The 57,671-nt window shown below is 35.2% G+C and carries 36 protein-coding genes (2 of these 36 running past the window's edge); 24 read left to right on the top strand and 12 right to left on the bottom strand.

The annotated features are described in order from the left end of the window. From ACFSJT_RS03035 to ACFSJT_RS03010, 6 genes are all read right to left on the bottom strand, one after another. A protein-coding gene (locus tag ACFSJT_RS03035) for a DNA recombination protein RmuC (RefSeq protein ID WP_378318725.1) crosses the window boundary here: on the bottom strand, positions 1-799 show its 5' portion. The gene continues 545 nt to the left of window position 1, outside the view; the window shows 799 of its 1,344 coding nt (coding positions 1-799); the start codon lies at positions 797-799; its stop codon lies beyond the left edge, outside the window. A 157-nt stretch (positions 800-956) separates the two neighbouring features. Next, on the bottom strand, positions 957-1,685 hold the full coding sequence (locus ACFSJT_RS03030; protein ID WP_378318724.1) for a DUF2927 domain-containing protein: 729 nt from the start codon (positions 1,683-1,685) through the stop codon (positions 957-959). A 54-nt stretch (positions 1,686-1,739) separates the two neighbouring features. Then, positions 1,740-2,558: an ABC transporter ATP-binding protein gene (locus tag ACFSJT_RS03025; protein ID WP_378318723.1), complete on the bottom strand. Its 819-nt coding sequence runs from the start codon at positions 2,556-2,558 to the stop codon at positions 1,740-1,742. 17 nt (positions 2,559-2,575) lie between these two features. After that, positions 2,576-4,957 carry a gliding motility-associated ABC transporter substrate-binding protein GldG gene (gene gldG, locus ACFSJT_RS03020; protein ID WP_378318722.1) on the bottom strand — a complete coding sequence of 794 codons (2,382 nt, stop codon included), beginning with the start codon at positions 4,955-4,957 and terminating at the stop codon, positions 2,576-2,578. A 124-nt stretch (positions 4,958-5,081) separates the two neighbouring features. Beyond that, on the bottom strand, positions 5,082-5,372 hold the full coding sequence (locus ACFSJT_RS03015) for a putative quinol monooxygenase (RefSeq protein ID WP_378318721.1): 291 nt from the start codon (positions 5,370-5,372) through the stop codon (positions 5,082-5,084). Positions 5,373-5,690: 318 nt separating this feature from the next. Beyond that, positions 5,691-6,521: an SAM hydrolase/SAM-dependent halogenase family protein gene (locus ACFSJT_RS03010; RefSeq protein WP_378318720.1), complete on the bottom strand. Its 831-nt coding sequence runs from the start codon at positions 6,519-6,521 to the stop codon at positions 5,691-5,693. 281 nt (positions 6,522-6,802) lie between these two features. Here ACFSJT_RS03010 and ACFSJT_RS03005 point away from each other — a divergent pair, with 281 nt between their 5' ends. Together ACFSJT_RS03005 and ACFSJT_RS03000 are read left to right on the top strand one after the other, a co-directional pair. After that, on the top strand, positions 6,803-7,759 hold the full coding sequence (locus ACFSJT_RS03005; protein WP_378318719.1) for a PhoH family protein: 957 nt from the start codon (positions 6,803-6,805) through the stop codon (positions 7,757-7,759). A gap of 127 nt (positions 7,760-7,886) precedes the next feature. Beyond that, positions 7,887-8,834, top strand: coding sequence for a phosphoribosylaminoimidazolesuccinocarboxamide synthase (locus ACFSJT_RS03000; protein WP_378318718.1), 948 nt, complete (start codon positions 7,887-7,889; stop codon positions 8,832-8,834). A gap of 1 nt (position 8,835) precedes the next feature. Here the strand turns inward: ACFSJT_RS03000 and ACFSJT_RS02995 are convergent, their stop codons facing one another. From ACFSJT_RS02995 to ACFSJT_RS02980, 4 genes are all read right to left on the bottom strand, one after another. Next, positions 8,836-9,255, bottom strand: a complete 420-nt coding sequence (locus ACFSJT_RS02995; RefSeq protein ID WP_378318717.1) for a DUF4174 domain-containing protein — start codon at positions 9,253-9,255, stop codon at positions 8,836-8,838. 12 nt (positions 9,256-9,267) lie between these two features. Continuing rightward, complete coding sequence (locus tag ACFSJT_RS02990; RefSeq protein ID WP_378318716.1) at positions 9,268-9,684, bottom strand: glyoxalase; 417 nt, start codon at positions 9,682-9,684, stop codon at positions 9,268-9,270. Positions 9,685-10,020: 336 nt separating this feature from the next. Then, positions 10,021-13,089, bottom strand: a complete 3,069-nt coding sequence (locus ACFSJT_RS02985; protein ID WP_378318715.1) for a WD40/YVTN/BNR-like repeat-containing protein — start codon at positions 13,087-13,089, stop codon at positions 10,021-10,023. Between the two features lie 71 nt (positions 13,090-13,160). Continuing rightward, positions 13,161-13,913 carry an outer membrane lipoprotein-sorting protein gene (locus tag ACFSJT_RS02980; RefSeq protein ID WP_378318714.1) on the bottom strand — a complete coding sequence of 251 codons (753 nt, stop codon included), beginning with the start codon at positions 13,911-13,913 and terminating at the stop codon, positions 13,161-13,163. 86 nt (positions 13,914-13,999) lie between these two features. Here ACFSJT_RS02980 and ACFSJT_RS02975 point away from each other — a divergent pair, with 86 nt between their 5' ends. The 3 genes from ACFSJT_RS02975 to ACFSJT_RS02965 all read left to right on the top strand — a co-directional run bounded on the left by ACFSJT_RS02975 (position 14,000) and on the right by ACFSJT_RS02965 (position 16,674). Next, positions 14,000-14,890, top strand: a complete 891-nt coding sequence (locus tag ACFSJT_RS02975; protein WP_378318713.1) for a DUF72 domain-containing protein — start codon at positions 14,000-14,002, stop codon at positions 14,888-14,890. 197 nt (positions 14,891-15,087) lie between these two features. Beyond that, complete coding sequence (locus tag ACFSJT_RS02970; RefSeq protein WP_378318712.1) at positions 15,088-15,480, top strand: hypothetical protein; 393 nt, start codon at positions 15,088-15,090, stop codon at positions 15,478-15,480. Between the two features lie 84 nt (positions 15,481-15,564). Continuing rightward, positions 15,565-16,674: a DEAD/DEAH box helicase gene (locus tag ACFSJT_RS02965; protein WP_378318711.1), complete on the top strand. Its 1,110-nt coding sequence runs from the start codon at positions 15,565-15,567 to the stop codon at positions 16,672-16,674. Positions 16,675-16,699: 25 nt separating this feature from the next. Here ACFSJT_RS02965 and ACFSJT_RS02960 read toward each other — a convergent pair whose 3' ends face one another. Continuing rightward, complete coding sequence (locus ACFSJT_RS02960) at positions 16,700-17,095, bottom strand: response regulator (RefSeq protein WP_378318710.1); 396 nt, start codon at positions 17,093-17,095, stop codon at positions 16,700-16,702. Next, on the bottom strand, positions 17,086-19,290 hold the full coding sequence (locus ACFSJT_RS02955) for an ATP-binding protein (RefSeq protein WP_378318709.1): 2,205 nt from the start codon (positions 19,288-19,290) through the stop codon (positions 17,086-17,088). Before ACFSJT_RS02955 ends, ACFSJT_RS02960 begins: the two co-directional genes overlap by 10 nt. Before the next feature lie 558 nt (positions 19,291-19,848). Here ACFSJT_RS02955 and ACFSJT_RS02950 point away from each other — a divergent pair. From ACFSJT_RS02950 to ACFSJT_RS02860, 19 genes are all read left to right on the top strand, one after another. Then, positions 19,849-24,675, top strand: coding sequence for a hypothetical protein (locus tag ACFSJT_RS02950; RefSeq protein WP_378318708.1), 4,827 nt, complete (start codon positions 19,849-19,851; stop codon positions 24,673-24,675). Between the two features lie 29 nt (positions 24,676-24,704). Continuing rightward, the gene (locus ACFSJT_RS02945; protein ID WP_378318707.1) at positions 24,705-26,816 is read left to right on the top strand and encodes a fibronectin type III domain-containing protein; all 2,112 of its coding nucleotides are present in this window, start codon (positions 24,705-24,707) and stop codon (positions 26,814-26,816) included. Positions 26,817-26,819: 3 nt separating this feature from the next. Continuing rightward, a complete protein-coding gene (locus ACFSJT_RS02940) occupies positions 26,820-30,941 on the top strand; it encodes a T9SS type A sorting domain-containing protein (RefSeq protein ID WP_378318706.1) in 4,122 nt (1,373 codons plus the stop codon). 51 nt (positions 30,942-30,992) lie between these two features. Then, entirely contained in the window at positions 30,993-32,345 is a 1,353-nt protein-coding gene (locus ACFSJT_RS02935; RefSeq protein ID WP_378318705.1) for a PKD domain-containing protein, read from the top strand. 29 nt (positions 32,346-32,374) lie between these two features. After that, a complete protein-coding gene (locus ACFSJT_RS02930) occupies positions 32,375-37,918 on the top strand; it encodes a fibronectin type III domain-containing protein (protein WP_378318704.1) in 5,544 nt (1,847 codons plus the stop codon). A gap of 8 nt (positions 37,919-37,926) precedes the next feature. Then, positions 37,927-38,949 carry an ADP-ribosyltransferase domain-containing protein gene (locus ACFSJT_RS02925; protein WP_378318703.1) on the top strand — a complete coding sequence of 341 codons (1,023 nt, stop codon included), beginning with the start codon at positions 37,927-37,929 and terminating at the stop codon, positions 38,947-38,949. An 82-nt stretch (positions 38,950-39,031) separates the two neighbouring features. Next, positions 39,032-40,051 (top strand): hypothetical protein, encoded by a 1,020-nt coding sequence (locus ACFSJT_RS02920; RefSeq protein WP_378318702.1) that lies wholly within the window; start codon positions 39,032-39,034, stop codon positions 40,049-40,051. A gap of 1 nt (position 40,052) precedes the next feature. Next, on the top strand, positions 40,053-41,045 hold the full coding sequence (locus tag ACFSJT_RS02915) for a hypothetical protein (protein WP_378318701.1): 993 nt from the start codon (positions 40,053-40,055) through the stop codon (positions 41,043-41,045). 130 nt (positions 41,046-41,175) lie between these two features. Then, positions 41,176-43,551: a porin family protein gene (locus ACFSJT_RS02910; RefSeq protein WP_378318700.1), complete on the top strand. Its 2,376-nt coding sequence runs from the start codon at positions 41,176-41,178 to the stop codon at positions 43,549-43,551. Between the two features lie 90 nt (positions 43,552-43,641). Beyond that, on the top strand, positions 43,642-44,058 hold the full coding sequence (locus ACFSJT_RS02905) for an HYC_CC_PP family protein (RefSeq protein ID WP_378318699.1): 417 nt from the start codon (positions 43,642-43,644) through the stop codon (positions 44,056-44,058). A 126-nt stretch (positions 44,059-44,184) separates the two neighbouring features. Continuing rightward, a complete protein-coding gene (locus tag ACFSJT_RS02900) occupies positions 44,185-47,925 on the top strand; it encodes an efflux RND transporter permease subunit (RefSeq protein WP_378318698.1) in 3,741 nt (1,246 codons plus the stop codon). Continuing rightward, on the top strand, positions 47,922-49,157 hold the full coding sequence (locus tag ACFSJT_RS02895; protein ID WP_378318697.1) for a TolC family protein: 1,236 nt from the start codon (positions 47,922-47,924) through the stop codon (positions 49,155-49,157). Before ACFSJT_RS02900 ends, ACFSJT_RS02895 begins: the two co-directional genes overlap by 4 nt. Position 49,158: 1 nt before the next feature. Then, on the top strand, positions 49,159-49,890 hold the full coding sequence (locus ACFSJT_RS02890; RefSeq protein WP_378318696.1) for a heavy-metal-associated domain-containing protein: 732 nt from the start codon (positions 49,159-49,161) through the stop codon (positions 49,888-49,890). Between the two features lie 12 nt (positions 49,891-49,902). Further along, positions 49,903-50,373, top strand: a complete 471-nt coding sequence (locus ACFSJT_RS02885) for a DUF305 domain-containing protein (protein WP_378318695.1) — start codon at positions 49,903-49,905, stop codon at positions 50,371-50,373. After that, positions 50,363-51,979, top strand: coding sequence for an efflux RND transporter periplasmic adaptor subunit (locus ACFSJT_RS02880; protein ID WP_378318694.1), 1,617 nt, complete (start codon positions 50,363-50,365; stop codon positions 51,977-51,979). The genes ACFSJT_RS02885 and ACFSJT_RS02880 overlap by 11 nt, the downstream gene beginning before the upstream one ends. Positions 51,980-52,639: 660 nt before the next feature. Continuing rightward, on the top strand, positions 52,640-52,948 hold the full coding sequence (locus tag ACFSJT_RS02875) for a hypothetical protein (RefSeq protein ID WP_378318693.1): 309 nt from the start codon (positions 52,640-52,642) through the stop codon (positions 52,946-52,948). Between the two features lie 295 nt (positions 52,949-53,243). Next, positions 53,244-55,631, top strand: a complete 2,388-nt coding sequence (locus tag ACFSJT_RS02870; protein WP_378318692.1) for a TonB-dependent receptor — start codon at positions 53,244-53,246, stop codon at positions 55,629-55,631. Positions 55,632-55,702: 71 nt separating this feature from the next. After that, positions 55,703-56,608, top strand: coding sequence for a DUF4625 domain-containing protein (locus ACFSJT_RS02865; RefSeq protein ID WP_378318691.1), 906 nt, complete (start codon positions 55,703-55,705; stop codon positions 56,606-56,608). A 16-nt stretch (positions 56,609-56,624) separates the two neighbouring features. Continuing rightward, positions 56,625-57,671, top strand: partial view of a YncE family protein gene (locus ACFSJT_RS02860; protein ID WP_378318690.1) — the 5' portion only. 252 nt of this gene lie beyond the right edge of the window; 1,047 of the gene's 1,299 nt are visible here — the first part of the coding sequence; its start codon is at positions 56,625-56,627; the stop codon falls past the right edge of the window.

Genomic DNA, 57,671 nt, shown 5'->3' with positions numbered 1-57,671 from the left:
AACGTTCATAAGCAGTAAGTGTCACTTTAGAATCGATGACCATCTTTTTATTATCTGGTAAATAAATAACCACATCTGGTAAAACGCGCTCACCATCTTCTCGTGTAAAGCTTTGCTGAACAAAGTATTCGCGATCTTTTTCTAGTCCAGATTTTTCTAACACACGTTCAAGGACCAATTCGCCCCAGTTACCTTGCATTTTGCTATCCCCTTTTAAAGCTTTAGTAAGATTAGTAGTTTCTTTACTCATCTGTTCATTAAGATCTTTCAGACCTAGAATTTGTTGGCGCAGTGCGGCATGATAATCGATACTTTCTTTATGAGTTTGTTCTACTTTCCTTTCGAATGTATTGATTTTTTCCTGTAACGGGTTCAGAATATTTTTGATATTTTCTTTGTTCTGCTCAGTAAACTTGTTTGATTTTTCATCTAGAATCTTATTGGCAAGGTTTTCAAATTCTTTTGTGAATTTTTCTTGTAATTTCTCTACTTCATCTTTTTGCTCAGCGTTTTTTAGCTGGAGGTTGTCAAATTCGGCATTGCGACGTGTAAGCTCTGTGTTTAAGAAATCTTTTTCTCTACGAATTTCTTCACGCTCAAGAGTTATTTCGGAAAGCTGCTTTTCTGAATATTTTTTATGTTCATCAAATTGAAGTTGAAGCTGATTTGCTCTTTCATTAATAGAACTTTTTTCACTTCTGTTTTTAAGTGAAGCCACGTACTTACCAATAAAAAAGCCAACAATGATTGATATTATAATTACTCCAACAGCAATGATGATCGGTGTGTATTCTGACATGTACTCTAATTGTTTATTCAAAGATAAATATAAGCAACGAGAATGTGTTAAGAAGTTTTATGCTTTGTACTTAATATAATTTATGTCTGAATCAAAAAGTCAATTTTACGCTAAAGCTCATCCATAGAATACAAAAAATAGATAAAATCTAAAGTAGTTATCGTTGATTTCTTATTATCTCTTCTAGAACAGGTCTTACTTCATCATTATTAAGCCCTATCCTCATATCTGGATGATACAGCAACCTAATAAGATCTTTGTCTATTTCTGCGTATTGAGTTGTTGTTGTCCAGTTTTGCTGAAAAATACTGTTGAGATATGTGTAAGAATCTCGAGCAAGCCCTAATGATTGTGTCAACTCTTCTCTTAGTAGATGTCTTTGTTCAATTTCATTTGCTCTTTCAATATCTACGTACATATGTCCTTGTATAATCTCATTAGATTCATTAATGTAAAATCTAAATAGTCCCCAGTTTTCAATAACACGCTCACTATGGTAAGGATAAATGGCAACAAATTCTCTAGCAGAGCCAAAAAACATATGATAATTTGATTGTTCGAGATTGTCTACAATTTCTATTTCAAAACCATCTGATACTAGGTTATTAATTTCTGAGACTATACTGTTTAATGCTCTTTGATTTGCAAGAGTCACTTCACCATCAACAAAAATCCGCATGGTCGATGTCCATTTTCTAGTAATTTTAGAAGCAGTACCATTTTCAGAACCCAAAGCTATTTCTTTGAAGTAATTTATTACATTAAATTCATATTCACTGAATTCAGAAATATTATCGTCATTTACAATCATTTCATCATCTTTGGAACAAGAAGAAAAAAATGAAAAAACGAATAATATTATAAGAAAATAAATTCTGAATTGCATGTAATAGGATTTGCCTTAATTTAAAGGTATTAAAACTTATGTATATATTCAAATTTAATTCCTAACCTTATACCGCCCCGACTTCGCATCAAAAAGAATTAAATCTTCGGGAAAAAGTCCAGAAAATGCTCTGGCTTGAACAAGTTCTTTGGGACGACCAAACTCAAAACCTTCTGTATTCATTACAATCATCTTATCGCATAATTGTATGGCAAAATCAATCTCATGAGTAGAGAAAAGTATAGTTTTTTTGGTTTCGAAAGCAAGACGTTTTAAGAGCTTTAAAATATAAGCCTTATGGTATACATCTAGATGTGTAGTAGGTTCGTCTAGCATGATAAAAGGAGTGTCTTGTGCTATTGCACGTGCAATTAAGACTTTTTGAAGCTGCCCGTCGCTAAGCTCAAAACAACGTTTCGCAACCAGATCTGAAATATGAGTTACTTCGATTGCTTTACGTACCTTTTCGACATCTTGTTCGGTCATTTTACCTACCCAGTTAGTGTATGGTTGTCTACCTAAAGCAACTAGTTCCTGGACTGTTATGTTTTTTGAAGCTATTTGCTCGGTTAATACGATGCTTAATTGTGAAGCGAGTTCTATCGGTTTGTAAGAAGTAAGCTCTTTTTCTGATATAAAAATGTTTCCATGCAACGCCGGTTGAACTCTTGATAGCGTTCGTAATAAAGTTGATTTTCCTATCCCATTGGCGCCTACTAACCCCACCAATTCTCCCTCATATAAATTTAGGTTGATATCTGCAGCAACCACATTTAATTCTTTTTTTGAGTGATAGCCAATCGAAAGATCTTCGGTTTTTAGGACAATATTTATAGTATCGAAATCGATAGTTTTTAGTTTTACGTATGTCAAATATAGAGAATAGTATTTTAAGAATTCTTTCTATACTTTCTTTTCCGAAGGAATGAGAATATAGAACCAAAAACGCCTAGTAAAATTAAGGGTACCATAATATTAATTGCCTGCCAGAGTGTTTTCTCTTTAACCACTTTTTCAATGTTTAAAAAAGGGATATTGATCTCTTTACTGCGAACTCCAATAAGTCCGGAATCATCCAGAAGATAATTTATTGCATTTAATAAGAACTCTTTGTTACCATATTTAAGGTTTAAATAAGGATCATAACCTAATTCTAAAGGTTGTCCTTTTCGTATTCTGTTTTTAATGATATCTCCGTCTGAAACGACAATCATTTTGGTGTTGACACTGGTGTCTCTATGTGATTCGATTTTGACAGGTTTTACTCGGTTTTTGTAGTTTGATTTGAAATTTCCTTCTAGTAATACCGCAAGATTTTGAGGACCTTCATTATAGCTGGCAATGTCGGGTTTTTTTCTAATGATGTCTAATCGTATTTCTTTAGGAACACCTTCCAGCTTAGATTTGTCAGAACTAGTGAGTAAAACGGTCTTTTTGATATCGTTTTTGAGGGTATCTATCTGATTTGAAAACTCAAATTTTACTGATTCAATATTTTTAACAACAGGATGATTACTGTTGCTTTTTGTTAAAGACTCATAAAACCATGGATACGGTGTAAATTGAGTATCATTTCCTTCACCAGATGCTAAAACCAGGGGGGCAGAATATAGGTCGTTCACCAGAACGGGATTTACTCGTATTCCATATGAAAATAAGGCATCGCCCAATCTAAGGTCTTGCATAAGGGCCACTGAAGAACCTTCAGGATTCATTAAGCTATCAATTTCCATTGAGGTAGATTCTAATAGCCATAATGATTTTCCACCGTTCATTATAAACTGATCTAATACGTACTTTTCTTTTTCAGAAAATGGTTCATTGGGTTTAGCATTGATAATCATATCGAACTTTTGAAGATCAGTCAATGTCTTTTGTGGATTATTTGCGACAGAATCTAATGTAAATGCACCTACAAAATAATAATCTTGTAATGTTTTAATAAAGTCTGCAATTTTAATATCAGGTAATTGGCCATTACCTTTTAACACCGCAATTTTATATTTTTTAGGATGTAATAGTTTTGTAAGACCATCTGCAAAAGCATATTCTAGTTGTTGTATAGAATTGTTAACTCGCTCTTCTGAAGTGGCTCCTATTGTATTTTTAACCAGAGGAACTTTTACACTACGATCCTGAAAGCTAAGAATTGCCCAAGGTACAATGGTTTCGATTTCGGCTTTTCCACTTTCCTGCACACTTACCTCCATTGGCGTAAGTCCAAATTGTTGCAGTTGGTTGATGGTTTCAGAGCGCAGCGCTTCTTCTTCTAACGGGTTAGTAAAGATATATTGTATGTTGGGATTTAGCGCATTGAACTCTTCCAGCAGTTGTTTAATTTCAGATTGTAACTTTTTGAATTCTGATGGGAAATCACCTTCGAGAAGGACATCGATCACTAGCTGAGCAGGGGTTTCAAGAATTAGGGTTTTAGTTGATTTTGAGAGTGTGAAACGTTTGTCTTGTGTAAGGTCAAAACGTTTGTAAAAAGAATTCCCAATAAGATTAATGATAATGATAGGCACCAAGATAAAGGCCAGAATTTTTATTTTTTGTTTTTTCACACCTTTACTTAAACCAATAATTGTTAATGCTGCAAAAAGAAAAATACTTCCTAAAAAATAGAATATATCCCTGGTATCCAGTACACCTTGGCTCATGCGTTCGAAGTGTAATTGCATTCCCAATTGTTCGAAAACAACCAAACCATAATTAGCAATCGCATTAAAACCAAAATAAATTACAAAGCATAGAAATAATGAGATTAAAAAGGAAATAACCTGGTTGTTTGTCATTGAAGAAGAAAATATGCCTATAGCATTATAGGTGGCAGCAAGTAATAGTAGTGCCATATAAGACCCAATTGTGCTGCCAACATCAAGGTTCCCCACAGGGTTGCCCAGTTGATAAATAGAAATAACATAAAGCAGACTTGGGAGTAAGGCTATAATGATCAATGCTAAACTTCCTAAATACTTTCCTAAAACCAATTGCCACAATTTTATCGGCTTGGTAAGTAATAACTCTAAAGTACCTTGCTTTTTCTCTTCAGAAAAACTCCTCATAGTGATCGCCGGAATAAGAAAGAATAGTATCCATGGGGTGATCTGAAAAAAAGGAGAAAGGTCTGCAAATCCACTATCCAGTATGTTAAACTGTCCTTTAAAAACCCAAAGAAACAAGCCGCTGAGGATTAAAAATACAGCAATAACGAGATATCCAACTGCAGAGGCAAAAAAGGCATTTATTTCTTTTCGTATTAATGCAAACATAGTGAGTATTGAGTATTAAGTATTGAGTGTTCAGTATTCATAAACGTTTGTATTCAACTTTTATATTTTTATTTTGCATTTAAAATTCAGGTTTTGAGTTTTATATATGACCAACTGCCAATTGCTAACTTTGGCCTTGTTCAACACTCCAGGCCTCGGGTTTTTGATTGAATTTATTTTTGGTATTTGCCCAAACACTTTTGAATAACGTAGAGTTTCTATAGTTATTGAGATGTGCTTCAGATTCCCAGTGACTGTAAGTAAAAAACTGATTAGTCTGATTGATATCTCTTAATAATTCAACGTGATTGCAACCTTCAAAATTTCTGATTTTATCTTTGTTTTGCTCGAAAATTTCTAAAAAGGCATCAATTTGGTCTGGGACGAATCCCATTTTTACAATTCGTACGATCATTTTCTAAGTATAAAAGCAGCAAAGTTACAAAGCTGCAAAATATTTATCCTAAAATATTTATCTCTAATTGAACAAACTTGACAACATGACGAAACGTGACTCATTTGTTTATTCATTTTCTATGTATTACCACCTACGAAAAATGACATTCGCTTATTATTGTGTGCGTTAAGGATAGTAACTCTTCGACTACACTCAGGGCAAACTTATCGTTTTTTTATTGTATCCTGAGGCTCTCAAAGGATACAATAAAAAAAGATATAGTGAATAGCCTGCCCGAATGCCCTGATTATCATTATTTCCTCAAATATTGATGTATTATTCAAAACTTATGGTAACAGTATCTCTATAGTATAATCCAAAAAGGCTAGAAGCGCCTCCAACAGTCTTTGGATTACTTTTATAAATGGCCAACTCCAGATATCCGGAAGAGTTGAAAATCGCTAACTTTTTTCCATCTTCTTCACGTTTACCTTTTTCAATATTAAAATTAATGGCGTCGCTATATCGGTCATATACATTTTCAAATACCGCTGTGCGTGCGGTAATTTTAAATTTTCTTCCTTTCCCTATTTCTTCAAAAAGTTTTCGGGTGATGTTGGTAATCAAATTTCCATAATTATCTATATAGATGATACTGCCTACTATTTGTTTATTTCCAACATTTACGATAGGAGTGATTCCTTTGATAGTTTTTATCTCAGAAACTGTTTTCCCGATTACCTCCAGGGTTCCTCCACGGGCAATATGGCATGCAACGGTCACAAATACATCCATTACCGGGAAATTAGAGACAATAGTATCATGGATATTGATTTCTACAATTTTTTCAGGATTAAATTCAGAAGTAATCAGACATACTAATCCGTTATTGGCACAAATAAAATAGTGATCATCCAGTTTTACAGCGATATGCTTATTCTCAGGATTAAGTTCACTATCAATGCCAATGATGTGTATGCTCCCTTTTGGAAAGCTTTTATATGCATTTTGAATAATATAAGCAGCTTCTGTAATATGAAAAGGTGAAATTTCATGGGATATGTCAACAATTTTGGCATCAGGCAACTCGGTATATATTGCTCCTTTAACCGCAGATACAAAATGATCTTTAATCCCAAAATCTGTAGTTAATGTAATAATCGGCATGTACAATAATTGTTAATATCTTTTAATTGTAAGCGCTTAAAAATATGTAAATTTGTCTTGAAGTTATTAAAAGTTTTTCTTTTGGCTTCAAAATAGAAAATAATACTGTTTTGTATCCTTAGTTTTAATAAATACAGTACAATAATTATACATAAATTTTGGTTTATTTTAAATTTTCTCTTTTGTTTTCCCTTGAAAAATCTAAAAACCATTCCGATCGTTATCGGGATAACAAACTTAGTCAATCCATAAAACAATTCATACTAAAATTCATATAGCTTTTGAACGAACTCATAATTGAACTTACAGAGATTAATCCGAGAGAATTTTTCGGACTTCAGAATAGCAATATTCAATTGTTAAAAAAATACTTCCCAAAGCTAAAGATTGTTGCTCGTGGCAGTAAAATGAAGGTCTATGGAGACGAAGACATGCTTGAAGAGTTTGATTTACGTCTTAATATGCTTCTTGATCATTTTGCTAAATACAATAAGCTTGATGAAAATGTAATCGAACGTGTATTGACCAGTGAAAGCAAAGAAGATTATGAAACATCTGCTATTAGTGGTGAGACATTGGTTCACGGAGTAGGAGGCAGGTTGATCAAGGCACAAACTGCAAATCAGAGAAAACTAGTAGAGTCTTCAAACAAAAACGATATGGTTTTTGCTATAGGCCCTGCGGGAACCGGAAAAACATATACCGGAGTCGCACTGGCTGTAAAAGCTTTGAAAGAAAAACAAGTAAGGAGGATCATTCTTACAAGACCTGCTGTTGAAGCTGGAGAGAATTTGGGTTTCTTACCAGGGGATCTTAAAGAAAAACTTGATCCATATATGCAGCCGTTATATGATGCATTAAGAGATATGATCCCCGCTGAAAAACTGGAGAGCTTTATTGAAAAAGGAATTATTCAAATCGCGCCGATGGCGTTTATGAGAGGTAGAACACTTGATAATGCGTTTGTAATACTCGACGAAGCACAAAATACGACTCGTGCGCAGATGAAAATGTTTCTCACTCGAATGGGTAAAAACGCAAAGTTTATCATTACGGGAGATCCCGGACAAATAGATCTACCAAGAAGGGTGACATCAGGACTGAAAGAAGCATTACTTGTTCTTAAAAATATTCAAGGAATCGGAATGATTTACCTGGACGATAAAGATGTTATTCGCCATAAATTGGTGAAAAAAGTTATTGCGGCCTATAAAGAGATCGAACATAGAAATGAATGATATAAGTGGTGAGAGGTCTAGGGTGCCGCACTTTGAGTGATGAGTGTATAGTTATTCTGAATACTCGCATACTCACTTGCTCAAGAACTCAAACACTCACAAACTCGAACACTCACAAACGAATTAAATGAATACCATAGTAGATACAAACTATCATTTTCCTAGTCAAAAATCGGTTTACAAAGGAAAAGTAAGAGAAGTATATAATATTAATGATGAATTGCTTGTGATGATTGCAACAGATCGCCTATCGGCTTTTGATGTAGTCATGCCAAAAGGAATCCCATTTAAAGGTCAGATCCTTAATCAAATCGCAACCAAAATGATGAAAGCGACTGAAGATTTGGTGCCCAATTGGTTAATTGATACTCCGGACCCTAACGTGGCTGTTGGTCATTTATGTGAGCCATTTAAGGTAGAAATGGTAATTCGAGGATACCTTTCTGGTCATGCAGCAAGAGAATATAAAGCCGGAAAACGTATGCTTTGTGGTGTAGCAATGCCAGAAGGTATGAAAGAAAATGATAAATTTCCTGAACCTATCATTACACCATCTACCAAGGCTGATAGTGGAGAGCACGACCAGGACATCTCACGAGAAGAAATAATATCGAATGGAATAGTTTCTGAAGAAGATTATCTTATTCTTGAAGATTATACTCGTAAACTTTTTCAAAGAGGAACTGAGATTGCAGCTGATCGAGGATTGATTTTGGTGGATACTAAATACGAATTTGGAAAAACAAAAGATGGAAAAATTGTGTTAATTGATGAGATCCATACACCTGATTCTTCACGTTATTTTTATGCCGAAGGATATGACGAAAGACAGGAAAAGGAAGAACCACAAAAACAGTTATCAAAAGAGTTTGTAAGGCAGTGGTTGATCAGCAATGGTTTTCAGGGAAAGGAAGGAGAGCAAATCCCCGAAATGACCGATGATTATATTACTTCAGTTTCTGATCGGTATATTGAGCTTTATGAAAAAATTACCGGTGAAACTTTTCAGAAAGCTGATGTTGCAGAAGTTGAAAAACGTATCGAAAAAAATATACTTTCTTATTTAAACAGCTAAGTTAATTTTTGATTTCGTTTTTTCTCATAGGCATTTGATCTATTAATGCGAAAATATCGGTTGGAGCTATAAAATTTTCCCAGGTCATTTTAATACTGCCATCTAAACCTATAAGAATAATTTTAAATTGAGATTTTTCATTATTAAAAGTGTCAAAAAATTGTTTATCGGTTCTTAGAGATATCGTACTGCCCAATCCAAATCGGTAATTATCGGGTGTAACTTTATATACTATAAGTTTACGGTCTTTGAGTTCATTTGGATACTTATTCAATTCGGATTTTTGTTTCTGAAATTCAGGATTTGAAAAAGAATCTGTGCATATAATGATAATTCTGTTTTTCCATTGGTGCTCTTTAAAATCTTGACTCCAACTCATGGCATAAAATCCTAAAAAGCAGAAATATAAAAATTTGCGCATGATTTTTTCATTTTATTCAGAGATTACTGATAATGACGATTCCAACAATTGAACATTATCTTGCAAACGCTCTTTTACAATATTCATCATTCGCTTGTTGAGCGAAGAAGAATTTTGGGTGTAAGTAAGATATTCTTCTACAGTAAATTGGCCAATAACCATTCCTTTAAGACTATTTCTGAATTTCATGTCTTTCTGGATGGCATTTTCAATAAATGCTAATCTTTTTTCGAGGGATATCTCATAAAAAGTGTTTTTTCTTTTTTTGATGTAGTTTTTAAATACTTCAAGTAACAAATCTCCCTGAAGTTTTATTATCGGTCTAATGGTTCTGTTCTGAAATTGCTCATCATTGCTCATATTTTCAGAAACTCTTGCATTTAATAACTGTGGGCGTATAGCCAATAAATTTGATTCCCTGTTTTCCATATTAAAGAAGGTTTACTCGATAATCGAGATTTAAAAGCTTCGCGGCCTGCCGCGAAATCAAAATTAATCTCAATCTGATGACCCATGGGCTTGCCCTGGGGTAGTTGATTAAAAATACGTAATAGTTCAATTCAAATTTCAGGATCGTAAATTGAGTTTTAAACTACTTATAAACAATCACAATAGTTGCATGACAAAATTCTTAATAATATATATTACATCACAGATCTGTTCTTTTATTTTTATGGAGTACTAAGTTAATAATGTACTTATGTTTATACACTAAAAAAGCTGCCTCAAATTAATGAAACAGCTTCACAGCAAAAAAAAATAGCATTATTTATTTATAAAATTTTCTTTATCCAAAATTTCAGCAGGAGCACCACCAGTTTTTTGTAAGTATTTATTCAATTTAGCGATTTGCTTACTTTCTATTTTTTCATAGGAAGCTTCTGCTTCGTTTAAGCGAGTTTCTAGTACTCCTTGATTTTCTATTTGCGCGTATGAGGGTTTTTCAAATTGATCTGCTACTTCGGCATATAATTGTGAGAGCTTTTCACGCAGTTGCGGTTCTGCCTCTGCGACATAATTATCACCTGTAGTAACTACCAATGTTTCTTTTAAAGAAGTTAATGCGGCTATGGCAGGAGAGGTTACTTTCTTTGCAGTCGGATCGTTTTTAGAAAGTTCTTCAGCCTTCTTTATTTGTTGATCGATTTTATAAACCAGATAAGCTAAATCTTCCATGTCATCGAACAATTGCTTTGTTAACTTCTGGTGAGCTGTTCTATCACTTTCTGTTATTAGGGAGGTAGGATCATTTTTGATAGTTATAGAACTTTCGTACTGTTTTTTTCCTTTTTTGAGAACTACTTTATAATCTCCAGCAGCAACTCTTGGCGCCGTAAATCCTCCAAAGGTAAAGGTCTTACCGGCAGCAACTTTTGGTCCTTTTTTTCTAAAATTCCAGTCTACCACATTTATACCTTTGGCTTTTCCTGGTACAAGACTTACAATCTCATTACCTTCCTGATCTTGTATGGTTAGGGTCATTTTACCAAAGGTGTGTCTTTTCTTCAGGTAATAAATGATTTTTGCGTCAGCTTTTGGATTATCTCCTACAAATTGAAGCTCTGTACTTCCGCCCCCAAAACCTCCTTCTTCCTTTATAATAGCAGGTTTACTTTCAAAAAAATGTACGTCTTTGACAAGTACTTCTTGAGTAAGTTGTCGCAGAGGTGAAATATCATCAATAATGATTACACCTCGGCCGTGCGTACCCATCACCAGATCATTTGTCTTTTTTTGCAAATCGATAAAGTGCACAGCGGTTGCCGGCATGTTATTTGTAAATCTTGACCAGTTTTGACCACCATCAATAGTTACAAACAATCCAAACTCGGTTCCCAAAAACAATAAATCTTCATTTACATAATCTTCCTGTATGTTTCTTGCAAAACCTTTAATGTCTTCAGTGACTATGGATTTCCATGTTTTTCCAAAATCTGAGGTTTTATATACGTATGTATTCATATCTCCCGAAGCATGACCATCAAAAACAGCATAGGCTGTACCTTTGTTATGAGAACTAGCTTCAATATGATACACCCAAGTGTTTTTTGGAAGTCCTTCTATGTTGGTAACTGTATTAGTCCACGTCGCTCCACCATCCTGAGTTACCTGTACATTACCATCATCTGTTCCAACCCAAATTACTTTTTCATCTATAGGAGATTCTGCGATCGTAAAAATAGTAGTATGCGTTTCTGCTCCCGATTTATCTGTAGAAATACCACCGGATTCTTTATCTTGTTTAGCAGGATCATTAGTGGTAAGATCTGGAGATATTTTTTTCCAATTATCTCCCATATCTTCACTTACATGCAAAAATTGACTTCCCATATAAAATCTGTCGGGATGATGCTCACTTACTGCCATAGGAGCATTCCAGTTAAAACGAAGGTCTGCTTCACCTTTGATAGGGAGGGGTTGAATATTCTTTGTGTAATTTTTATCCACATCATATCTCCAGACATTTTGAGCTCCTTGCATCTCAGAATAAATGATATTTTTTGTGGGGTGTTTTAATACTCTAAATCCGTCACCAACACCAACACGATTCCAATCCCGTGCCTCGATACCTCCAGGGGAGGAAGAAGGGCCCCACCATGATCCATTATCTTGTAATCCGCCATAGATATTATAAGGCTCTTCATTATCTACACTTATATGATAAAACTGTGATACAGGCAAGTTGTCTACCATATCCATGGTCGCACCGCCATCCCAACTTCTATATACACCCCCATCTGTTCCTACGTACATTGCATCAGGATTATTAATATCAAAAACGATATCGTGAATATCTGCATGCATGTTACCAAGGTTTTTGAAAGTTTTTCCTCCATCTCTGGAGATGCTACCGAACAAACCTCCTTTTACCAAAATATCAGGATTTGTTGGATGCACTACTAACCTAGAGAAGTAAAATGGTCTTACCACAAGTCCAAAATCTTCATTTAACAATTCCCAGTTTGCTCCGGCATTATCAGAACGATAAAGCCCTTTGTCTTCTTTACTTTCTACTACTGCAAAGACAGTTTTTGGGCTGGAAGGAGCTATAGCTATTGCAAATCTACCCAGATCACCTTTTGGAAATCCGTTGTGAATTTTATTCCACGTTTTTCCGGCATCTATCGATTTATATAAGGCACTGTTTGGTCCTCCAGAATTAAATCCCCATGCAGTTCTTCTAAATTCCCACATAGCAGCATATAAAATATTGGGGTTGGAAGGATCCATAATCACATCATTGGCCCCTGTTTTTTCGTTAACATATAATATTTGCTCCCAGTTTTTCCCTCCATTTGTGGTTTTGTAAACTCCTCTATCCTCACTATCTCCCCATAAAGCACCTAGCACACCGACATAGACTTCGTTTGGATTTTTTGGATTGATCTCGATGCTACTGATTCGTTCCGAATTTTCAAAACCCATTTTTTTCCAATTGGCACCGCCATCATTTGATTTATAAAGCCCATCACCAATAGAAACACTGTTTCTGGTCCATATCTCTCCGGTACCTACCCAAACCGTATTATCTGGATCGCTTGGGTCTATTGCCACTACCCCAATCGATTGTGCATGATCATCAAATATAGAAGAAAAGGAAGCTCCTCCATTTTCAGATTTCCAAACACCACCACCAGCGGTACCTGCATATATTATTTTAGCATTTGTTGGGTGATTTTCTAAGTCTATGATCCTACCACTCATTAATGCAGGACCTATTTGTCTAGCTTCTAGATTACCAAAAAGTTCCTTTCCTTTAAGAACAATATCTTGTGAGTATATGCTCATTGATAAAAGTGTACCAAGAGCTACAACTATAATTGTTTTATTCATAATTGTATTGATTGATTTGTTGTGAATGAAAAAATCCCCAATAAGATATTTTTGAGGATTTTATTTTATGTTTACTGTTTTTTTGTCTCAGTTTTCTCAGGAAATGCAAAAAGTGTAGCATCTATTTCTGGATTAAGCTTGATTTCTTTAAAACCCATAGACTGAAATTGATTGCTTATAGAGAATGGAAAATACACTCCGTTTACTTCTTGATAATCGCTAATGGTCGATTTTACAGTTTGGCCTTTCATTGGTCCTTCATTGATCTCTGATTCTACTACAATGGGAACAAAGTTTTCAGTATCAAAATAATAATGAGATATACTTGGCTTAGATTCTCCATTTATCAGTATAGGATCTTTGGTCAATTTTATTTTGAAGGTTTCCGTTCCATCAATGGTTTCTTTACCAATAAGCTCGATAGTATATCCTTTTTCTTTGTAGTTTAGAAAAGGGTCCGGAAAATCTTTAACTTGCTTTTTCATATTCTCGGTAGCCTCATTATCGCTTTTTTCAGCTTCCATAGTCATTTGATTTCTCTGCCAGGAGGTTTCACCATCAAAAGCAGACCATACCATTTTGCTGCCCTGAAGTTCTATAGATACGACTTGTTTTCCATCTTTTGTAGCAACTTGCTCAAAAGGGATTTCCATGTTTTGCATTTTCATTACACCAATCATTTCAATTCCTTCTAACTTTTCCCAATTTTCTTTCCCTCCGGTGTTTTCAAAATAGTTTTCAATGATCTCATCCGCTGTTTGAGCGTAAAAAGAAGTTGATATAGCTAATACAAGAGCTACTAAAATAGATTTTAAAGCGTTCATTATTATATTTTTTATGATGTTTGTATAAAATTAGTCAATCGAATTATATTTTTGTTACACTATCACTAATCTTTTTCAATATAGATATGCAATTTGGCAAAGTAGAATATCCAGAGCAAGTTGATTTTACATTACCTGATGATCATGCAGGTACAGCTAAAATTTTAAAAAAAACCACTAATAATAAGTTATCGGTATTTGTTGGTTGCGCCAAATGGAATAAACAAGATTTAAAAGGATTTTATCCGAGAGGGACAAAGGATGAGCTCGAATACTATTCAAGACAGTTTAATAGTATAGAACTAAACGCTACTTTTTACAGAATATTTCCTGAAGATCAATTCAAAAAATGGTATGATAAAACTCCAGAGGGCTTTAAGTTTTTTCCAAAATTAGTGCAGAATATCTCACACTTAAAAAGATTGAATGATGATGTGCAACCATACGTCGACCAATATTTATCTAATATTATCCACCTTAAGGAAAAATTGGGAACTATATTTTTACAGTTGCATGGTAATTTTGCTCCCAAAAATTTTGACAGGGTGGTAAAATTTATTGAAAAATGGCCAAGCGAAATAAGACTTGCAGTAGAATTTAGACATACAGATTGGTTTAATGATAAGGCTATAGCTAGTGAATTATATAATCTGCTCGAGGAAAATAATATCGCAAATATCATAACTGATACAGCAGGTAGAAGGGATTTGCTTCACATGCGTCTTACCAACGATGAAGCTTTTATAAGATATGTAGGCGCAAATCATCCAACAGATTATTCCAGACTTGACGACTGGGTTGAAAGGTTACATACCTGGAAAAACCTCGGAATCAATCATATCCATTTTTTTGTGCATCAAAATATCGAAAGAGAATCTCCTTTATTATCGGCATACTTGATTAAAAAACTGAATAAACATTTAGGTACAAGTCTTGATCTACCTGGTCATTCTACGGACGACTTGAAGCTATTTTGAATCAATCTCTCTTATACACAAGGTTTTATCTATATTTTAAAGTGTTAAAAAACAAAGTAAAGTTGTTTTTTAACGTGTATTAATGTATTTTAGCGATATTATTCACAATTTTATTGTAGGAAGTTATACAATATTTTGTACGAATTTTAGAATTTCGAATTATGATTAGATTGTCTTAAAAACTTAATATTTTTTATATGATTAAACTTCTACACTCCCCAATTTTATTAGTATTTTTAATGATAGCTGCCATAGGAACTGCACAATCAAGTCCTACCAATACGAATTTTTCTATTTCGTATAATACCGATGATATTTATACTGACCACTCTATTTTATCAGCTAATGATCTTTACTTGAATGAGAAAGATTTTTCTTACAATATGATTAGTCAAGATGATAAATGTGATTTTCTGCATAAAAATCATAAACATACGCATGAATTGTCAACATTAGATGTTATATCCTCAGATGAAGGTACAGATTTCAATTGTTCTGGTGGTTTTTGTATGAATGAATTACACTATCACAAGAAAGGTTTAACCCTAAAACGACAGTTTTTCGGATATTTTATGAGCATCTCTTGCTAATATTTTTGTTTATCCAATAGTTATTTATCAATTAGGTTGAGTTGTTGATATATTCATTTATTTTTGCAGCTTAAATAGGTAGCTATGACATTTGCAGAACTAGGAGTACCCAAGAATATTATTAAAGGTCTCAAGGAGATGGGGATTACGATTCCTACAAAAATTCAAGAACAGACACTACCTGTTCTCCTTCAAAATGAAACTGATTTTATAGGTAAGGCACAAACCGGTACCGGGAAAACAGCTGCTTTTGGTATACCCTTATTAGCTCAGATAGATCCTAGAAAAACTCATACACAAGCACTTATTTTGGCTCCAACAAGAGAGCTTGGTCAGCAAATAGCCAAACAACTCTTTAAGTTTACAAAGTATACAGATAAAATATTCACTGAATCTGTTTATGGTGGCGAAAAAATTGAAAAGCAAATCTCAAGATTAAATAGGCCAACACACATTATCGTTGCTACCCCGGGAAGACTTATAGATCTTATTGAAAGAAATGTAGTAGATATTTCAAAGATTAAGACCATTGTAATGGATGAGGCCGATGAGATGTTGAGTATGGGTTTTAAAAAGGATCTCACCACTATTTTGAGTAAAACAAAAGGACAACGAAATGTTTGGCTTTTTTCTGCAACCATTCCTTCTTCTTTGGATGAGATAATTAACAGATATGTAGATAGTAGAGCTATAAAAGTAACTATAGACAGAAGTGATACGGTCAATAAAGGAATAGAACATCAATTTGTTGTGGGTGATGAAGTGAACAAATTAGATACGTTAACTTATTTTTTGAAAACACAAAATGAGGGTAGGGGGATTATTTTTACAAGAACTAAAGTAGCGGCACGAACACTTTCTAAACAATTAAGAGCTAAAAATTATGATGTTGGGCTTTTGGAAGGTGAAATGACTCAAAAAGAACGGGATAAAGTGATGAGAGCTTTTAGGAAAAAGACGGTGCAATTATTAGTTTCCACAGACGTAGCTGCCAGAGGTATAGATGTTGAGAACCTAAGTTTTGTGATTCATTATCAGCTTCCTGATCAAACTGAATATTATACCCACAGAAGCGGTAGGACAGCAAGAGCTGGAAAAACGGGATTATCTTTGGCACTTATACAAAAATCAGAACTTAAAATCATAAGAGATCTGGAAAAACAACTAGGAATTCGATTCAATCAGGTGAGATAGTATAAAGATTTCTTTTACTATCAATTTAGGTCATTTGTTTAGTATCTAAATTATTCCTTATGGTTGAGATAACATCCAAGAGTTTGTCAAAATTGACTGGTTTAGAAAAATAATTATCAAAACCAATATTTATAAAACGTTGCTTATCACCAGGCATAGCGTAAGCAGTAACTGCGAATACCGGAATGTTGTTTAGTAAATCCAGCTTTTTAAATCTTTGTAATAATTCACAGCCATCCATTTGATTCAGACCCAAATTGATATCTACCAAAATTAAATCAAGACGTTGATCTTTCACAACTTTAAGAGCTTGTGAACCATTTTCTGCAAGGATAACATTAGCATTATTTTTGGATAACATTTTATCCATTACCATTGCATTAATTTTGTTGTCTTCAACATAAAGAATATTCATAGGCATTCTGGAATTATTATAGTAAAATTTGTTCCCTTTCCAATTTTGCTATTTACCTCTATTCTTCCACCTAGTATTTCTATATATCGTTTTGATAAACTTAATCCTATACCTGTACCTTCATATTTACGATTCATGCCAATACTTTCTTGTACAAAAGGATCAAAAACCTTCTTCAGATTTTCTTTATCGATACCTATACCAGTGTCTCCAACCGAAATATAAACATTATTTTTTGATTTCTTAGAATTCACTTTAACAATTATATTTCCCTTTCTTGTATATTTAATCGCATTATGTATAATATTATTTAACGCAGTTCTAAAAAGGTCGTCATCAATATTTATCTGAGGACACTTTGGATCTAGCTCTAAATGATAACTAAGATTTTTAGCCTCGGCCATATGTTTGTATTCTCTAAAAGAAGTTTCTACAGTAAAATTAGTATCCACTTCTCTCATATTAAGGTTATTCTTTATTACATCGAGATCGCTAAAATTTGACAGGTTATTTATCGTCTCCAGAAGTCTGTCTTTGCTTTCTTCTAAATATGCTATGAGCTTTTTCCTCTCTTTAGGTTTGTTTTCATCTAATAAAAGTTTACTCACTGTCATTATACCATTTAAGGGGGTTCTTATTTCATGGCTGAAATTAGAAAGTATATTAGACTTTAGGCTGTTTAGTTCTTGTTCTTTTAAATGTGATTCTTTTATAGCGATTTCTGCTAATTTCCGTTCTGTGATATCATGAAAGCTAATAAGCACAGAATTTACATTTCTTTCTTGATCAAAAATTGGAGTATATTTAGATTCAAGCCATTGTAAATTGCCTTTATTTGTGATACGTTCAATCTCTTTTTTAATCGTATTACCTTTAAGAGCTTCATTAAATTCATGAGCAAATGTATTCTTAAAATTTAGAGGCATAACATCTATAAAGCGAGATTTTGTTTTTATAGGATCTACCTTAAAATCCCTTTTTATAATTCTAAGGGACTTTTCGTCAGTCATTAATATTTCACCCTTTAAATTGAGCAATACAGTATAGGCAAATCCATTGTTAACCATAGCCTGTAATCTGTTTTTGCTTTCTGCGATCGTTTTTTCATTTAATTTTCTTTGATGAACGTTAATGAGATTACCGATCATTCTTACAGTATTTCCTTTTTCATTTTTTCTTCTAAAGCCATATACTTCAAAATGACGATATTCTCCTTTTTTATTTCTTAAACGGTAATAATTATAATAATGGTTTCCTTCTTTTTTAAGATTTTTCAAATGCCTGTCAATCGCAGATACAACATCTTCTGGATGTATCATTTTTCTAAACACTTTCTCAGACACATAATCTTGATCTAATGGTAATCCTAACATTTTTCTAAAATCCAAGCTATAAAAAACCTCGTTTTTTTCGATATGATGGTCAAACAAACCAGATTGTATGCCTTTTAAAGCTAAACGCTTGGTTTCTTCGTTTTCTTTTAGTTGTTCTATATAATTATGACGATCGGTTACATCTGCTATGGTACCGTTTACAAACACTACCTCACCCTTGTAAAGTACTGGATGTGCAACTACTTTTATCCATTTTTCATTTCCTTTTTGTGTAATGATCTTCTCAGTGTACTTGTAAGGTTTTTTTGTTTGAATAAGCGTATCTAAATAACTTTCGATTCTGGCTCTATTTTCTTTTGGGTAGAAACTTGCTCCTAATTCCCTGGTGATTTTCACATCCAGATCTAGATCTTTAATCGCATAACATCCTTTAGACCAATACATGTCCCTATTTTTTGGGTTATAATACCATGCTCCCGTCTTCGTTAATTTTGAGATTGTTTTTAGTGCTCGATGTTCTTTATACTCTTCTGTAGTATCTATTCCGGCAGCATAGATTAATCCTTTATGGTACGTCATATCAAATTTTAGAGATAGGACTCCATATTTTTCAGTCGCAAAACTGAAGGACTTACTAAGGATCGCATTTTTGTTATTTAAAAAAGAGAGAGACTTTTTAAAGGCCTTTACATCGCTATCTATAATATAGTTGGTAATGTACTTTACCATTTTGTCACCTTCATCTATCGGAAAAAGAATCCCACAACGATTATTATAGGTAACTATTCGTCCATTTTTTTTCAGAATAAGAAGAAAATGAGACGTTTTTTCGGCTAAAATTCCAAGTTGTTCAGCAGTAAAAGGCATAATATGAAGGTCGGTTTAATTAGGATTAAGAGGTATTTTCTTCTAAAGTTACAAAATGATTTATGAAGAAAGACTATATGATTTTAGATTATTACCAGCTTCCTTGTTACAAAATGTGATATTCAGACTTCTGCAATATTTGGAGTTTGAATTACCAAAATATTCTTTTAATCAGACGCTTATTTTGTCATAGTACTTACCATATTTTTTAGGCCAAAAAGGATTTTTTTTTCTGAAATGACCAAAATAGTAGTTCTGGTGAAGTCAAAACTTCAAGCTTCGACAAGGAGGTTGCTTTCGGGAAAAATATCTGTTTGTCCTTTATTTTAAGGTATATTCACTCTGATTGTAGTGCTGAAAAATTTTGTAATAAATACAAATTAGAGGTGCCAAATTATAATCTGACACTCTTTTCTTAACATTCTTTTATAATTTTCCATTTTAAAACTCGAAAAACCGAACCAACGTCTTTTCAGCAGTTGCACTACCTACTCAAAGAAGCCTATGAAGTGGTTTCGAGTTTTCTTTTGTCACATAAATCGTAATTGTCCCATGAAAATGAAATTACTCATAATTATAACCTTAATTCTGCCCATAGCTCTTTATTGTTCAGAAGGTGATTCATTAATAATTAAAAAATCTAATAGCACCAAAATCTTCAATAAAGAAAAACTGGTTTCACAATCTTTTCATTTTCCTGAACTTGATAAAAAGTTTCCTTTAAAGAGCAACATAAATAGTATAAGTAGTCCAGAATTTACTTTCGATAATATAGCCAAAGAATTTCCTCGAATGCCAGAAAGTGTTGTTGATGCGAGATCAGAGGCTGAAAGAGGTTTTAAGGAGATTGACAGTACAGGAAAATGGATTTCCTCTTTTTCTAATGAGGATATTCAGGTTTTGCCTGTTGGGATCAAGCACAAAATCAATGAAGTCGAATACCAACTAGGTTTTATGAAAGCTAGTTTTACCAAAGATTATACTGAGCTATTGGTCTTTGCGAAGCTTATCCTTCCTCAGACTGACGAAGAAGGATTACCTGTAGAACTATTTTTTGGGGCAAGTAATATCAAGCTTTCCCATCAAGGAGGTATTATCGATGGGGGTGATTTGGTACTGTTGGGAGATATATTTATTCCATTTGGAGGTGGCAAATCACTTTTATTGTTAAAAGGAGGTTTTGATTACGATACGGCAGATGTCGAAAACAAGACTTATGTAAAAATTACTTGTGAAGGGTTCGAAGAAATGCAAATTCAAGGTGAAGTACAATTTTCTAGGAATGTTGTGCTTCCATTGAAAGAGAATGGAGAATTAGATGAGAGACCAACAATCGAGTATACGGGAGCTCTTAAAAACCCTATACAAATACCCAATAGAGTACGAGGAGAATTTAAGGCAGTAGGGTCTGATTGGGGTGATATGATCGTCGAGATCGGTCTTACACCTTTTGTAATCAAAGGTCAGGAAGAGCTATTTACATTTGAAGTGAATAATGCAGTTTTTGATTTTAGTACGCTACGTACAGAAGGAGTAAGTTTTCCTAGTATTTATCAAGAAAATGGCTGGTTGCATGGAGACGAAAGGACTTGGCAAGGGGTATACATAGCCTCTCTGGAAATAGGACTTCCAAAACCATTTAAAAGTAAAGCAAAAAAAGGGGAAGAACGCGTCTCTTTTGAGGCCGAAGATATGATACTGGATAGTCATGGAGTATCTGGAAGTTTTTCTGTCAATAATATAATTAGGATCGATAAGGGAATTACTTCTGAGACCAACGGATGGGCGTATTCTGTAGATAAAATGACCATAGACCTAGCTGCCAATAATTTGGTAGGAGCTGGTTTTGAAGGACAGATTGTGCTACCAATTTCTGATGAGCTAGCAAGCCAGATGCAGAATCAAGAAGAAAAAGATGAAGAAGAAGAAAATGATGAAGAAGAAGAAAATAAGCCAGGGCTCAAATACAAAGGCCTCATCTCTGAAGAAGAATTTATGATGTCTGTTGAGACTGGTAAAACGATAGAATTTGATGTATTTAAGGCTAAGGCACAATTATTAGACAACTCTGCCATAGAGCTCAATGTAGTTGATGGCAGTTTTAGACCCAAAGCGATTCTAAATGGAAGAATGGCGATTTCTGCCAATCAAAAAAAATCATTGGCAAACGAAGGTGTTGATGTTGTAGATGCTCAAGGTCAAAATGTACTCGATGATGATGGAAATAAAAAAACTGTAGAGTTCAAAGGAATTACCTTTGAGCGTTTGGTGCTACAAACAGAGTCTCCCTTGATTTCTGTGGATCGCTTTGGTTATGAAGATACCGTAGAACTAGCCGGTTTCCCAGTATCAATAAGAGATATCGATTTTAGTGTAAACGATACCAAAATGCAATTAGACTTTAATCTTAAAGTCAATCTGATGAGTAAAGAAGATAAAGGCTTTAGTGCAGATGCACGTTTGGAGATTAAAGGTAAAAATGATGCTTCAGAAGGAAAGCAAAAATGGAAATATGATGGCTTAGCTGTATCTGAAATGATTTTGGATGTTAATATCGGTGTGGTAGACTTTTATGGCGAATTATTCCTTCGAGAAAATGATTCAGTTTATGGAAAAGGGTTTGCGGGTACTATTAATGCTTCATTTGGACCATTAAAAGGTATCGAGTCTAAGGCAGTTTTTGGTAAAAAAGACTTTAGATATTGGTATGTAGATGCAGTAGTCGAGGGATTCAAAATTCCTGTAGGACCAATGACGATTACAGGAGTAGCAGGCGGTGCTTATTATAAAATGACAAGAAAACCAGGTAATGTAGAGGTGTTTTCACCCTCTGGTCTGTCTTATGAACCCAACAAAAAAACTCGATTAGGCGTTAAGACGATGGTCTTTGGTGAAGTGGGAAGTGATAGAGTGGTCAATTTTGGTGCTGGATATGAAATAGAGTTTAGTTCTAGTGGCGGTGTTCGCAGAATGGGATTATATGGTGAAGCGCAGTTTTTTGAAGCTTTTGAGATGATGAATCCTGAAGCAAAATTAAGGAATAAACTAGCAGAGCTAGCTGATACAGATCTAATGAATCAAGTTGCAGATAGTAATGGAGGTAAGGTCTGGTTGGACAAGGCCAAAGAAGACTATAAAACAGAAATAGTAGGTGGTAAAGGTCATGTAACAGCATATTTGGGGATGGATTTTGATTTTGTCAATGATACTTTTCATGCCCAACTCAATGTATTTGTTGATACGCCAGGAGGCTTTCTTACAGGGGTAGGAGATAAAGGTAGAGCCGGCTGGGGCGAGATGTTTGTAGGAAAAGATGATTGGTTTATCTATATAGGAATTCCCGATAATAGAGTTGGACTCAAATTGGGCGTAGGACCTGCTTTTGTAAAGTTTGATGGGTATTTTATGACGGGGACCAAAATACTAGGCAGTCCGCCGCCGCCTGCTGCTGTAGCTGATATTATGGGAGTCGATGCAACAACTTTGGATTATATGCGAGATGAGAATGCATTAGGTACGGGTCGTGGCTTTGCGTTTGGAGCAGACTTGAGTTTTGATACCAAGGAGGTGCGATTTCTGATGCTATATGCGAGACTTAGGGCGGGTGTTGGATTTGATTTGATGATGAAGAATTATGGAGATGCACGCTGTGCCAATACAGGAGACGCAGTAGGAATTCATGGCTGGTACACCAACGGTCAGGCGTATGCTTATATGGAGGGTGAGATCGGGATCAAGATTAAGTTATTTTTTAAAAAGAAAAAGGTCTCTATTTTCAAAGGGGGTGCCGCTGTATTGATGCAAGCCAAATTACCTAACCCTTTTTGGATGCGGGGCTATATGACTGGCAAATATTCCATTCTTAATGGATGGATCAGCGGACGTTTTAGACTTCGTGTGACCCTTGGTAAGGAGTGTGAGTTCGAAAATGAAGGTCCTCTTAATGGAATCAAGATGATTGCTGATGTGACTCCTGAAGATAATGATACTGGCGTAGATGTATTTGCCGCACCACAGGCTACTTTTTCTTTAAAAGTAAACCAACCTATCATAATTCCTGAAGATAGTGGAGATAACACATACAAAGTGGTATTAGAAAAGTTTACAGTAACCAATGAAGCCGAAGAAGAAATCAAAGGAACATTAGAATGGGCCTCAGGAAATAGTCGGGTTACTTTTATCCCAGAAGATATTTTACCACCCGCCACCAAATTGAAAGCTGTAGTATCGGTAAGTTTTCAAGAAAAAGTAGGAGGAGTGTTCAAAACTATTTTAGAAGATGGTCAAAAAGCATTAGAAACAGAAGAACGAAATTTCACTACAGGTACAGCACCAGATCATATTCCGCTGCAGAATATTCAATATGCATATCCAGTGGTTAATCAGCAGTATTTTTATACAGATGAATACAAAACAGGATACATCAAACTGAAACAAGGACAAGATTACCTTTTTGATAATGCACAATGGCAGAGTGTGGTAAAATATATTGGCAAAAACTTTGAAGAACAAGAAGCTGCTCCTACTTACAATGCGGCAGAAAATAAATTGTATTACCAAATTCCGGATATCGCAAAATCCTCATCATACAAGATGACACTTGCCAGCTTTACTAAGGCCTCGGGCCAGACAGGTAGTGCAAAAACTGAAATCAAGGAACAAGACTATGGAGAAGAGAATGTTGTGAGAATTAAGAAGAATACGGCGCAAGATGTTGTAAAAGAAGGGACAATAGAGCGACTAGCGTATAATTTTAGTACTAGTAACTACAAAACTTTTGCTGCAAAAGTCAAGAATATTGATACCCAGGAGAACAATTGGGGTATCATTGGTAACGCTTCAGAAGTTATGTATTTATCCTCTAAGGTCAAAAGTGATGAAGGTTTTGATTTGGCAGAATTACAGGGGACAGCGTATACCGAAAATCAAGCACTTATTTTGGCAGAATCTGATTTAAAAGATGCTTATTTCACAACCGATATTGACCCCATAATTTATCAAAAATATGCCTTGGGGACAAAATACAGCATCAGTCGAAACACGACATTATTAGGATTCAGGCCCAAAAGAGCCTTGCCAATTTTTAGTAATTATATAACCAGTTTAGAAAATCGTACCAATTTGAGCTTTGTAGCTACGCAATTTCCGTATCGCTATAATCTACCTAAGACATATCATGCAGATTATATGGATATCCGAACTCGGGTAATCAACGATTTTGTGAGTGCTCTTATCGCTCCTGATGCACCAGAGTTAAGTATTATAGAAACTACTTTCAAATTAATGTCTTATGGAAAGTATACGATAAAGTTACACTACAATTTGCCGGGAGGCATTCCAGGAACTTCGGCAAATTATCAGTTTAAGAACCCAATGAAATTTTAAGTAGAATCACACACAGAAAAAGAAAAATTTTGTTAAAAAAAGAAAAAATAGTTCGCATATTTTCTCAGCTAGGTTTAGTCTTGGTTATGCTCTGTGGTGTTTCCTCTGCACTAGTAGCTCAAGAGACTACAATAGTACCAGAAGTAAAAGTTATAGCCAAGGTGCAAGATAACAAAATACTATTAAGGTGGGGAGTAACCACACCTTCTGGTTGGTTAAAGGCAAATACCTATGGCTATCGTATTGAGCGTTATACAATAGCACGTGGCGGAGTATTGCTACCAACTCCAGAAAGACAATTATTGACACCTACACCGATGTTGCCAAAACCTTTAGAGGCTTGGGAGGGTATTGCAGACCGGGATGACTATGCCGCTATTTTGGCACAAGCATTATATGGAGATACTTTTGAGGTAGAGGGTATGCAAGAAGCGGGAGCAATAGCACAAATTGTAAATAAATCTAAGGTAATAGAACAGCGTTTTTCTTTTGGGCTATTTGCTGCAGATATGAGTTTTGAAGCAGCAAAAATGGCTGCCTTAGGATATGAAGATAACACCATACGCCCTAGAGAAGAATATTTATACAAGGTGATGACTGCGGTTCCTGAAGAATTGTTAAAGGTAGGACCAGGTGCTGTAGTAATTAAATCTGCAAAAGCAGCAGTATTACCCTCACCAATTGATCTGATTGCTGTACCAGACGACAAGATTGTTATACTTACTTGGGATTACGAAATGTTCAGCTCTTTATATACAACCTATTTTGTAGAAAAATCAGAAAATGGTACTGATTTTATCCGATTGGGTGATAAACCAATAGTCAATTTTAATGGTGCATCAAAATCTGCGGCTAAAAGAATGCGGTATGTGGATACCTTATCTCAAAATGACAAAGCCTACTATTACCGGGTTAAGGGGATTTCGCCTTTTGGAGAAGAAAGTCCACCTTCTGAAATCATTGAAGCAAGAGGAATCAAAAAATTAAAGGCACATCCTCAGATCATAAATCATACACTAGAATCTTCTGGTAGAGTTATATTAGAATGGGAGTTTTTAAAGGAAGCCGAAAAACAAATTAAAGGCTTCGAATTAAACTGGGCTCCAAAACAAGATGGGCCTTATAAGGTCGTAAAAAGTGATTTACCACCCAGTTCTCGTAAAACTTCGTATGATGCGCTTTCAGCTTCTAATTACTTTACCATCACAGCCATTGGGAAAAACGAACAAAAAAGTAAATCCCTGGCTACTTTTGTTCAAACGGTCGATTCAATACCTCCAGCGGCTCCTGTTGGAATAGTAGGCGTTATAGACACCTTGGGTATTGTAACACTCCAATGGCAAGCTAATGTAGAAAATGATATGCTGGGGTACCGCGTTTTTAGAGGTAATATCGAAAAAGAAGAAGTATCTCAAATAACCAATACTCCCGTGCAAAAAAATGCATTTAAGGATACGGTACAAATCAATTCACTAAATCGAGAAGTCTTTTACCAAGTAGTTGCAGTAGATAAGCGTCATAACATGTCGGATTATTCAGAAAAAGTGAAGCTCACAAAACCTGATGTAGTACCGCCTTCGTCACCTATATTTTTGGATTATAAAACGAGAAAAGATGGCGTTTTTCTAAAATGGATTAATAGTACCAGTGATGATATAGATACTCACCAATTGTATCGGCAAAACACTGCAACACCCGAAAAAGGATGGGTGTTACTTTTTAAAACAGATACAGTAACCTCTTTTGTGGATAAAAAAGTACAGCCAAAACTCAAATACCGCTATGCGATTTTTGCGCAAGATAAGAACAAATTAATGTCTGAACCCTCAACACCTATAACTGTGGTAACACAAAATTCGGTACTACAAAAAAACCTCATCAAAGGATTTACAGCGGTTGCAGATAGAAACGCCAATAAAGTAATACTGAATTGGAGAAAAATGCCAGCAGAAGTGGTGGAGGTATTGATTTACAAATCAAAAAAAGAAGAAAAACCGGTGTTATGGAAACAACTTTCAGGAACCATTCACGCTGTAGAAGATCAATCGGTATCCCCCAATAATATATATGTATATCAAATAAAAGCAATGACGGCAAATGGGAGTCATTCAAATTTGATTACCAAAGAAATAACGTATTAGATTATGGAAAGATATAGTAAAGTTTTAGTCTCGTTGATTTTTATACTATGTTCTTGTGCCTTATTTGCCCAAGAAACGGTTATTAACATAAGTAACTACCAATACAACTCCACATTTAAAGATAGGAAATGTAGTGAACGGTTTAGGGTAACTGCCCATTTTACAAGAGGACAAGCTCCCAGAACCTTTATTGATTATCGTGATGGCAGTACGAGTGCGGCAGATCAGAGCTATATCTTACAAGGCACTGTGAGTAAACTTGTGGTAGCCGTATATGCAAAAGATAGCAGGAGTAGATCTGGTTTTGGATGTCTTCCTTTTGGCGAACAGGAGGAAGTAAACGAAACATACGAAATACCGATTGACTCAAACACTTGCGAAATTAACGCTACAGGTAATAGTTATTCATTTGAAGATGAGGTCAGTGTAGATTTTTCCTTTGATTATCAAGTGACTACAAAAACTGGAATTGACTTAAGAACGGCTTATAACATGAGTAACGAAAATCTAGGATATGAAGAATTTTTTACACTTTCACCTAAAAGAGGACGTTTTTTTCGACCTCGCGGCAATTATCAATGGCAATACCGCATAGGTTATACAGGTCAGTGGATTAATGTTCCAAGACCCCCAAGTCGTCGATTGCGTATTCGATTAATCGATTTTTTAGATCGATCTGTTATTGATCAAAAGGTATTTTTTAGAATTGAGAGTTGCGACGATACCGATACAGATTTTACGGTGGTGGGTAGAAATGTTGTAGAGTATGGGCAGTTGACTAAGATTGATATTAGTAATTGGTATTATGATGCTGATTTTGATGATGGTAGGTGTAAAGAAGATGTCATACTAACGGCCCATTTTAGTGATGGCACTTCTAAAACATTTATAAAGTATAAAAAGGGAAATTTCACTATTGGAAGTAATCGTGATACAAAATATGTATTAGAAGGTGTTGTAGAACGGATAGATGTATTTATGTATGGTAAAGATAAAGTTAATTTATTATTAGGAAAAAAATGTGTAAGTGGGGATCTAGGCGGAAGAGTTAAAAAAACTTATCCTATAGAACCAAATATAGATCCCTGCGATAGTGGTTTTTTTAACGAAAGACAAAGTGATAATAATGATTTTTTTGGTTCGTATGAAGTTCGTCAAAAACTTCGTTTTAATTGGAAAATCACGCCTTTACCCAAAATCACTAGAACCTTAGAATCAGATTTGATAGGGTATGAAGATGAATTTACCCTAAGCGCTTCAGAAGGTTTTAATAATAGTGTATACGACTGGCAATATAGTTTTTTAGAAGGTACAGACGCTCTTGTATGGACTGATTTACCAGGAGCATCTAGTCCTACTCGTAATATCATACTAGCAGATTACCCAGATCACTTTGACGAATCTGTGATTGGTAAAGAAATTGTATTCAGAACATTGTCTTGTGATGACGAAGGTAGTCAGAATGTGGTGAGCTATATAATTCGAAAGTCTGCACCCCGCATTGTAAATGTTGCTACCGCACCAGTGAGTTGTTATGATGGTAATGACGGAAGCGTAACCGTAACTTTTGACAGACCTCTAATAGAGGGTGATGTCTTCGGTTTTGTCGTATCAGATCCTTCGGCAGAAGAAGGGGAAGGTGTGATTAGAAATATGAATAATGTTTATACTTTTAATGAGCGAAATGAAATCACGATCGATAGCCTTAAGCATAGCAGTCCAGACTTTGTAATTAATATGATTGGAGACAATAGCAATGATGAACCCTATTTTACAGGAGCGAGTTATCATCAAGCAACTTTTCAGGTTGGTAATCCAACACCTGTAGCTTTTGTTGGCGAACCTGCAGATAGTGCTGTTAATGTCTGGTGTAACGGGGGTCAAGACGGAGCAATAACCCTTGATGCAACTGGGGGTGTAGGGGGCTATGAATATCTAATCAAAAGAAGTGGAGAAGCGTATAATGAAGATGATTGGGTAGCTTTTTCATCAGCAACTAGCCATCGCATTACAAATCTATTACCAGATACCTATACTATCAAACTAAGAGATCGTAATGGTTGTGAAGCACAAATACAGACAGTAATAGATGGAACCATTCAACTTGGTGCAATCATAGAAAAAGTAGTAACCATAACTCAACCGACTACTTCATTATCGCTAACCACAGAAATACTGAATGAACCTACAGCCTTTGAATTTGAAGATGGTAGAATCATAGCGACGATCAATGGCGGTACTGCGTTTAATGATAATTCTTATGAATTTGAATGGAGAGATGAAAATAACACCATCATTAATACCACATCTGCTGTTTATAATGAAGGCCAAGGGTATTTGGTTACCTTACATAGTATTGGAGAAGGTGAATACACAATTACTGCGAGGGATGCGAATTACGATGATGCAACCAATAAAGAAGGATGTACAACAATTAGTGAAACTATTACACTTGCTCAACCACCAAAACTTGAAGTAAATATAACCATATACCCTATTTCCTGTAACGCCGAAAATGAGTTTAGTGATAATATAGATACCAATTTTGATGGAGTAGCCGATCAGTTTCAGGACGGGGTTTTGGTGGCGACAGTGAGCGGCGGGGTTCCATTCGATGTAGAAAATCCTGATTATAGTGTTGCAGTTCCAACGAACGATAAAGGAGATTTAACCTCATATTTTTATGATTGGAAAATACAACTAAGTGACGGCAGTTGGGAAGAGCTTTCAATTAACGATAATCACATTGATTTTCTGGATACGGCTACTAATTATTCGCTAAATGTGAGGGATAAAAATGGTATAGTTCTGGGAAATTACATGTCACGAATTGGAGCAGATGGTTCCCGTGTTTATGAGTTATCAGAAGCTCTTGATGTGGTGGAGTATTTACCGCAACCTGAAAGATTAGCGCTTACCTTTAGAAAAACCGATGTTACCTGTGCAAGCGGTAATGATGCCAGGGTAGAAGTTATTACTACAGGGGGTGTGGCACCATATACCTACGAATGGAGTAATGGAGATACTTCTTCAACTATAAATAACCTGATTGCCGGGACCTATGTAGTTTTTGTTAAAGATGCAAAAGGTTGTCAGATAGAAGCAAATATAAGAGTTGAGCAATCAAATGATATAGAAATTGAACCATTATCAGTTATTTCTCCAACATGTTTTGAAGGCGATGATGGACAGATCAGTATCAATGTTACCGGTGGGGTTCCTCCATATTCTTATTTATGGAACACAGGAGCCATTTCTAATCAGTCACAGGGGTTAGTAGCAGGCACATATTCGATTGCGATTACTGATGCTAGCGGATGTATAGCTTTTTATGAAGAGACGTTAACCGATCCGGATCCTGTAGTGGTTGATCTAGAAGAAAAACGTTCCCTTTGTGGAGAACAATCGCTAGCTCTTGATATCAGTATAGATGATCCCAATGCGACTTATTTCTGGTCGAGTGACACTGGTTTTACCAGTACAAATGCTGCCGTTACCCTTACCAAAACTGGTAGGTATACGGCTACAATTACCACGGGATCAGGTTGTGTAGGCGCGGGAGAAGTTATTGTAGAGGCTTTCGATAGACCCATAGATTCTGACTTCTTAATTACCACCCAGGCATATGCGAATGAGGATGTAGTGCTTGTTAATGTGAGTAACCCAATGGGTGAAGCAGTGGATTGGACAATTCCTGAAGGAGTACAAATGATTTCTGAAACCAGGGAAGAATTAATACTGAAGTTTGAAGAAGAAGGAACCTATGATATTAATTTAAGATCATACCAGGGAGATTGTTATCAGGACTTTACCAAGACTATTTTAGTTCAGCCTGCAATTGAAACACCCCAAACAACTACTTCTCAAAAAAAGTTCATAGAAGAATTTATTCTATACCCTAATCCTAGCAACGGTGATTTTAAGACCAAAATTAGTCTGGGATCAGCATCTAACATTAACGTGAAAATTATAAACCTTATCTCTGGAGCAACGATGCATGAGCGCGCAGAGGAAGATAATCAGGAGTATGTGTTGGACTATACTATTTCAATGCCCACAGGAATATACTTAATGTTATTAGAAACTCCTAACGGATCAGAAACGCGTAAACTCATAGTCGAGTAAACCAGTAAATGCAATGTACTTATCAGAATGATTGAAATACTAAAAGTTCAAATGAAAAAAACACTAAATATTATTGTCCTGTTTCTTCTTTTTGGCTGTGCCAAAGAAGAAGCGGTACCGGTTATTGTTGATTTTGATTTTGATGTTTTCAACGAAGATTTTTCAATACCCGTTCAAGTTGTATTTTTTAATAGAACAGAAGGCGCCGAAGAGTACGAATGGAGATTTGAAGGAGGTTCACCTTCACGATCTGTGAATCGTAATCCAGGGGTCATAAGATACGAGGCAAAAGGAGTTTATGAAATAGAACTTATTGGCACCAATCAAGACGGCTCTCGAGACAGTAAGATTCTAGAGATTCAAATTGATGATCCTGTAATCGTAGATTTTGAAATTACTAATCTGGTGGATAATTTTTCTCCGGCAGTATATACTTTTCAAAATAATTCCTCTGGAACTAACAGTTATATTTGGACATTTGACGGAGGAGCTCCATCTAATTCTAGGGATAGAAATCCGGGAGAAGTAATATTTACCGATCCTGGAGATCACCAAATCACTTTGGAGGTTAGTAATGGAAGAGAAACATATGAACTTCAAAAAACAATTACCGTTGCACCTCTTCTGGTTTCAGATTTCGAATTTCAACCCACTTTTGAAGATGACGATTACCAGGTGCCGGTGAGTGTTCAACTTCAAAATAATGCGATAAGTGCAACTTCTTATGAATGGAGCTTTACAGGAGCAAATCTCTCAATTTCAACAGAAGAAAATCCCGAAGTAATATTTACAGAGCCAGGAATGCAAACAATTACTTTGAAAGCATCTAATGGTAAGGATGTAAAAACAATCGAAAAAAATATTGAAGTCTTTGCAAATACAAATCTTAGAACTTTTACTGATATCAGATTGGGGATTAATACAGCTCATACGGCCAACACCGTAGGGAGTTTCTTTAGTATTTCAACACGCCAGGTGTATACAAATACTGAGGTAACTAACGAAATCGAAAAAAATATTGATTTGGTGTTTTTTGGTTTAAATCAAACGTTTACACGCAACAAGTTTGTGAGTCCTGATCAACTGTCAGAAACTACTTTTGCGCCTTTACAAGAAGCGAAGAATACGATTTTTATTAATTCCCAAGAGTTGTGTAACTGTTCTGCCTCACTTACAACTCAAGAGTTTGACGCCATGCAGAACGATGCGCTTTTAAAGAATTTAAGTATAGAAGAAACCCCAGGGGGTTTACAAAATTTCGATAAAGAAACAGTGCCACGAATTGTTCTTTTTCAGACTGAGGATGGAAAGAAAGGAGCGATAAAAATAAAAGATTTTGTACAAGACGGACAAAATTCATACATCCTCATAGATATAAAAGTACAAAAAGAGCCTGTTCAATAATGATTCACACAAAAAATAAGCGAAAACAGATGAAGCCATATGCACACTATTTTTTAATTGTTTTGTTTTTCTTTCCGCTATGGATAAGTGCTCAGGTTTTTCCTGTACAAGCAAATCCACAAGTGATACCTCCTTACAGCCTGAAGCTTTCAGAGTATGGAACTGCCAGCTCAGAAAAACTAATCCTAAATCTGTTGCTTACCGATATAACAGAAGCTAACAGACAAGTACAATTAAAATTATTTATCGAGAATAATGCTGGACTTTCAATACGTAGTAGTGATGTCGTGATGGGCGCCAATCCCATTTTTTTAGATGGGGGCGTTCCGTTACGATTGAGTAATTTAGATTTGCAACCCTATTTTTCTTTACAGAACCTTACCGGCATCGCTCCACAACAATATAGCACGCCTTTGCCTGAAGGTCTATATCGTTTTTGCTTCGAAGTTTATGATGCGTTGTCCGGTCAACAAATTTCTCGTAAGAGCTGTGTGCCGGTATATCTTGTGCTCAATGATCCTCCGTTTTTAAATTTGCCTTTTCGCGGGGAGCAGGTATTAATGCGTGAACCTCAAAACATAGTTTTTCAGTGGACTCCTCGTCATCTTAATGCTACCAATGTATCTTACGAATTTACATTGACCGAGTTATGGGATAATCAAATGGATCCGCAAGCTGCATTTCTAGCAGGTAGACCCTTGTATCAAACTACTACATTAGCTACTACCTTGTTATATGGCCCAGGAGAAACACAATTATTACCCGATAAAAAATATGGATGGCGTGTACGGGCTATGGTAAGTGACGGAATTAGTGAGACGTCTGTTTTTAAAAATGATGGATACAGTGAAATCTTTTACTTTACGCATACCGGCAGATGCGCCGAACCTAGGACCATTATCTCTGAGGCTACCAATAAAACAACAGAAAAAATCTATTGGGAAGGTGTCGACCATTTGGCGTATGATATTCAATACCGAAAAAAGAATACTGGCGATGCCAACCAGGCCAACATATGGTTTAATGAAAAAAGTCTTTCTGAATATACTACGATCTACAACTTAGAGCCTGGTGTAACCTACGAGTTTAGGGTAGGAGGGCAGTGTATGGAAAATGGTCCCTTTGCCTATTCGCAGATATCTGAATTTACTATGCCAATCGAAAATAGTGATACAGCGAGCTATAATTGCGGAATTCGCCCACCAGATATAGAGATTACCAATCAAGAACCTTTAACCAGTATCATTACCAATGAAGTATTTACCGCAGGGGATTTTCCGGTAACGGTCAAAGAAATTACTGCGGGTAATGTACGCTACCTAGCCGATGAAAGGACAGAAGAAGAGAAAGAGAGGGATGACGAAGAAAATAGAGGAGTACCCGTGGTAGAAGAAAGTACCGATGGAAAAGGGATCTTCTCTGGTTGGGGATATATAGTCGTTCCTTACCTGAACGACACTAGAATTAAGGTGAGTTTTGAAGGGATCAAAATCAATACAGATTATCAGCTTATTGAAGGTATTGTACAAACAGATTATGACAAAAACTGGGGGGGACTTACTTCTATAAATGATGTACTCGATCCCTTTGAAGGAGATAATGATCTACGGAATATCAATCTCGATTATGATATTACTATCGATAATATTAGTATTGCAGCCGATGGTAGCATTGTTATTACGCATCCTATAAGTGAATCAACAATTGAATATCCCGGGGGTGATGACATTATTATTATGGATACCAATGCAGATGGTACTAGTGATATCTTTCATGTAGATACAGACGGTAACATTAGACAAGGAGGGCAATTGGCACAAGGAGGTGCTATCAATCCTGATAATACCGATGGAATTGATAGCAAGGGTGATGTGATAGAACTTACCGAAAAAGGGATTAAAGTAACCTTTATGGATGCTTCAGAGTATGCATATGGATTTGATTGGATTCCTCAGGGAATGGAACAACAATTAGGCAAGTACTATAAACAAATCAAAGATGTAGAGGGAAATCCGTATAATATCATCAACAAAGCCATAGGAAACGGAAAGGACGATATCATCAAGGCAAAAGTAGCGATATCAGATAATACACTATCTATAGATGATTTGGTGATCAAAACAGAACATGGAGAAAATATTCCTTATCAAAACCTGGGTAATGGGATTATTAGTGTAAAGATAAGTGGGTATTACACCTTTGAATATCAAAATATTTACGCTACAATACAGCCTAAAAAGAATAAAACTCCAAAACAAACGGTCGCTGGTGTCTTCTCACTATGGCATTTATCAGATAAACAAGTTAATGTTACGATTGTTCCTGTTGATGGTGCCGAGTTACCGAGTGATGACGTATTAAGTGCCAAGCTAAACGGTATTTTCAAGAAAGCATCTGTTACGTTTAATGTAACCGTAGCTCCAAACATGGGCAGTATGAAAAGCCAAGTAGCAGTTGGCGACAGCGGTGTTATGTCAAATTATACGAGTGATATGAGAGATATTATTATTCAGTATAAGAAAACGAGATCCACCGATCCAAAATCGTATTACGTTTTTGTTCTGGGAAAAAACACAAGACCGAGCAGAAGTGTAGCTGGTTTTATGCCACTAAAACGACAATTCGGATTTGTGTTTTCTAGCAATCTCTCTAGTGCCGAAGAAGGCAAAACATCGCTAGAAGGTACCCTGGCACATGAGCTGGGACACGGGGTATTTGCGCTAGAACACCCGTTTACCCAATTAAATACTACGCAGGGAAAAACCGATTGGTTATCAGACTATGGTAATGGTACCAAATTCTCCCACATGGACTGGCTGCAAATGCATAATCCATCCTTTAAGTTGTATTGGTTTCAGGATGATTTGGATGGGGCACTTAATATTTCTGCGTTAACACCTAACGGTATGATAATGAATTATACAGGAAATGGGGCTATAATCTTTACTGATGATGTTCCTGAAGAAAGTAATGGCGCTGTATTTGCCATTCTTGAAGAAGGAAAGCTGTATGAGTGGAAAGAAGTTTCAGGAACAGCTAACTATAGAGCACATTCCTATTCATATAATGATAACAAACTAAAAAGTGTTGAAATCGAAAGATTTTCTGATAATGTACAATTACAACTTTATTGGAATAAAGGGAGTTGTGATAAAAATGAAATCTACCAGACTTCTTCAGATAGTGTAGAGAATTATTTGATTGCTGAACATCCTTCACTACCTAAAAGGTTGACACTAGATTTAAATAGCAGGCAATATGAAGGTATTAATCTTTTGGGTATAGCTGGTTGTTCAACAGATACTTTTTGTGGAAATGTGGTGATGAAAGATTTCGAACCTGAATTACAAGAGCTTGTTAGAATCAGTAACGCGATCAATGCTAAAAGAGATGTCCCAAGTGCAACAGCCATAGCAGAAAAAGTTTTTGATTTGAATATTTGTGGATTAAGAACATTGGATTATGTAGTAGTCAAAACATTACTGCTACGAATACTATCCCAAACGGTTTTTAATGATAATCTTGTTTCAGAAGAGGCTGTTGTAAAACTACTGTTGTGTATTCCATCTGATAATTATACTGATTTTGTGAATACCGTAGTAACTCTTCGGGATGGACAACGGCTAGATAACGTCATCGATAAAATGACCAATGATCCATTCCCAGGACTCTCGGAAGCAGGTGAAGATAACTTTTTAACATCCTTTTCAAATATAGTTGCTGGTTCTGAAAATGAGGAGGCCAAATGGAAAGTGTTTAATAGTGTGGTTCGAGCAAAATATGAATCACTTCAGGAAGAGCCTATCGCAGGGTTACAATTAGGCATTCTCCGGTCTTTATCATGGGAAAATCAAGAAGAGTTTAATAAGATACCTGCTGTTTTTACATTGTTTGTGGATATGTTACAAGACCCTAACATCTCAAATTCACTTAATAGTTACAAGAAAATCTATGATATTGCTGCTCTTAGAAATGATCATAAAGAATTATTTAGATCTTTTACTATTGCGGATTTTATTGTTCTGATAAAGAATCCAAACTACAATTACTCAAATATGGAATCAACGCAGAGTTTTCCTGTATCTACTGGAAGTTATTCTTGGTTATTACCATTACTGAAAGGAGTAGAAAATGAAGAACCATTAATAGCACTTCAATTAAAAGAAGGTGAATATATTATAGAAGACAATTATTTGCAAAATAATAGTGCTTGGTACAGATATGCAAGAACTAATAATTTTGATAAAAATAGATTGGATATTGAGCCCGAATATTTTTTGAATACATTTTTTGAGCAATTCTCTTATTATTTGAAGATTGGGAGAGAAAGTAACTCTGAGTTTTGGAATAGAATTGTTACAGTCAATTGCGATAATATTAATGATGTGGTTAGACATATTAATCTGAATGAAAATCCACAATCATTGCAGGCGGTAAATCAAAATACTAGATTTTCTTTTCTACGTACCTATTTCAACACAGAATGTAGGAATCCCTTAAATACAGAAGATATTGACTATGATTCTCATAATCTGGAGGGTACAGACAATAGCCTAATGAAAATATCAAATAGTTTCCCTACTTCTAATAAAGCAATCCTTAGGATAATAGAATCGATAGGATTGAATACCATCTATGACAAATTAGACACAGATAATTTTAGTGCATTTTCTACATGGATCGGCATGCAAATCATGTATTCTGGTGATTTTATACCAGTCGATAGAAGATTTACGAGCTTTATTGAAAATTCTCAAGAAAACCGCTCTTCCTTAGATTTAGATGAGATATTACAATTAGAATCGAATATTTTTTCCTGGCAAAACTTCAATTCGAATATAATTGAGAAAACAAGGCTCAGGATAAATGCAGTAAATGGTTCACATTATGATAATCAAATATTGTATTACAACCAAATAGTGTTGGCTCATGTACAATCAAGTTTTTCATTTGGTGGTCAAAACTTTGAACCTGGTCAAGTCATAGTCATGCCTATCATTCAAGCCTTTGCCTTAAGTAAGAAAAATAGAGCTATACTAGCAGGTAAAACGGCTTGGCTAACCGCAGAAGTTGGTTTTTTTGTTTTAGGTGCATATCAACTCAGAGTATTATGGAAAGCCGGTAGTTACTTAAGAAATGCGGCATTAGTAAGTGACGTGGTAGGTTCTGCTGCCGGGGTTTTGGCTGCTGCCTTGAATGAAAGTGCCATTTCTCCCGAATTAAGATTCCGCATCCAAATGTTATCCCTAGTAGCTTCTGCTCCCTCTTTATTTGTCGGTTTAGGCTCAACACGTTTAAATGATCAGATTAATGATGCTATCGAAGAAGTCAATGTATTGAGATCTACAGAAAGGTTATCTCCAAGTTCACAAAGAACTATTGTAAATCACCTTACCGAGCTAGGTGGATCTGGAACTAGGGTATCTAATATACCTGGAGGTTATCAAGCTGCATTCAGAGCTGACTTTGGAGATATAAATGCAGCTGATCTTGGAGAAGACTTTATTAAGGCTTGGAAGAATTATAGAGATGGATTGAACTTGGGTACCAGCACATCGAAGATTTGCAATTAAAAAAAATTATGTGGAATAAAATAAAATATAGGATTGCGCTACTGTTTCTGATACTAAGTATTAGTCAAGGATTTTCACAATGTTGGCTTTCTGACTTAAGAGCTACGTTTAAAAACACTAATGATATTGATTTTCAAAACCAAATAACAAGAGATAACGGTTTTGCTAATTTCAGAAATCTTCACGCTGCTGTAAGCACACAAGAAGCACTTAATCGTTCAGAATTTTTAGAATTTTTAGAGTTTATAGCGCGAACAGACAATCCTAGTACCTTTATAAGCAAATTTACAGAAGTCCCAGAACTTGTAAAAAGCTGGAAACTTCTCGGCGGATCATGGCATTCTCACACCATAGACGAATTGGTATTGGTGAACAGACACTATGATGAAATCCTCAATTATCCGGGAGGGTACAATGCCTGGAAAATTGCTAATACGAATAGTGATCTAAACATTTTACTACAAAATTCTGGATTTAAACATTTTTATGATGAGTTACTTAGAAACCCGTTAATTGGTAGCAGACTCTCAACCGAAGAAGCTGCTGTATTACAGTTTTATACAACGCCTTCCGGATATGAAAATTTTAATAAAGCGTTAAGGGGCGACGAAGGAGTTGCGATGACAGATGCTTTTAGGGCTCAAGAAAGATTAATGAATCAGGCATTGGCTAAACTTCCGAATTCTTCATTCAATAATAACGAGTTACTTAGGATAGAAGATATTACAGCAGCACAATTAAATAGAACCTACCAGGTAGGAAGTCCGGTAAATCTGAATTTTTTCAGGTCGGCATCTTATTCATCGTCTGCTACTGCCAAAGCGTTGGAGGCAAGAAATTTTTCTACACCAGTTTTGTTACGAATACAAGGTAGAAGTGGAAAAGATATTGAATCAATATCGACCCTTCCTGGTGAAAAAGAAATACTTTTTAGTTCTAATACCAGATTTAGGGTGACAAGGATTGATGAATCTCTTGACCCAAGAGACGGTATGGGAACTATAAAAACAGTTTGGTTAGAAGAGTTATAAAAAAGCAGGGAAAAGTTTTGATGTCAATATGTTTAGGCAATGTAATTGGAAAACAAAATATACAATCAAAACAATACAAATTATGTGGAGTAAAATAAAATATCGGATTGCACTACTGTTCTTACTGTTTAGTATCAGTCAAGGTGTTGCACAAGATTGTTGGCTTAGTGATCTTACAAGTCTTTACCAAACTACAAGTAATACTAACTTTAAAAGGTTTATAGACGAGCCTGGTGGTTTTGAAAATTTCAAAAACTTTCATGGAACTGTTAAATCACAAAATGGACTCAACAATGCTGATTTTTCAAATTTTTTAAATGATGTCACTAGAGTACCTAATCCAAATAGGTTTATAAGTGAGATAAATTCAAATCCTAGTTTAATTGATGCTTGGAAGGTTATTATTAATAAATCTATATTACGGATAGATTTGTTAACTCTTGAAGCAGTTAGTAACCTTAGGAGAAACCGCAATTTTTCAAATTTGGGTTTGACTGATGATATTATATCTAGAATAGCTGGTACTAGAGGGTTAAGCTATAGGGCGATAATTACTAATCTAAATAATCTTGGAAACAAAGTGTCTCAGCATGGCATTGAGTTAATTGACTTTAGTAAAGTAGTCTCTGACATGCTTGAAGGTGGATCTAAGGTTGATGGAGCGAATTGGATTGTAAAATACATTGGAGATAGGGCAGACGACTTTGCGAGAAGAAAATTGAAGTTTGAGGAATTTAACAGTACAGAATTAGGTCGCAGATACGTAGATGTTAGTGATGTAACAGATGAAGGGTTTAAGATTTTCTATGAATTTAAATCTGTGTTAAGAGTGCCTCCTACAGATTTTCAGACTCAGTTTATGAAAGATCTTACAGCAGCAAGAGATCTTGATCAAATTAGATGGGTCTTTAATGGAGCAAAGAATCCTTCAGGTAGTAGTGGAGAAACTTTTAGAGCAGCAATCTTATCTAAGATTGACGAATTACCTTTAACAGATGATTTAGCAAGGAAATTTTTATATGGTATAAATAATCCTACAGTAGCTAAATTGAGACAAGAATTAATAGCCCAATTTGATGAAATTTTTGAATTAGCAAGTTAGAATGATGATAAGAAAAATTATCTATAAAGATGTATATAAGGTTCTAAGAAATAGAGGTGTTCTATTTGTAAAAGGAAAAGAAAGGATAAAATTGAATAAAGGAATATTTGTTAATTACAAATATGACTTATTTGATTCAACGTTTTTTACGTATATCTATAATGCCGATATGCTTTCAGTATATAATTCAGAGACTTCGTTGTTTGATTTAAGTTATTCTAAGGCTAAATACCTTTTAGGTTCTCATAGCAAGTGTAATGAATTTTTACTATTTGATAAAGATTCAAACTTAATTACACTTTATGATTCTCATAAAGAAAAAGATTCTTTCAATTTTGGTAAAAATATATCGATTTGGGTTGCGGATTATTTGATTACTACCTCTGGTAAATCATTAACTAAACGGAATGTGCTGGAAGTATATAATTTAAATAAAGATATTGAACTGGCTTGGATCTATAGATTAGATAATGATTATTGGTTTTTTGGAAAACAACAAGTTATCAATAGTGTACTATTTTTGAGCGCTCACAAAAGAGACCATAGTTTGAAAAAGTTTATAGGGCTTAACTTACAAACGGGAGAGAAGTTATGGGAATCAAGCTACGAGGTTCCATTTAAAGAAAACTTAATAGCTCTATTGCTTAATGATGAAGATAGTCTTTGTTACGGTTTGGACAGTGAACGTTATCAAGTTTTTGATCCTTCCACAGGAAAAGTAATTCTTCAAAAAGATGTTAGTATGTCATTACAAGATGGTATATACCCTGACTTAAGCAGGCAATCTATTTACGATGGAAAATTATGGTTTGTTAGTGGTAAAGGCTCGAATGTTCGTTTTGGAGCAATGGATTTAACTAAATCCGAAATAGAGTTTGTTCAGGGCTATCCTTTAGAAGGGGATGATCAATTAGATACTCCCATCTGCCATGAGGGGGAACTTTATCTTAGAACTCTTCACAGTAACGCCTTGCACATCCTCAGAAGAAATTAACTATAAGAACTATAAGTTCTCGCTCAATAAAGTTTTTCTAATTAAAAATGAAAAGACAAAATAGAAATAGAACAATAAATAGTCTATTAATATTTTTAATAAAATAAAAATATCCAAAATCCATAACCCTTTGCAAAAGCTAGTATACATACTCATGCTCTTCTCTACTATTGCCTATACGCAATCGCTAGACTATGATGCAATTACCAAAAGTAAGCCGCTTAAAATAAGCGGGCAGCTTTCGGCAAGTGGGGTGTACTATGATTCGAACATCAATAATAGTAGAGAACCCTATACCTATTTCTTGCAGGGCGTTCTTAATGTGAGTATTTATGGTTTTGCAGTGCCCATTTCATATAGCTTTTCGAATCAGGGCGAGAATCTGGGATATCAGTTACCATTCAATTTTAATCGATTAAGCTTGCATCCCAAATACAAGTGGATCACGGGGCATATTGGGAATGTGAACATGACCTTTTCACCCTATACGCTTAGCGGGCATCAGTTTACGGGAGCAGGAGTAGATCTAGCCCCTTCGGGGCCCTTAAAAATAAGTGCTATGTCTGGTCGATTATTAAAAGCTACAGAAGATAATGAAGATGCGAGAACCGTACCAGCGTTTAATCGCATGGGATATGGGATCAAAACCAGTTATCAAAAAGATAAATACAAGGTAGGGTTTATAGGCTTTTATGCCAAGGATGATATCAATTCTCTAGATTCCATCCCAGAGGCAAAAGGTGTATTACCCCAAGAGAATTTGGTAATAAGCCTTGAAGGAGAAGCCAAGTTAGGTCCGCACTTTAATATACAGGCAGAATATGCGACTACAGCGATTACCAAAGATATCAGGGCAGAGGAGATTGAAAACTCTGAGATATCACCTATTGCTTTTATTTTTAATACTCGGGCATCCACAGAATATTATACTGCTATTCGCACGCGTTTGGGCTATACTGTGGGGAGAATTAATCTGGGGGTTGGATATGAACGTATAGATCCCGGTTATGAAACGTTGGGAGCTTATTTTTTTAACAATGATTTTGAAAATATTACCCTGGATGCGTCTAACACTTTTTTTAACGATAAACTATCATTAGCCGTTAATATAGGATATCAAAGAGACGATTTGGATAATCTTAAGGCTAATAACACCAGTCGTACTGTGGGTTCCGTCAATGCAACTTTAAGCCTCTCAAAACGATTAAATATAGCGGGGTCCTATTCGAATTTTAGTACGTTTACCAATATCAAGCCCAATCAATTTGATGATATTAATGATGGTGATCTGTTAGATGAGCAAATAGAAAATTTGGATTACAGACAATTATCTCAAACTGCTATAGTAACAGTTAGTTATGTGCTTTCAAATAAAAAGAACTCACGCCAAAATCTTACTACCAATTATTCTTTGAATGATGTGGCTAACGAACAGGGAGGTGTTGTACGGCTTGGGGATGCTTCTACGTTTCATAACATGAATATAGGACATACCATCGATTTTTCTGAGAGGAATCTGAATATTAGTACTTCTATTAATGGAACATATAATACTATAGGAAGGGAGGAATCTACTACTTGGGGCCCTACAGTAAGTGTAGGTAAACGATATTTTGAAAAAACTCTGAATACAAGACTTTCTGCAGGGTATAATAGTTCAAATAGTAAAACGTCACAAACAAATGTTACCAATCTTAGGGGGGCAATAACATATACTTTAAAAGAGCAACATAACTTCAGTCTCAATGCAATACAATTATTTAGAAATGGAGGGAATAATGGCAATTTGAGTGAATTTACAGCTACTTTTGGATATAACTATGCTTTCGGATTGAAAAAACCTAAGCTCAATTTTAAAAAGAAACCTAAAAAACCAAAAGAAGAGAACGATTCGATAAAGATTCAATACAGAAAGTATCGCTACGAGGGTTTACCAAAAGAGATTACACCTAAGTTGTTGATTTTGCCAGAAAAAGAAGGTTTTGCCCATATTATCAAAGATCAAAAAGGAAAACTAAGTGAACTGGGAGAACAACTAAAAGAAACCGAAGAGAAAGATAAAAGAATATATAAAGAGATAGCCATAAATTATCTTAAAGCGATGGATCAATATTTTGATTTTGCAGAGTTTTATAATAAAAAGATGCACGAAGCCTATCTCAGGTTGGTTAGTGAAGCCAAAGAGATTGATCGCCAAATACGAGATGAGTATACTGTCTTAAGCGGTAAAATTAATAGTGCAGACGAGAAAGACCCAGAAGATCTTAAACGACAAAAAGTACTCGAAAAAAGATATGAATCTCATAAGGAGCTTCTACAATCACTGATAAAGTGGAACCTCAAACTTGAAGATATTGAAAACCCTAAAGAGAATATAGGTATGCTTAAAAGGCGTAATGCTTCTAAAGTTTTCTCGATGTATCAAAATGAAAAATCAGAAGAACATGTGGTTAAGTATATAGAGATACGATTGGCTGATTTATTTCATAAAGTACTTAAAGAATAACATGCCAAAATAATTCGACCAAACCATTTCGTTCTAAATTTCTGTTAAACGAAAACAGCATTTGTTAAATTTTCGTAAATTTGCCTTGATATGAAAAAAGTAGTTCACAAATTAATATCTATGGTAATGGCTGTTGTAGTTTTATTGTCTACAATGTCATTTACTTTGGGTATGCATTATTGTGGGGATACTTTGGTTGATACTGCTATTTTCCATAAAGCGAAGGGGTGTGGTATGGAAATGCAAAAAAAACAAACCCTTTCAGATTGCGCTATCATAAAAAAGAATTGCTGTAGTGATGAGCAATTGGTTATTGAAGGTCAGGATGAATTAAAAATTTCATACGATGACGTATCGATAGACCGACAGCTATTAGCGACTATATTTATATATACTTATCTACACCTTTTTGAGGTATCAATACAAAAAGAAGCCGGATTCTTAGAGTATCCACCACCACTTATCGTCAGGCAGATATACAAGCTTGATGAATCCTATTTAATCTGATTTGTAAACAGTTGATCATCTATCCTATGAAGATTTCATAAGGATACTATGTTGCCCGACTCTAATAAGGGCGGGATATAAGCATTTTTAAAATGCCATAGTCGAACTGTTTAATAATCAGAAGCCATGCTAAATAAGAGCATAAAATTTCTCATAGAAAACAAACTTGTAGCAGTATTATTTCTCCTCTTAGTTATAGGGTGGGGAATTAGTAATGCACCCTTTAACTGGAATCTGGGTTTCTTGCCTAATGATCCTGTTCCGGTTGATGCCATACCAGACATTGGCGAAAATCAACAGATTGTTTTCACCAAATGGGACGGTCGTTCTCCACAAGATGTCGAAGATCAGATTACATATCCTTTAACGACTTCGCTATTAGGTATTCCTGGTGTAAAAACTATACGAAGTTCTTCCATGTTTGGGTTTTCTAGTATCTATATAATTTTTGAAGAAGATGTTGAATTTTATTGGAGTCGAAGTAGAATTCTCGAGAAATTAAACTCGTTGCCTAATGGATTATTGCCTGAGGCTGTAAAGCCGGTTTTAGGACCAGATGCCACTGGTTTGGGTCAAATATTTTGGTATACACTCGAAGGCCATGATGAAAATGGAAATATTACAGGAGGATGGGATTTACAAGAATTAAGAAGTATCCAGGATTACTATGTCAAATACGCCTTATCTTCTGCAGGAGGTGTTTCTGAAGTGGCGTCTGTTGGGGGTTATGTGCAAGAATATCAAGTAGATGTGAACCCCGAATTGATGAGACAATATAATGTTGAATTGCGAGATATTGTAAGATCAGTAAAAGAAAGCAATAAAGATATTGGTGCTCAGACTATAGAAATTAATCGAGCAGAGTATTTTGTACGTGGCTTAGGATACATTAAAACCATTGAAGATATCGAGAATGCTGTAGTCGCTTTTGAAGATTATACCGCAATAACCATCAAAGATATTGCTAAGGTTTCATTAGGACCTGCTACACGTCGTGGTATTTTAGATAAAGAAGGTGCCGAGGTGGTGGGAGGTGTAGTGGTAGCTCGATATGGTGCAAATCCATTAGAAGTTATCAATAACGTAAAAGAGAAGATTAACGAATTAAGTTCAGGATTACCTTCAAAGGTTCTAGCAGATGGAAGGACATCACAAGTAACCATAGTTCCATTTTACGATAGAACAGAATTGATTCAGGAAACATTAGGCACACTCAATGAAGCCTTGACCTTAGAAATTCTTATAACCATTTTGGTCATTATCATTATGGTATTTAATCTACGAGCTTCAATACTTATATCGGGGATATTACCTGTTGCGGTTTTAATGGTTTTTATTGCAATGAAGTTGTTCGGTGTAAATGCAAACATTGTCGCTTTATCTGGTATTGCTATTGCAATAGGTACCATGGTTGATGTTGGTGTTATTCTTTCTGAAAATATCATAAGACATTTGGATGAAAGTGATGGTAAATTATCTACAAATACAATTGTTTATAATGCAACCATAGAAGTTTCCGGAGCTATAGTAACGGCGGTTATGACAACAATTGTTAGTTTCATCCCGGTATTTACAATGATAGGTGCCGAGGGAAAATTATTTATACCATTAGCATTTACCAAAACTTTTGCCCTAACTGCTTCTATTATTGTAGCTTTATTTTTAATTCCACCTTTTGCTGCGTTTTTATTTAGAAAGAAGAATGTTAAAGGAACATTAGGTTATCTAATTAGTGTTGTGTTAATCGTATTTGGGATTGTCGCTATGGTACTTGGATATGACTTAGGAATTATTTTGATCGCATTTGGAGTTTCATCTATATTAAGACTGCAGAAGAAAATCTCTATAAAACAAGCCGAATATATCAATATTGGTATTTCAGTTTGCACTATTATCTTTTTGCTGGCAACATATTGGAGACCTTTAGGTCTTGATAAGAATATCTTTTTGAACCTAATTTTTGTGAGCATTATTTGTTTTGGGGTATTGGGAATATTTACACTTTTCAGGAGGTATTATACACGAATATTAGAATGGGCTTTAGCGAATAAATTATTGTTTTTATCAGTCCCCGCAGCACTGGTTATTACGGGATTGTTCATTATGAAAAATACGGGTAAAGAATTTATGCCATCGTTAAATGAAGGTTCTTTTCTGCTGATGCCCACATCAATGCCTCATGCGGGTGTAGAAGAAAATAAAAGAATTTTACAGCAATTGGATATGGCGGTAGCCAGCATTCCGGAGATTAAAACAGTTGTTGGCAAGGCCGGGAGGACAGAATCAGCCCTAGATCCGGCACCTCTTTCCATGTATGAAAATATTATTCAGTACAAGCCAGAATATATGTTGAATGAAGAGGGAGAACGCCAACGCTATAAAGTCAATGAGGATGGTTTATTCGAATTGAAAGATGGTCGATTGATTTATAACGAAAATAGCGTAGTCAGTTCGAGCGCAGCCGAGAACAAAGCAAGTGTTCGTTCAACTTTATTAAATGTCGAAAGATCTCAGTTAATCGAAGACGAAGATGGTGAATATTATCGCAACTGGAGACCTGAAATTGAATCACCAGACGACATTTGGAATGAAATCATAAAAGTAAGCAAACTACCAGGGATCACTTCTGCACCAAAGCTACAACCTATTGAAACACGTTTAGTGATGTTGCAAACAGGAATGCGGGCTCCAATGGGAATAAAAGTAAAGGGACCGGACCTAAATACAATTGAAGCGTTTGGGGTTCAGTTAGAAGGGATTGTAAAACAAGCCGAGGGTGTTAAGGTTGAAGCCGTCTTTGCTGATAGAATTATAGGTAAGCCGTATATGCTCATCGATATCAATAGAGATAAAATTGCTCGTTACGGAATCTCCATAGATGATGTTCAAAATGTTTTAAAAGTCGCTGTCGGTGGTATGGTACTTACTCAAACCGTAGAAGGAAGAGAACGGTATGGTATAAGAGTAAGATACCCAAGAGAATTACGTGCAAATCCAACAGATCTTAAACAGATTTATGTGCCAACAGCAACAGGAAATCCGGTTCCCTTAAGTGAATTGGCAACTATTAGGTATCAACAAGGTCCGCAAACCATCAAAAGTGAAGACACCTTTTTGGTAGGATATGTTTTATTTGATAAGCAAGACAGCTATGCAGAAGTAGATGTAGTAGAAAATGCTCAGAACCTGATTCAACAAAAGATCGATTTAGGGGAGTTGGTTGTACCCAATGGAATAAGTTATCAGTTTACGGGGACCTATGAAAACCAGGTGAGAGCAGAAAAAACATTATCTGTTGTAGTACCTTTGGCATTACTGATTATTTTCGTGATTCTATATTTCCAATTCCGTTCGGTAGCGACCTCATTCATGGTATTTACAGGAATAGCGGTAGCCTTTGCCGGAGGCTTTATCATGATATGGTTATATGGTCAGGATTGGTTTTTAAACTTTAACTTCTTTGGAGAAAATATAAGAGAGGTATTCCAAATACAAACCATCAATTTAAGTGTTGCTGTTTGGGTTGGTTTTATTGCATTGTTTGGTATTGCAACCGATGATGGTGTAGTAATGGCAACATATTTAACTCAAACTTTCAATAGAAATAAACCTTCAAATAATCAGGAGATAAGAGCATCTGTAGTAGAAGCCGGAGTAAAACGTATTAGACCATGCCTAATGACAACGGCAACAACCATTTTGGCATTGTTACCTGTATTAACATCTACAGGAAGAGGAAGTGATATTATGATTCCTATGGCAATTCCAAGTTTTGGCGGAATGCTTATTGCCCTGATTACATTACTTGTGGTTCCCGTATTATACAGCTGGAAAGCAGAAGCTCAACTAAAAAGAATGGTACAATGAATACGTTAAACTTCAACATAAAAATAGTCTTTGTTCTTTATTCTTTGCTCTTTTCTTTTATAGGGAATGCGCAGCAGTTAGATGTATTTATCAATGAAGCCCTAAGAAATAGTCCCGAAATTCAAAAGTTTGAATTGCAGTACAAAATTGCTTCAGAAAAAGTAAATGAGGTCAATACCTTGCCCAATACAGAGTTGGGTATTGGGTATTTTATTAGTGAACCCGAAACAAGAACAGGAGCACAGCAGTTTAAAATTTCTGCAAAACAAATGATACCCTGGTTTGGCTCAATCACGGCTAGAGAGAATTATGTAAACGCTCTGGCCGATGCTAAATATGAGGATATTGCAATAGCTAAACGAAAATTAGCTGCCGCTGTATCTCAATCCTATTATGATCTTTATGCACTCAAAGCAAAACAACAGGTCTTAGCTAAAAATATAGCTTTACTTGAAACCTACGAAACTTTAGCTTTAACGTATGTCGAGACAGGTAAAGCTTCTGCGGTTGATGTATTGCGATTACAAATAAGACAAAATGAATTGGAGCAATCCAGACAGGTGTTGACTCAATTCTATGAAGCTGAACAAACGAAATTCAATAAACTTTTAAACCGAAACAAATCGACTAAGGTCATAGTTATCGACAAACTAATCATTCCTGCAAAAAATAGTTTACCTAATACAGAGAATTTAGTTTTACATCCAGAATTGATTAAATACGATAGGTTATTTCAGTCAGTTGAGCAGTCAGAATTGTTAAATCAAAAAGATAAAAAACCTATGATTGGTTTTGGGTTGGATTACATTGCGGTTAATGAACGACCTGATATGAATTTCAGTGATAACGGTAAGGACGTCATCATGCCTATGGTATCCCTTTCGATTCCAATTTTCAACAAGAAAAATAAATCACAAACGACGCAAAATAATCTAAGGTTACAAGAGGTTGCCTATCAAAAGCAAGAGCGACAAAACATTTTAGAAACAGCTTTGGATAAAGCTAACCATAAGAGGATCGCTGCTCGAATAAGTTACAATACTCAAGCCAAAAATCTAAAACAAGCTAAAGATGCTGAAGAAATTTTAATAAAAAGCTATGAAACGGGTGTCATAGATTTTAATGATGTATTAGATATACAAGAACTACAGTTAAAGTTCGAAATTAATCAAATTGAATCGGTTTTGAGCTTTTATACAGAAACCATAATCATTAATTATTTAACCAATTAAGATGAAACATATATATACAATAGAAGGCATGACGTGTAATGGATGCAAAGCTGCAGTAGAAAAGCATCTTCGAGCACACGAACATGTGACCGATGTGGCTGTTTACCTTGACAAAGGTGAAGCAGAGGTAACGATGAATGAGCTTATCAGAACAGATGTATTACAAAAGGCCTTACCAGAAAAATATACATTAACGGAAAAGAATAGTAAAAACATCTTTACTTCTAATAAAACTTCGATGGCTCCTCTTGAAGAGGAAAAAAGTAAATTACAGCAATTACTACCCCTTTTATTAATCATTTTCGGAATAAGCGTTGCCAGTGTTTTATTGCATTATAAAAATTGGAGCTGGAGCGAGTTTATGCTCGATTTTATGGGCTTATTTTTTATCGTATTCAGTTTCTTTAAAATGTTAGATTTAAATGGCTTTCCCGAATCATTTAGAATGTACGATCCATTAGCAAAACAGTTACCGATTTATGGATGGATATACCCTTTCATTGAAACTGCGTTGGGAATCATGTTTTTAATGCGTTTTGAAATTCAAATTGCGCTAATCATCACTTTAATAGTGTTAAGTATAACTACGGTGGGCGTTACAAAGACACTTTTAGATAAAAAATCCATTCGTTGTGCTTGTTTGGGTACTGCTTTAAAGTTACCGATGACCGAAGCTACATTTATAGAGAATGCTATCATGATAGGAATGGCAATTTTGATGTTATCTTTTTAAAATTAAAGAATTATGGAAAATTCAAATAAGAACAAGTATACCAATTTTTTTCTCATGTTAGGTGCTTCTTTTGTTACCATGTATGTTACTATGTATCTAAATACGTATGCAATAGATCATGTGTATTTTAGTTTGACACGATTTTACATGACTTGTATGGGAATAGCCACTATGGCAGTAATCATGTTGTTGTTTATGCTCAATATGTATAAAAATAAGAAGAAAAATATCGCCATCCTTACCGCATGTTTCGTATTGTTTGTTACCTCATTAGGATTAGTACGAACTCAAGCTCCAATTGTAGGTGATTTACTATGGATGAAAGCCATGATACCACACCACTCTATTGCAATCTTAACCAGCGAGCGTGCAGATATTCAAAATCCTGAAGTAAAAAAACTGGCAGAAGATATTATAGCGGCACAGAAAAAAGAAATTGAACAAATGAAGTTATTGATTAAGCAATTGAAAAATGAGAAGTAATAAGATTTTAGTTTATATAGGTATTCTGGCACTTGGGGTTTTGTTGGGTAGTTTACTATTCGGTAGCTTGTCAGAAGAAGAAAGTATACATCATCATGATAAAGAAGTTAAAACTGATCAAATGTGGACATGTTCAATGCATCCTCAAATTATGCAACCTGAACCAGGAGATTGTCCAATCTGTGGAATGGATTTGATTCCTGCCGAAGTGGAAGCAGAAGGATTATCATCGGATCAATTTAAATTAACAGAGAATGCGATGGCCTTGGCAAATATACAGACATCCATGGTAGGCAGTAGTGCTATTGATGGCAACGCAGTAAAATTATCGGGTAAGATTGTAGAAAATGAAGAAGCTAATGCGATTCAGGTGAGTTATTTTTCAGGAAGAATCGAACAGCTTTATGTTAGTTTTACCGGAGAAGAGGTACGAAACGGGCAATTATTGGCAACCATCTATTCTCCCGAACTTTTTGCTGCACAACAAGAATTAATTACAGCCTCATCATTAAAAGAGTCACAACCCAACCTGTATAAAGCAGTACGTAATAAATTAAAGTTGTGGAAGCTGTCTGAAAGCCAGATCAATCAAATAGAAACTTCTGGTAAAGTAAGAGAAAACTTCCCTGTATATGCAACAGTTTCAGGGACGGTGTCAGAAAAATTAGTAGAAGAAGGAGCCTCTGTTCAGCAAGGACAACCGTTATTAAAGATTACTAATTTAGCAACGGTTTGGGCAAATTTTGATGTTTATGAACATCAAATTGATCTGGTTAAAAAAGGACAAGAGATTGTCATAACAACTAATGCCCATCCTAACCAAAAGTTTAAAGGAAAAGTAGCTTTTATTGATCCTGTTATGAATACAAGAACAAGAACCGTAACATTACGAGTAGTTTTAAATAACCAAAATGATGAATTAAAGCCAGGTATGTTCGTAGAAGGAACAATAAAAGGTGTTCATGCAAGAGAAGAAGGAGTACTACGTATACCATCATCTGCTATACTTTGGACCGGGAAACGTTCGGTAGTGTATGTAAAAGTAAATTCTGACACTCCTGTTTTTGAAATGAAAGAAGTGATTCTGGGTAATAAAATTGGAGATAGTTATGAAATTCTAGAAGGTTTGACTGCTGGTGATGAAATTGTAACCAACGGTACTTTTACTGTGGACGCTGCCGCACAGCTACAGGGTAAAAGATCAATGATGAATACGAAAAAAGAAAAACATCAGTCTAAAAGCGGTAGCAGAGAGAAAATTCAAGAAACTCAAGCAATGGCTATGACGAATATAAACTTTGGGGTAAGGGGCAATTGTGAAATGTGTAAAAATACCATAGAAAAAGCGGCTAATAGTGTAGAAGGTGTTGTAAGCGCAAATTGGAGTGTAGATCATAAAAAAATAGAGGTATCTTTTGACGATACCAAAACTAACGAGATGAATATTCACAAAGCCATAGCAGCATCGGGTTATGACACCGAGAAGTTGACAGGTGATATAGAAGCATATAAAAGCTTACCATCCTGTTGTCAATATAGTCGTAACATGAAAATGAATCAATCGGAAGAAGAGAAAGCTGAGAATCATTCTGTTCATCATCATTAAATCAAAATACAGCTGAGGATACACTCAAGCAAATTTGTAGATGGCTACATAAATAGAACGATATGTACCGGGATTTATTAATTAAGTAATCCATTTAAATGAATGTTTCCTTTGATCAATAAAGGTTGGTATAGTGATAGCGGATATGAATTAATATGAAATTACAATTTAATTAATAAAATCCCCAAAGGCACGATTTGGAAGTTCCGGATACCCTAAACCGACTTGCCACTCTTAGTTTTTTAATGATCTATTGATTTAATGGTCATTCTTTGGGGATTACCATATAAAGTTAAAGAATTGGGTAAAGTACAGTTGAGCTCAAAAACATTTTTATTGTGCTCTATTGAAAAATTATGATAAAGTTTAATGTCCACTACTATTTTTACTAAATCAATTATTGTAAGTCTGTAATTAGTCACAAATATGATCGTCAACTTAAACTTGTTTCAGGTTCTCAAGCTAATTTGCTATTTATGGATGTAATGAGATTCCGGATTAAATTCGCAATGACGCCCAAAAGTATCCTTATTACCTAAAACTGATATTCACAAATCAATTTTTCATCTTTATGATCTGGTACTTGATCGCAGTATTTGAAAACCAAAATAATTGTTAATTAACAGGTGCGATTAAGGGCATTTTGATATTTTCGTCAGCATGAAGAGATCCAGAAGGACTTTTTGCATAACTTTTTTTCTACTTGTAATATTTACATTACTTCGAGTAGTAAATCTTCATACGTTTACACATTTATTAGGAGAAGACTTAGAACATTGCGAATATTGTGAGTTCATTTATCAGAATGAAAAGAACAATTCGTTATCTCCTCATGAATCTGACCAGGAATATGCAGTATCTTCAATATTTTTTCCGGAAGTCATAGAAAACTCCCAGTACTATGGTTTCGTTTTCAAAAAATCTACACTTTTTGATTACGTTTTCAATAAGCCACCACCTCTGGTTTAATATCTGGACTCTTAATTTTCTTACGAGAAATAAGCTCTAATAGGTTTAGTTTCTAAAGTATTTCTTTTGCTAATGAAAGATGATATTCGTGTATTCTGTGATCTTCTTTTCATATGCCTTAATATTTAAAGTAAGATTTTGAGTGTGTCCTCTTTAGGGTATGCTAATCGCGTGAACACCATAGTAAATTATCACACTGTGGTCTTTGATAGCGTTTAGCGATTTGCCGGCTATGTAATAATGATTTCATTAAAGAAACTCCTGTTTCTTCACTACACTCAAAATTATTGGTAGTATGTCAAAAGTTAAATTATATAACTTTCTGCATATAATATTGATCATAGCAATATTTAGCTGTGATTTTAATATGCAATCCCAGAGTATCTCAGGTTATATCATGAATCGAAATGGTGAGCCGATTGAAGCTGCTACGATTACCCTGCATCCCACAAAAAAGAATACTATCTCTAATAGTAAGGGATACTACAGCATTTCTTTAACGAAAAAAGACACGCTTTCATATTTAGAAGTGAATCATATAGCCTTTTTGAGTAAAGAAATAACCCTGGTAAATCAAGACCATATATCTTCCTTAAATATTATACTCAACGAAAAAATTACAGACCTCGAAGAGGTTGTCTTGATGCAACCTCTTGGTTATCAAAATGTAATTAATAACTCTCAATCAGTAATCACCGTAAATAAAGATTTTCTTTCAAAAAGTAACTTATCAACCTTTGCGGGAGCTCTAGAGGCATTACCCGGTCTCAATACAATGAATTTGGGAGTTGGTATTGCGAAACCAATGATTAGAGGTATGGGTTTTAATCGCATCCTTGTTAATAATCGTGGCATTAAACAAGAAGGGCAGCAATGGGGCGCAGATCATGGTCTGGAAATCGATCCTTTTGATGTAGAAAACGTAGAGATTATCAAGGGCCCTGCATCTTTGCTTTTTGGCTCTGATGGGATAGGTGGAGTGATCAATATTAAGGATAATCAGCCGTTACCCGAAAGTGGTAATTTGATAAGTCTGCACACGGCATATCAAACGAATAACAGAGCGATTTCAAATTCCTTTGAATGGAAAGGAAGAAAAAATAAATGGTTTTATGGGACGAGAATTACTCACCAGAATTATGGCGATTACACAGTACCTACAGATCAATTTACATATGCAGGATTCAATTTACCAATTTTTGATAATAGGCTAAAGAATACAGCAGGAAATGAATTTCATTTTAGTGCTTCGTTGGGGTATGAGTCAGAAAATTTTAGAACTAGCCTGAAGTTCACAAGTTTTAATCAAAAAGCAGGAATTTTTACCGGAGCTATAGGTCTACCAAGAGCTTATAATCTTCAACATAATGGAGATTTTAGGAATATAGATTTCCCTCGTCAGGAAAATCAACACCATATGGTCACTAATACTACCACTTTTAATTTTGGTTCTCAAAAATTAGAAATCAATCTTGGCTATCAACATAATATTCGTGAAGAATTATCCTTTCCCGGTGCACACGGTATAGCTGCAGACCAAGTGTCATCTAATCTGGCTTTAGGTTTGTATTTAGATACGTATTCGGCCAACATAAAGTATGAGATCAACCCTAATGCCGATCATCATATTGTATTTGGTTCGCAATCTCAGTATATGCACAATAAAAAAGATGGATTCGAATATTTACTTCCTGTTTTTGATAGTTTTCAGTTGGGATTTTATCATTATCAATTATTTCAAATTGATAAGAAATGGACAATTAACGGTGGATTAAGATATGATCTGGGATTACACGATATTCAACAACATTTGCAACCGGTATATGATAGAGAAACATTGCAGCCTACTGGCGAACTTATGGAGCGAACACCCGCATTCGATAGAAATTTTGGCAATGTAAGTGGTGCAACTGGAGTTGTGTATAAAGTTGACAAACAAAACCACCTAAAACTAAATTTGGGAAATAGTTTCCGATTTCCAACAGCTATAGAATTATCCAGTAATGGGGTACATCATGGTAATTTTAGGCACGAGATAGGAGACCAAGATCTACAGGTGGAGAAAGGATATCAGGTAGACTTTACATATCTACATCAATCAGAAAATACGTATCTCGAACTATCTGCTTTTTATGCACTCTATCAAGAGTATATTTATTTAGCACCAACAGGTAATTTTTCTTTTCTGGCCTCTGGTGGTACAATGTGGCAGTATCAACAAAATGATGCCATATTCAATGGTTTCGAGATTGCTGTCAGTCATCAGTTCCCCTTCCACCTTAAAACAGATGTGGCCATAGATTTTGTACAGAATATCAATAGGGATACCAGGTTACCGTTACCACTAACTCCTGCACCTTCTATACTCACAAGCCTTGAGTTTAACCGTTTTTTGAATACATCAAAAACATTTGATGAAGAATACCTATTCGTTTCAGGGAGATACAATTTTGAGCAGGATCAAATAGATAGGAACGAAAGTAGTACCCCTGATAGTTTTATTATCGATATGGGTTTAGGGTTAACAATAAACCTAATGTCACAATCTATACGATGTAAGCTAAGTGTTAATAACGTTTTTGATGTTCAATACTTTAATCATATCAGCAGGTATCGATTAATAAATCTACCAGAACCTGGTAGAAATTTTATGTTTTCAGTCCAAATACCTATTAAATTTTAATCTAATATAAAAATGAAAATTAATATGAAAATTCTCATTTCAAACCGAAGTCAAATCAAAAATTGAAACCTATGAAATTACACAAATTATTATGGATGTCAAGCTGTTTGCTACTGATCTCTTGTTTAGGAGAGGATGATACAGGAGATACAGATCTGTCTGCGCCTAAGATCAGGGCTAATGATAATCTCTCGGTAATCCAACCTGATCACTTTATGAGAACAACTACTGATGATACAGAAATTCCGCTAGCTTTTACTGTCGAAGATGACAATGGTATACAGGAAATTAAAATAGAATCTCATAGTGGTTTTGATGGACATACACATGGAAAATCTATGGCACCTAAAAATTCAAGATTTAAATTGTTTAGTTATTTCGAACTCATTGGAAATGAAAACATTCAGAATTCGAAACGATTTATAAGAAGCTCTGAAGATCAGAAGAATATTTATCTTGATGAACGCAATACCCAGATCGACTTTAATGATCTGATCCTTGCCGGTCCCTATCATTTTTCCATACAGGCGACAGATGTAGCTGGAAACCAAACGCGGTATCAAGATAATTCTACATACCATACAACATTATATATTAACAGATCGTATGCTCCTCAAGTTGATATATCCAGTATTGATATTCCAGGAAAAAATATCTCAGGAAAGATCATAAGAAACCTATCGCATTCTGCATCCTCTGATATAGCTTTTTTATGGATTTATATAGAGCAACCAAATCCAAACAATCAAGCTCAAGAGGGTACAATTATTAGAGAGTGGATTTGGGGTAAATCTAACTGGCCTCATCAATTTCGCCCTAATGAAGGCCAGCCACTTCCGGATACAAAACAGTTAGACCTTGGTACTTTACTTGAAAATGCTACTGATTTCTATTCAAATCTATCAGGAAATAAGTTTTGTATTTGGGCAGAAGACACTATTGGAAATATAACAGTAAAAAAATTACCTATTAACTAATTTAAAATTTTTAAAAATGAAGCATTTATTTTCAAAATTTACGTATTTCATATTTGTACTTACGCTATTTACAGGCTGTAGCGATGATGATGATAATCCGGGAGGGGATCCGGCTTTAACTTTCAAAGAAATGGAGAGTGATTGGGTGAGACTTTCTTTAATGTATGACGGAAATATTGACGTGATGCAAGCAGATTCTGGTGAGATCATGCATAAGGTAAGCGGTCAGGTAATCGAAGGCGCCAGATATTATACCAGTAATACAGGACGTTACTTAACAGTTATAGACCGTAACGGGGGTATAGTAAAATTTTTCGATTCGGGAATCGTGAACCATACTGACCACGGTCATGAATACACAGCCAAATGGGTTGATATGGAATTGAATTCTATATTACCAACACATTATGCCAGCTCTGGTGGACACATAGTAATTTTTAATGATGGTGATGGTTCTATTTCTTATATAAATGAAGCACAGCTCGAGATTCCATCTTATCAACCAGAGATTTTTACTTTCGCCAATACAGTAGCACATCACGGAGCGGGATTTAGGTTGCGTAACGGTCTGTTTGCCACCACATTTAAAAATAATACCGAACCAGGAGGAATACCTCAGATGGTTAAGTTTGTTGAAGCTAATGGAAATCTAATCGATGACAACAAAGGTATAGAAGTTGAAGGGATTCATGGAGATGCTGTTAATGGTCAGTATGGAGTATTTGGGTCTACAAACGGAGTAATTTTGGTAGATGATCAGCAGAATATCGATCTTATCGAAAATATAGGAGATCTCAACTCAGAGTCCGGAAATTGGCTGGGAACTCTAAAAGGACATGACAATGCTCAATTATTTTTTGCAAGATCACGAAACGTTGGAGTTTTCATGGTAGACCCAGTCAACAAGACATTGACCAATATATATAATGGAGGTAATGTATCCGGAGATATGTTTAGTTTTGATGGTGCATACTATTTGCTTCATACAGCTGATAACACAATCAGTGTATTTGATAGTAGTACTGGTAGTAAAATCACAAGTAGGGTGGTAGAAATGGCTAAT

It is taken from the genome of Aquimarina celericrescens (assembly GCF_042682765.1).
Taxonomy (GTDB): domain Bacteria; phylum Bacteroidota; class Bacteroidia; order Flavobacteriales; family Flavobacteriaceae; genus Aquimarina; species Aquimarina celericrescens.
This window is presented reverse-complemented; position numbering and strand designations above follow the sequence as displayed.

Bases quoted from the DNA above. Each gene is read 5' to 3' on its own strand.
- ACFSJT_RS03030 (WP_378318724.1), bottom strand. From the start codon at position 1,685: ATGCAATTCAGAATTTATTTTCTTATAATATTATTCGTTTTTTCATTT.
- gldG (WP_378318722.1), bottom strand. From the start codon at position 4,957: ATGTTTGCATTAATACGAAAAGAAATAAATGCCTTTTTTGCCTCTGCA.
- ACFSJT_RS03015 (WP_378318721.1), bottom strand. From the start codon at position 5,372: ATGATCGTACGAATTGTAAAAATGGGATTCGTCCCAGACCAAATTGAT.
- ACFSJT_RS03010 (WP_378318720.1), bottom strand. From the start codon at position 6,521: ATGCCGATTATTACATTAACTACAGATTTTGGGATTAAAGATCATTTT.
- ACFSJT_RS03000 (WP_378318718.1), top strand. From the start codon at position 7,887: ATGAATACCATAGTAGATACAAACTATCATTTTCCTAGTCAAAAATCG.
- ACFSJT_RS02995 (WP_378318717.1), bottom strand. From the start codon at position 9,255: ATGCGCAAATTTTTATATTTCTGCTTTTTAGGATTTTATGCCATGAGT.
- ACFSJT_RS02990 (WP_378318716.1), bottom strand. From the start codon at position 9,684: ATGGAAAACAGGGAATCAAATTTATTGGCTATACGCCCACAGTTATTA.
- ACFSJT_RS02985 (WP_378318715.1), bottom strand. From the start codon at position 13,089: ATGAATAAAACAATTATAGTTGTAGCTCTTGGTACACTTTTATCAATG.
- ACFSJT_RS02980 (WP_378318714.1), bottom strand. From the start codon at position 13,913: ATGAACGCTTTAAAATCTATTTTAGTAGCTCTTGTATTAGCTATATCA.
- ACFSJT_RS02975 (WP_378318713.1), top strand. From the start codon at position 14,000: ATGCAATTTGGCAAAGTAGAATATCCAGAGCAAGTTGATTTTACATTA.
- ACFSJT_RS02970 (WP_378318712.1), top strand. From the start codon at position 15,088: ATGATTAAACTTCTACACTCCCCAATTTTATTAGTATTTTTAATGATA.
- ACFSJT_RS02965 (WP_378318711.1), top strand. From the start codon at position 15,565: ATGACATTTGCAGAACTAGGAGTACCCAAGAATATTATTAAAGGTCTC.
- ACFSJT_RS02960 (WP_378318710.1), bottom strand. From the start codon at position 17,095: ATGCCTATGAATATTCTTTATGTTGAAGACAACAAAATTAATGCAATG.
- ACFSJT_RS02955 (WP_378318709.1), bottom strand. From the start codon at position 19,290: ATGCCTTTTACTGCTGAACAACTTGGAATTTTAGCCGAAAAAACGTCT.
- ACFSJT_RS02950 (WP_378318708.1), top strand. From the start codon at position 19,849: ATGAAATTACTCATAATTATAACCTTAATTCTGCCCATAGCTCTTTAT.
- ACFSJT_RS02940 (WP_378318706.1), top strand. From the start codon at position 26,820: ATGGAAAGATATAGTAAAGTTTTAGTCTCGTTGATTTTTATACTATGT.
- ACFSJT_RS02935 (WP_378318705.1), top strand. From the start codon at position 30,993: ATGAAAAAAACACTAAATATTATTGTCCTGTTTCTTCTTTTTGGCTGT.
- ACFSJT_RS02930 (WP_378318704.1), top strand. From the start codon at position 32,375: ATGAAGCCATATGCACACTATTTTTTAATTGTTTTGTTTTTCTTTCCG.
- ACFSJT_RS02925 (WP_378318703.1), top strand. From the start codon at position 37,927: ATGTGGAATAAAATAAAATATAGGATTGCGCTACTGTTTCTGATACTA.
- ACFSJT_RS02920 (WP_378318702.1), top strand. From the start codon at position 39,032: ATGTGGAGTAAAATAAAATATCGGATTGCACTACTGTTCTTACTGTTT.
- ACFSJT_RS02915 (WP_378318701.1), top strand. From the start codon at position 40,053: ATGATGATAAGAAAAATTATCTATAAAGATGTATATAAGGTTCTAAGA.
- ACFSJT_RS02905 (WP_378318699.1), top strand. From the start codon at position 43,642: ATGAAAAAAGTAGTTCACAAATTAATATCTATGGTAATGGCTGTTGTA.
- ACFSJT_RS02900 (WP_378318698.1), top strand. From the start codon at position 44,185: ATGCTAAATAAGAGCATAAAATTTCTCATAGAAAACAAACTTGTAGCA.
- ACFSJT_RS02895 (WP_378318697.1), top strand. From the start codon at position 47,922: ATGAATACGTTAAACTTCAACATAAAAATAGTCTTTGTTCTTTATTCT.
- ACFSJT_RS02890 (WP_378318696.1), top strand. From the start codon at position 49,159: ATGAAACATATATATACAATAGAAGGCATGACGTGTAATGGATGCAAA.
- ACFSJT_RS02885 (WP_378318695.1), top strand. From the start codon at position 49,903: ATGGAAAATTCAAATAAGAACAAGTATACCAATTTTTTTCTCATGTTA.
- ACFSJT_RS02880 (WP_378318694.1), top strand. From the start codon at position 50,363: ATGAGAAGTAATAAGATTTTAGTTTATATAGGTATTCTGGCACTTGGG.
- ACFSJT_RS02875 (WP_378318693.1), top strand. From the start codon at position 52,640: ATGAAGAGATCCAGAAGGACTTTTTGCATAACTTTTTTTCTACTTGTA.
- ACFSJT_RS02870 (WP_378318692.1), top strand. From the start codon at position 53,244: ATGTCAAAAGTTAAATTATATAACTTTCTGCATATAATATTGATCATA.
- ACFSJT_RS02865 (WP_378318691.1), top strand. From the start codon at position 55,703: ATGAAATTACACAAATTATTATGGATGTCAAGCTGTTTGCTACTGATC.